The organism is Paenibacillus sp. Soil724D2 (genome assembly GCF_001427935.1).
Taxonomy (GTDB): Bacteria; Bacillota; Bacilli; order Paenibacillales; family NBRC-103111; genus Paenibacillus_E.
Window position 1 is genome coordinate 1 of record NZ_LMRY01000058.1, and the last position, 54,565, is coordinate 54,565.

A 54,565-nucleotide genomic window follows, 5' to 3' on the forward strand; every position below is an offset into this window, starting at 1 on the left:
CGTCGGATAAACCTTAAGGAGCTAATTTCACTATTAAAGCACTATTTTCCCACAAGGCGCCATAATATCTTGGGTAGGTGACTGTTTTTGAATGCGCTATAAGTCCTTATGTAGCAAGGGTTATGAATTACGAAATTGACTCTAAAATGCAACAATTGCCGTCTAAATCCCGCCTCTCTCCCTTTATTGTTGCAGCATGTACAACAATTTGATCCTATACAGGCCATTTCTCAGCAAAAGAAAGGACTCAAATTGTTGTACAAACTGAACTTTAAGTTGCAAATTAGCCATTAGGCGTGTGAATTGTTGTAGAAAATACAACATTGGCAGCCATTATTGGGCTCCTAGCCATTTCGCAATAAATGGGTTTGAAGTGTTGTGCAAACTGCAATATCAACTTGCCAAATAGCTTTTTGGCGTGTGCATTGTTGCAGCGCCGGCTACATCGGAGAGATTACTTTAAACATTGGATTAAAGTAAGTGTCATGTTAAGAAGCTTCTCGCATATATTGTGTTAGGTTATTAACTTTTAAAAAAGAGTGAAAGCGATTTCGGTTCGTCATTTTAAGTGACAAAATTCACAATGCTGACAAGCTTAGATCCTTTTGCTGTCGAATGTGCAAGCAAGTTTTCCAAGAAATAGGAGGATGCAGAGATGCTGCATATTGTCGTTTGTATCAAGCAGGTACCTGACTCTAGAGAAATTCGCATTGACCCCAAAAATAATACGTTAATTCGCCAAGGTGTCCCTAGTATCGTGAATTTCTATGATATGCATGGGCTGGAAGAGGCGCTCCGTATTAAGGATGAACAGGGTGCGAGGATAACAGTAGTAACCATGGGACCTCCGCCTGCAGAGAAAGGTTTAAAGGAATGCATCTCCCTCGGAGCAGACGATGCTGTGTTAGTGACGGATCGTGGCTTCGCGGGAGCGGACACGCTGGCGACTTCGTACGTTGTTGCCCGAACCATCCGTAAAATTGCTGAAACGTGGGGACCGGTAGATATCGTTTTTTGCGGCAAACAAACGTTGGACGGCGACACGGGGCAAGTTGGGCCTGGCGTCGCATGCCGATTGGACTTGGAACAGCTTACTTATGTAAACAAAGTCGCCAGTGTGGATGAAAAGCGGAGAAAAGTTCGTGTGCATCGGCTTTTGGAAGATGGCATTGAAGTTGTTGAGACAAGCATGCCGGTGCTGATCACGGCGCTGAAGGAACTGAATAAGGTGAGACGAGCATCGCTGCCTGGCATGATTCGGGCTGCACGCTATAAGCCGACTGTTTGGACGACAGCTGATTTTCCGGATCTTGAAAAAGCGAAAATCGGGCTAAAAGGCTCACCAACGATCGTAGCCAAAACTTGGGTGCCGGAGGTAAAAGCGGTTAAAACGCATATGATCGCGTTTGATTCGCCAGAAGCAGCGGCTGCTCAATTAGCTGATCAGCTCATGACGAAAGAGATGCAAACTTTGTTGGACTGGTCTTCGTGAAAGTTAAGCATGTGTACGACTTAAACTCTGAATCACCGTTATGGGAATGGAGGAAGACACGATGACAAATGAACAAACACAGGACCAGCCTGAAGCGCCGATGCCCGATTGGTCGGCTTATCGGGGGGTATTGATCGTTGTAGAGCAGCGAGATGGAGCTGCAAAGAAGGTCTCCTGGCAGCTTCTAGGCGAAGGCAAGAAGCTGGCCGCGAAGCTTGACGCGCCGCTCATGGCGCTCGTCATCGGCGAGAATGTGGGCCACCTCGCCGAAGAAGCCGTGCATTACGGCGCGGACAGGGTGTACTTATGCGAAGCACCCGAGCTTCGCACCTACAGAACTCGGCCATATAGCCGAGTTTGCTTGAAGCTGATCGAGGAAGCGAAGCCCGAGATCGTGCTGTTCGGCGCGACAGCGACGGGCCGCGACTTGGCAGGCGCGATAGCGACGCACCTGCCGACGGGGCTGACGGCCGACACGACGCAGCTCGACGTGGAGCCTCCGCCGTCAAGGCTGCTGCTGGCCAGCCGGCCTGCTTTTTCTGAGAAGATGATGGCCACCATCCTCTGTAAGCAATACCGGCCGCAGATGGCGACGGCGCGAGCCGGGGTGTTTCAGGCGCTGCCGAAGGACGCGACGCGCCAAGGCGAAATCATTCGCATCGAGGCGACGATGCGCGAGGAAGAGATTGCCGCGCAGGTGCTCGACTTCCTGCGCGAAACAGGCAAGCTCAATCTCGAGGATGCCGAGATTATCGTGGCAGGGGGCCGTGGGCTGGGCGGGCCCGATGCTTTCGGGCTGCTCGCCGAGCTAGCGGATGCGCTCGGCGGCGTCGTTGGTGCATCGCGTGCCGCGGTCGATGCGGGCTGGATCGGGCATGAGCACCAGGTAGGTCAAACCGGTGCCACGGTCAGGCCGAAGCTATATTTCGCCATCGGCATTTCCGGTGCTGTTCAGCATACCGTAGGTATGAGCCATGCGGATGTAGTCGTGGCGATTAACAAAGACGAGAAAGCGCCAATCTTCCAATTCGCTCATTACGGCATAGTAGGCGATATGTTCAAAATTGTTCCTGCGATTACCAATGAGATAAGGAAGCGTCGAACTTTATTTGGCATCCAACTCCCAAGTACCAAAAGCTCCTTGCCATCCGACGATTCGAAGACAGGGGTTAACGTGGCCCTTGAGAGGAGTGAAGCCAAGTGAACGAGAAATTTGACGCGATTGTTGTTGGCGGTGGTCCCGCGGGTGCAGCAGCTGCTTTGACGATGGCACGTGCAGGATTATCCGTTGTTTTGTTGGAGAGGGGCGAGTTCCCCGGGGCCAAAAACATTTTCGGTGGCGTCCTATACCGTAAGCAAATCGAAGAGCTAGTTCCCGAATTTTGGAAAGAAAAAAACTTTCCCATGGAGCGTTACATTGTGGAGCAGCGCATCTGGATGATGGGCAAAGAATCCATGGTCACCTTCGGGCACCGCAATGAGGCTTACAAGGAGCCTTATAACTGCTTTACTGGGCTGCGGGTTAAATTCGATCAGTGGTTTGCGGACAAAGCCGTTGCTGCTGGGGCCATCCCTATCTACGAAACCGTTGCGCTTGATGTGATACGTGAAGGTAACAAGGTCGTCGGTGTCCGTACCGATCGTGATGACGGCGATTTGTACGCTGATGTTGTTGTCATTGCCGATGGCGTGAACTCCTTGCTCGGGAAGGCGATGGGCATTCACAAAGAGTGGATGCCGGACGAAGTTTCGTTGGCTGTGAAAGAAGTAATCGCACTTCCTAGGGAGAAAATCGAAGATCGATTCGGACTCGAAGGTGACGAAGGCGTTACGATTGAGTTTATGGGTGAGACCTCACTGGGTATGGCAGGCATGGGTTTTCTTTACACGAATAAAGAAACTATTTCACTAGGCGTAGGCGTAATGGTCAATCATTTGCGGGACAAAAAGGTGAAGCCTTATGCGGTCCTCGATGCGGTTAAGCAGCACCCTATGATTCGGAAATTGATTCAAGGGGGAGAAACGAAGGAGTACTCCGGGCACTTGATTCCTGAGGGTGGCTTTCACTCCATCCCGCCGTTATCGGGAGATGGCTGGTGCGTCTGCGGGGATGCCGCGCAGTTAATTAACTTTGTACACCGAGAAGGAACGAATTTAGCCATGACCTCTGGTCGACTGGCCGGCGAGGCGATTGTCGAGGCCAAAGCGCAAAGCGATTTTTCCGCTGCTTCACTCAAAGTCTACGACCAAAAAATTCGCGAATCCTTTGTCCATAAAGATTTACAGAAATACAAAGGCATGCATCAATTCCTCAAGGAGCAGGACCCTGAATTATTGTTCGACAAGCTGCCCAGAGCGCTGAATGAAGCGGCTTACAACATGTTCCTCGTGGATGGGATTACCAAAGCGGATAAACAAAAAATGGCCATGAAGCTCATCAAAAATGCCGCGGGCGGTACGGTAAACCTGATGAAGCTAGGCTACAAGGGATGGAGGGCGATGAACGGATGAGCCAAAGTGACATTTCAGATAAGCTATTTACCATTCGTTATAAATGCGATGATAAGTCGCACCTCGTAATCAAGGATACACAGACCTGTTTAAATTGTGTAACGAAGGATTGCAATTATTTCTGTCCCTCGGACGTTTATGAATGGGAAAAGAAGCTCAAAATTACCACCGTTGCGTTTGAAAATTGTATCGAATGCGGGACCTGCCGAATTGCGTGTCCATCCTACAACATTGATTGGGTCTACCCCAAAGGCGGATATGGCATGACTTATAAATTTGGCTAACAATGAAAAATACGAAGCGGAGCTAGGGCTATTTCGAGCCTTGGCTCCTTTTGTATGCATCCTAAACTACATTCATCCATATGTAGGTGCTAATCCTCCATAGTTTTGTTCGCGAATGGATATGATAATAGGAGGTAGGAGGGATATCATGCGAATTACATTTGAACCAACACAAGGACTATTCCATTTACAAAACAAGCAAATGAGCTATGTTATTCAACTAATCAAATCCGCTTACCCAGCCCATGTTTATTGGGGACGCCCCATCCGATCAGGTCAATTGGCTTCGATCCTACAATTTCAGGAGAGATGTTCGTTTTCACCAAATCCTGTTCCCGAAGATCGCAGCATTTCTTTCGATACATTGCCTCAGGAGTACCCGGCATACGGTACAAGTGATTATCGGGAGCCAGCATATCAAGTTGCTCTTCCTGATGGATCTACCATTTCTGAGCTCGTCTATGACAAGCATCGAATCTACCAAGGAAAACCGGTGCTCGAAGGGCTTCCTGCGACATATGTAGAACAGGATGATGAAGCGGAAACATTGGAGCTTGAGCTCGTTGATTCAGTCATTGGCTTACGCGTCATTCTTACTTATACGATTTTCGAGCATCATGCAGCGATGACTAGATCAGTACGTTTCGTAAATGAGGGATCTGGTGATCTAAAGCTGCTTCGAGCGCTCAGTATGAGCCTTGATTATCAGCATAGCGAGTTTGATCTTCTTCAGCTTTCAGGCAGTTGGGTTAGAGAGCGGCATATCGAAAGAAGACCCTTAGCACCAGGAAAATTAACCGTTGAAAGCCGCCGCGGATCGAGCAGTCATCAGCATAATCCTTTCATTGCACTTCTTTCCAAGGACGCTAATGAAGATCATGGCGATGTGTATGGTTTCAGCCTTGTTTATAGCGGCAATTTCGCTGCCCATGCAGAGGTTGAGCCATATGGTTCAGCACGTGTATCGATGGGGATTAATCCATTTGATTTTAGCTGGTTGCTTGAGCCGGGACAACAATTTCAAACGCCTGAAGCCGTAATGGTTTATTCAAATGGTGGGCTAGGTGACATGTCAAGAACTTATCACAAGCTTTACCGAACTCGGCTTTGCCGCGGTGAATTCCGCGATCGGACAAGACCTGTGCTCGTGAATAACTGGGAAGCAACCTATTTTCAATTTAATGCGGATAAAATCGAAAGCATCGCCAGCGCCGGCAAGGAGCTTGGCATCGAGTTATTCGTTCTTGACGATGGTTGGTTCGGCAAAAGAGACAGCGATAACAGCTCCTTGGGAGACTGGGTCGTTGATAAGGCTAAACTGCCGGGTGGACTGGAGGATCTCGTCTCCAGAGTCAATGGGATGGGACTTGAGTTTGGACTGTGGTTTGAACCAGAAATGGTTTCTCCAGACAGTGACTTATACCGAAAACACCCCGACTGGTGCCTGCATGTACCGAATCGTAGACGTACAGAAGGTCGTCAGCAATTAATATTGGATTTTTCACGTGCAGATGTATGTGAAGCGATCACGAAAATGATCCGTGATATCCTCGGCAGCGCGCCGATTACTTACGTCAAATGGGACATGAACCGTAATATGACCGAAATTGGTTCTGCCGCGCTGCCACCAGAAAGACAAAGAGAAACCGCTCATCGCTACATTCTTGGTCTGTACCAAGTTCTTGAAACTTTGACGACCGAATTCCCGCATATCTTGTTCGAGAGCTGCTCCGGTGGCGGTGGCCGGTTTGACCCAGGTATGCTGTATTATATGCCGCAAACGTGGACAAGCGATAACACGGACGCAATCTCCCGTTTGAAAATTCAGTATGGAACGAGCATCGTTTATCCTGTGAGTACAATGGGGGCGCACGTATCCGCTGTACCTAATCACCAAGTTCACCGTGAGACATCGTTGGAAATGCGCGGCGATGTTGCGATGTCCGGTAACTTTGGTTACGAACTTGACCTAACAAAGTTTACCGACGAGGAAAAAGAAATCGTCAAAAAGCAAATTGCCGATTATAAACATATCCGGCCACTCGTCCAATTCGGCGACATGTACCGCCTACTTAGTCCATTCGAAGGTAACGAAACTGCTTGGATGATCGTTTCTGAAGACAAGACTCAAGCTTTGGTCGCTTACTTCCGAGTACTCGCCGAGCCTAATGCGCCTCTCAAAAGGCTACGGCTCAAAGGTCTCAACCCATCCTTCGATTACCAAATTGCAGGCATGCAAGGTGAGTACCCTGGCGATCATCTACTTTACGCCGGCCTTCCAGTCGCTGGTCTCCATGGAGACTTCCAAAGTAAAATCTGGCTGCTCGAACATAAGCCATTATAGACAGTTCAAAAACGCTGACCTCTTCAATGAGGTCAGTGTTTTTTTTCAGGGATATGATAGATACATATTTGGTCGATGTTGTAGGTATCTATGAACACTATCCCTTTAGCTTAGGTAGCTGGAACTCCGGGTGGGTTCTGACCGCACTATCCCCTGAAATCAATGCTTTTAAGCAGATTTATAGATATAACAGAATGACTTGGTTAAAAAACTACGACTGACCAATCAACATATAGCTGTTGAGTAAGGAAATGGGTGCGAAATCAACTTCAGATTCATCTTTCCCGGCTAAAGGACTGGAGCGACGTTAATCCCCGAAAAAGATTGAATTTGAAAATCTAATGGACTCGACAGCCCTTAATCTACTTCAAATTATGAAAATAAGATAGATTGAAACCGAATAACGGCGCTGAAGTCCGTAAGCTCGGAATCATCGCTCCAAATAGGCGGTTAACGGCATCCAGGTCCGTTAAACACCACAGAAACTATGAAAAGCAAAGGGGGGTAGAGAAATTACGCATTTCACTTTGAAAGCTGAGTCGACTTCATATTTGTTCAGGTTTACGATATGATAAGGATATACATAATTTCTATTCTTTATCACGAAGGGAGATTCATTCGATATGCTGCAACGACCTGGTAGTGAAGAATACTCACCATTTTTTACTGGCTATATTAGTCAAGTTCCTGAAGGCGACTATCTGTCTTTTTTGCACAGCCAAGTAGACGCTGTTATCGCTTTGTTTTCACCGATTAATGATGAGCAAGGACTTTATCGATACGAGCCGGGGAAGTGGAGCTTGAAGGAAGTATTGGGGCACATGACGGATACGGAGCGAATTTTGAGTTATCGGATGCTGCGTATTGCTCGTGGAGATACAACGAATTTACCAGGATTTGATCAGGATTTATTTGTCACCCATACTTCCTTCGACGAATTGTCTATGGAGGATTTGTTAAACGACTTTCAAGCCGTACGGCATGCCACATTTACTCTGCTGAAAACAATTACAGAAGCAGCCTGGTCGCGTAAAGGGATAGCAAATAACAATGAAATCTCTGCACGTGCGCTTGCTTATGTGATAGCCGGTCATGCTCAGCATCATCTTAGCGTCGTGCAACAAAAATACAATTACTAAAAAAACGAGAAGTCCTCAGGACTTCTCGTTTTTTTTAGTAAAGGGATAATGCAAGGGAATCGCGTTCATTAAAGGAATGGAGAATCGCTTCACAACCTACGATCTCAATACTAATGATAGAGTCCAAACATTTCTTAATCGTTGCTCTTCCTTTGGTCACTTTAGCTTCGAGTGCGGACTTCAATAAATTGAATTTCTTTTTATTTTTCTCATCTGAGTAGACTGGCACGGGTTTGTTGTGAATTGTAATAAACATTTTCATCATTTTTCACCATCCTAGGAATTGGATATAAGATTAGCATATATGAATATTATTAAATTAACCTTAAAATAGTTTTACAATTTTGAAACAAAACCAAATATTTCTATGTATTTCTAGTTCTCATAAGAATATACGTATGAGAGAGAAGATTTGTTTCATTCTTAGATCACATTTCTTGAAATATTTGTGAATTCGATGATTTTAATTTTGCTGAGCGTTTTGGCGAAAAAGCTTGGGGGATGTCCCAAATCTATGTTTAAATGCTCGATGAAAGTAGGGGTAGCTGCCAAAACCGCAGCTTAGAGCGATTTGCTCAAGGGACATTGAACTATCATGCATGCGTTCCACGGCACTGGCTAGGCGCACTTCAAGCGCATATTGGATCATGGTTTTGCCGAAGCATTCTTTGAACAAATGAACTGCGCGGGAAACGCTAAGTCCAACATGGTTGGCAACATCATCCACTTTAAAAGTAGCCGTAGCTTGTGCTTCAATGAACCTTTTCATACGAGTTCCGGTAAATGGGCGCCCTTGTAAAGAGACGGTTTCCGTAGCTGCACGCTCTACATATAGGCAAAGTGCTTGCAGCAAATAGCCGCTAAGCTCATGGTTTTCTTCTTCCATTCTTCGCTTCTCAAGAATAAGCTGCCGCCAAAGTGAAATTAAGCGAGCATCTAAGTCGATACGCGTACAAGTTTGTTTGAGGCTGCGTTTCCACCACGCATCGATCCAAGCGCCTTTACAAAATACATAATAGTCGCCACTGGCTATTTTACTGCTTGGTTGATCCCACTCGTGTTCGATACGAAGTTCATAGGGGTCTCCCGGTTGAAAAAGGAGTAAATGACCGGCTTCCACTCGCTGCATATGGCCATCCACTAGAACCTCGGAAGTGCCTTCAGTTTGTAAACGGAAAAGATAAGAATTGAGACCTGATTTGGTACTCACATTAAACGGTTCCATATGAAAAGAATAGCCGCAGGTTAAGACCTCAGTTTCCATTGTATTCACCTTTCATAGCCAAATAAGAGATGTTTTGATTATATCGTGAATGGTCACATAAGGCTATGATCCATTATACTAATTCTATCGTGTTCGATTTATCAAAATATGGATGATGAGAAAAGAGGAGAACGAATGGGACGTTTAGGTATTGGTCTGCAATTGTATACATTAAGAGATGATATGGAGAAAGATCTGGAAGGCACACTTCGTCATGTAGCGAAGTTAGGATATGAAGGCGTAGAATTCGCGGGGTATTACGGTAAGTCTGCTGCTGAACTTAAACAGCTGCTGGATGAGCTGGGTTTGAAGGCATTTGGCAGTCACGTGAGTTTAGAGAGATTTCGTAAAGATCTGCAGGGAGAGCTTGACTACCTAAAAACAATCGGAGCGAAATACGCTATTTGCCCGTATGTTGGTGCTGAAGAACGCGATTCAGCAGATCAATGGAAAGTACTAATTGCTGAATGCCAAGCGATTGCCGTAGAAACGCATAAACAAGGTTTGCAATTCCTTTATCACAATCATGATTTTGAATTTCATTATAAAGTGAATGACGAGTTCGTCTTTGATGCCATGTTTGCCAAAACAGGTGAAGATGCAATTAATGTAGAGATGGACGTTTGTTGGGTTCAATTCGCTGGTCAAGATCCACTTTCCTACATAGCAAAATATGCGGGCCGTTTACCGCTGCTTCATTTCAAAGATTTCACGAAAGATGCAGAAGGTAAATTAGTAACACTAGAACTGGGCTTAGGCGATGTTCCTTTGGAAAAAGTGATTAAAGCAGCTGAGCAAGCAGGCGTGGAATGGCTTGTTGTTGAGCAGGATCACTGCCAGAAGCCACCACTTACAAGTGTTGAGAACAGCTTGAATTGGGTAAAAGAGCATTACACGAATGTTCATAACTAAGAATTAGAAGGAGCTTAATTAAACATGAGTAAAATTAAAGTGGCCGTAGTAGGTTGCGGTTCTATAGCTAAACATAGACATATCCCGGAATATGCTTGGAATTCGAATGTTGAACTCGTTGCTTTCGTAGATCCTGTTCTGGAGAGAGCGGAGCACTTTGCGCAGCTGCATGGCGGCAAAGCATACAGCAGCTATACCGAAATGTTGAAGCAGGAGAAAGTGGACGCTGTTAGTGTTTGTACTCCGAACTTTCTTCATGCTGAAGTATCCATTGCGGCTGCAAATGCAGGCGCTCATGTACTGGTTGAGAAGCCAATGGCTTCAACGGCAGCAGAAGCAGAGGCCATGATTGAAGCGGCAAAGAAAAATGGCGTGTTTTTGATGGTTGGTCACAACCAACGACTAATGCCTCCACATGTCAAAGCCAAAGAAATTTTGAATTCCGGCAAATTGGGTAAAGTGCTGACATTCCGTACATCTTTCGGACATCCAGGTCCGGAAGGATGGAGCGTCGATGGACGTGAAAGCTGGTTCTTCCGTAAAGAAGAAGCAACAATGGGTGCGATGGGCGATCTTGGCGTACACAAGTCGGATTTAATTCGTTGGTTGCTTGCTGACGAGGTTGCACAAGTGGCTGCTTTCGTGGGGACCCTGCATAAAGAAGGTACAGATGTTGATGATAACGCGACTTGTTTGCTTCGCATGAAAAGCGGCGCAACTGGCTCGTTAGTCGCTAGCTGGACTTATTATAAAGGTCAAGACAACTCAACCGTGTTATGGTGCGAGAATGGTGTCATCAAAATTGATACCGATCCGAATGATCAAGTCATCGTTGAGCTTCGTGATGGTACGGTTGAACGTTATAAAGTCGGACAAATCGCAACGAACGAGAAACAAACACATAGCGGTGTAATCGACGAGTTCGTAACGAGCATACTGGAAGGTAAAAAGCCGCGGATTTCCGGTGAAGAGGGGCTTCGTTCCTTGCAAGTCATCCTTGCTGCCTTTGAATCCGAAGCAACAGGGAAGATTATCTCCCTGTAATCTAGGTCATACGAGAAAAGAGAAGCTCATCCATTCGTGGATGGAGCTTTTTTTTCTAATAAAAAATAAACCCCTTTTTCTCAAATTAGAGAAAAGGGGTCTTGGCGTCCAACTAAGCTTAACGACCGCCTATTTCGATAGGCAGGGTGTTTGATTTACCAACGATAGTTTCCTTCGAATCTTTCACATTCACTTGAATGTCCCAGATTCCAGACTTGAGTAAATGGCCTTCGACCTTGGCAGTCAGTGTATGTTCATCTTGCCATGTGGTCGGAACGGCTTTGCCATTTAAAGTAACATAGCCAAGGGCTGGGATATTGCTTCCTCTGACCGTTAACGTTACACTTGAACGTCCAGATAGATCCTGCGTATCAGATTCGACTTTATCAAGCTGGATCGGTCCAAATCCGAGCATATACTTGGAATCTATAATGGGAACTTTATAATCCTTGTATGCATGCCGATCGCCGAAAATGATATCATACTGCAAAGTCTCGTAATCCTTAAGGTCCTGTTCGTTAATATTCATTGCCTCATAATGATCCTTCGGTGGTATGATAGGGATCTTTTTTGAAAGTTGACTTAAATAATCGGTATAATAGCTGCCTTGCTGTTTGGATAATTCAATAAGATAAGGACCTAAGAAAGAAGGACTAATATTTAATGTATCTTTGCGCTCATGGTCAAAATTGTTCCAAACAACGAGCGGAACGCTGTACATCTTTTTCAAGAAATCGGGATCGTCTTTGCCGCTAATATACTTCGTGTCAATGTAAGTGGCATAATCATCACCAAGGGCCGGTAAATGGTCTCCCCAGAAGGCGATAATCGTCGGTTCACCCTTTTTCTCGTAGTACTCAACTAATTCCTTCAGCATGTTATCTGAGGCACTAATGCCTTGAGCAAGCGTTTCAAGCATACCTTGAGAAGAAGGAGACATATTGCCAGTAACATCGATTGTATTTTTTGGGAACTTACCTGGGAAAAAGTGAAAATGGTTTTCCATCGTGTTAGCAAATACGAAATCGGGTCCATCGCTTTGGTCCGTCGCATGAATAATATTGGCAGCAACTTCGCTGTCTGCGATATAAGGACCTGAATAGTTAGGCTTAAAATATTCGATTGGTATATACTTGGAGAAGCCAAAGTATTTATATATTTTATTACTGTTGAAATACCAGTTGTAGAAAGGACTAATCGCCGTTGATGTGTAGCCTTGTCTGGCATAAATACTTGCCAAAGAATCTACTTCATTGGTAAGGAATTGATTGTAGGCGATAGACCCTTGCGGTAGGAAACGCATGGAATTGCCGGTTAAAACCTCGAACTCGACGTTAGCTGTACCCCCGCCATACTGCGGTGAGAGCATCGTACCGCTTGTCCCCGTCTGCTGCAGCTTATGGAAGAAAGGAATCGGATCACGGCTGAATTCCACACCTTTAATGACGGTTGGATCCCAGAATGCCTCACTTAACACGACAATAACGTTTGGTTTTACATGATTGTTTGGATCCCCAGCTTTAATCGGCTTAGGTGTATTACTGACAATTGCTTCAACAGCTTTATCATCATAACCTTCACGTTTATCGGTAAACATCGACTTCGTATTCAGAAACGATGCTAATGCGTAGCCGTTCGTTTGGGTATTCTCAACTTGGTTCCATACGGATGCTTGGATACCGCACCATTTCTGAATCGGAAGGGGGAGATCCGTGTAAACCGCAGACAACATAGCAATCGCGATTACGGCAAGGATTCCACGTTCTTTAAGTGCAACCTTTTTCGAGAATAAGGTCGTGCGGTATAACAAAAAATAACTGGCCGCAAGGAAAAGTAAAAGTATTATCAAAATTTTGAAACTTAGAATATTCGAGATATATTTCACCATATCTGACGCTTCGCCGGCCAAGACGATGTCCCAGGGTGTCAAAGGGACACCTAATATTTTCAACTTAACGCCACTTACGAGAGCCAAGGTTAGAAGAATACCTGAAACGACCCAATAGGCGATTCTAGTTCGGCCAATCATGGCGATGAACAATAATAATATGCTGAAGACGATCCACTCATTAAACAGGAGTTCAATCAGATGCTTGTAACTCCAAGTAATCATTTCTATATAATGCCCGCGGCTCAAAATTTCCATGATCAATACAGGAATTAGGGCAATTAATAATAGCGGCAATCGTTGCCGGGTTAGAAGCAATAAGCGATTAATGTGCTGGTTCATATATGTCTCCCTATGACTTTCAAATTAAGAAATTGTAAATGACAACAGCCATCATTATACCACGGCTGACGGTAATATTCGATGGTATTATATCTAACATTTTTTATAATAAAGTATCAAAGGAAAGGCTGAATTTGCAGGAAAAAGGTGGTTTTGTCGAGAAATGTATGTATAGAAGATAGAGAAACGGAGGGGATTGTATGGTGGAGGAACAACTTCAATATGTGAAAAAAGCAACAATGCAAATGCAGCATCGTAGAATGACCAAGAAGGCTTTACTTCGACGCAGCGTGTTTTTATTCTTAGGTGCTGTGCTTATGTCAATTGGATTAGAGATTTTCTTAGTTCCTAACAAAATTATTGACGGGGGCATTACAGGAATATCCATCATTTTATCTTATCTAACCAATATTCAAGTCGGGATATTTTTGACCTTATTAAATCTTCCATTCCTGTTTATCGGATATAAATTAATAGGTAAAACGTTTGCATTATCAACGCTTTTCTCAATTCTGGTCATGTCCACAGGCACGTATCTGCTACACCCTGTGAAAGAGCTAACCAATGACCCTTTGCTTGCAGCCGTATTCGGCGGCATTATTCTCGGTATTGGGGTAGGAATGGTTATTCGTTTCGGGGGATCACTCGATGGTACCGAAATTGTTGCGATTCTCGTGTCCAAAAAGATACCGTTCTCCGTAGGTGAGATTGTGATGTTTTTCAACCTATTCATTTTAGGCAGCGCAGGGTTTGTCTACAGTTGGGATCGTGCGATGTATTCCCTAATCGCTTATTTTATTGCTTATAAAATGATTGATGTAACCATTGAAGGGTTTGATGAGTCGAAGTCTGTGTGGATCATCAGTGATAGCTTCAGACAAATAGGTGAAGCTATTCTGGACCGCTTAGGACGCGGTGTCACATATCTCGAAGGGGAAGGCGGCTTCACGGGAGATAACAAGAAGGTCATCTTCTGTGTAATTACGCGGCTGGAGGAAGCGAAGTTGAAATCCATCGTGGATGAGCTCGATCCTGCAGCGTTTCTCGCAGTTGGCAATATCCACGATGTCAAAGGCGGTCGATTCAAGAAGCGGGACATCCATTAGTCCCCTTTGCCGTCTCCGTTAGTTTTATTTCCTCGTTCAAACAAACCCAAGTCTCTGATTTTCTGTGCGGCATCTTTGCTGCTCGGACTACCTAGTTTCTTTAAAATATGCCCCACATGAATTTTGACAGTTCGTAAGGATATGAAAAAGCGGTTAGCAATTTCTGTTTGCGTATGTCCTTGATCAATCATCTCCAGCACCTGAAGCTCTGTAGGTGTGATTAGATCGCTGACTTCTTTGACCTTGAATTGGTGCTCTAACCGTTTGAGCCTGCGGAATTCCTCTCTCATCTGTTCAGCTACTGCCGCGTTAATGGAAGACTGACGTGCATGTACGCCTCTAATAATGGAAGGAAGCTCTTCGAATCGGGATTTGATCTGGTAGTCAATAGCGCCGGCTTGAAAGGAACGGAAGATGAAATCTTTCTCCTCCATCGAGGTAAGCATAATGACTTTAGCTCCCCAAGATAAGAGCGCTTGTTCAGCAAGTCCAATGCCCGCGGGCTCATCTTGCAGCATGATATCCATAAGGACAACATCAGCTTCTGGTTCCGCATTAGCAAATAGTTCTCTTGCTTCTTCTACGGTTGATACAGTGCTTAGGACACTCAAATCTGGCTGACGATTTAAATAGGCTTTAAGGCCGCGAAGCCAGTCAAGGTCATCCTCAACAATCAAAATACGAATTGGTTCCAAGTTGTTAGCCCCCTTTATTTCTTTAGCCGGTTGCCGGGGAAGGTTAGAAACACACTCGTGCCTTTCCCTGGCGCACTGCTTAACTCCAAAGCCCCTCCATGTTTCTTCATGACACTGTAGCAGTAAGCGAGTCCGAGTCCAAAGTTGCTATGACTGCCGCTTTTGGTTGTATAAAACGGTTCTAACACTTGCTTCAGCACAGATTTCTCAATCCCTATTCCGTTATCTCTTATTTCCAAAATAATGTTCTTTTTAGCATGAAACGCTTTAATTGTAAGATCGCCGCCTTTGGGCATGGCTTCTACCGCATTCATGAGTATATTCGTTAACGTTTCCGCAATTTGAATAGGATCTAATTGAAGAATTAAGTTCTCAGGGATGTTCTGGTTCACCTGGATTTTACTTAGGTAAGGTCCAAGTGGAAGAAGAACTTTATGAATAAGCTCATCTAAATCGACTGAAGATTCCCTAAGAGGGAGTTCTTGTGTTTGTTCGTGTACTCGGCTAATCATGTCACGGATATGCATGGAAGCCCCCATAACGACATCGATGTCCTGCATTAGTTCTGGCTGATTCGTTTCCTCAGCATGTTGTTTCATTTTCTCGAGGAACAAACGCATTTTCCCAACATCGTTCTTTATCGAATGGTTCAAAATGGCGGTTCCCGATGTGATGGCGCGGAGGGTCGAGTCCAGCTTGCGGCGTTCGATGAGCAGACGCATTCCGAGAAAACCGTATTTGAAAAAGGTGAATACGAAAAAAGGCACAACGAAAGCAAGAATCCATACGTGATAGACCCACATACGGTAAAAACCGAAGCTTGGCATAACGTAATTAAGTATGCCTACACAAAGGATAGGCGGAAGGAGGGCTAAGCAAGTAAACAAATGAGTCCGCTTCATAGCCGGAAGCCGCTCTCTTTTGATCACAATAAGTACAGCACCTATGAAGATATAAGGAACAACCCAGGAGGCTACGATGGGAAAGTCAATGGGCATTTCCTCAGTATAACTAGCTGTGAATAGGATGCAGGCAATCGGAGGAATAAGTAGTCCTATTGGCAGCCACGTTAGAATGGCCGATTTCTGCCAGGATGCGTTATATCTCAAAGAAAGCATGGCAAATGAATATGGCAGGCCATAGTAAGATATCAGTGAGCTAATGCCCATGACACGAAAAAGAAGAGCACTAATGGATGGGTTGGGTACTGTTTGCTGAATATAGGGGATAAAAGTTTCGGACAAAACGGCAGCAAGGGCGCCAAAGCCGCCGGTAAAAGCAATAGCGCTCATCCAGCGCATCGTACTAGATCTTGGATCTACCATGACAAGCCCCAACGCGATGATCCAGAGTGCAAATAGAACAAAAAGCATGTTTCCTCCGTCAAATAAATCAGATGTTACTTCTATTGTGGCATGGAGCCAACATTTGCACAAGAGCTTCCTTTCCTTCGCAAGTTGGCAGGAAATAGGCGATTATTCGCGAATAAGTGGTTTAGAAGGGAGTGGAACCTTATCGAGGAAAAGAAGCGAAAGTCCTTATCCATTCTGATGATTGTGGGTAAAGTACTCTTAACCCTCGTTTTCATTGTTGTGATTACTGTGCTCTTATCAATCGCAGCCGCGGTTATAGCGATTCTGAGGCATCCTGCCTCTCAGGAGCTAAGTATGGCAGGTGTTGCTGGAGATCCATTCTTTATAAAGGCAGCTTTATGGGCGCAAATCATTGGTTTTATTAGCGGAGTTATTCTTTCTTATGCCATTTTCGAAAGACGTAAAGGCTGGACACTGGGACTTCATACACATAGGCTTGGTAGAAGATTCGGAGAAGGCTTCGCTGCAGGCGCTTTACTCATTACAATCAGCACTGCAGGAATATGGCTGCTGGGTGGGATTAAGATCGTATCGTTGCAATGGACTGGAACGCTCGGACTCGAACTGACGTGGGGTTTTTTACTCTTTGTAGGGGTTGCTGTTAATGAAGAGTTATTTGCACGCGGCTATTTACAAGGACTGGTGAAGATAAGGTTCGGCACCTTATCTGGCATAACGGTTTCGACCGTTGTATTTGCCTTTTTGCATACATTTAATCCAGGCATGTGGAATTCGCCGCTTCCAATCTTGAATTTACTTCTAGCAGGCCTATTGTTCGCCTTAAGTCGGGAGTACTCCGGCGGTTTGTGGATGCCAATAGGCATGCACTTGTCTTGGAATTTTTTTCAGGGTTGTATCCTTGGATTCGAAGTTTCCGGTACACCGATGTCATCCCTCATAAAGACCGAGATACAGGGAGCTTCATTTATTTCGGGAGCGGATTTTGGGGCTGAAGGCAGCTTGGTCACGACAGTCATTCTAGTAATTGGGATTGCTTTGATATACTCAGACTATCGAAGACGTGCTCCGCAAATGCAAATGAATTAAGTAGTAATGCTTAAGTATTAAGAACGTCATGCTACAGCTTAAAACGCAAGAATTAACTGCCAATGTAAAATACTAAGGAGGATTCAATATGAGTCAGTACGAGATTATCAGCAGCGAGTGGGACGGGGAGTCGACCCTGCGCCTAGTCGACCATCATGCACAGGCTGAGGCCGAAGTTATCCCGGCCGTCGGATTGCATCTGTTCCGCTTCGATGTGCGGAACCATGCCTACATCGCGAAACCAGACAGCTTGGCTGAGCTTCGCGTCAAGTCTTCGCGCTACGGCGTGCCCATTCTGTTCCCGCCGGGGCGCGTCAAGCTTGCGGCCTTCTCCTTCGAAGGCCGCGAGTACCGGCTCCCCGCGAATCGGGAGCCGGATCACGCCCACGGCGAGCTGCGCGAGCGGCCGTGGAAGGTCATTGCCAGCGGCGCGGATGCCGCTGGCGGGGCTTATGTCTCCGCGGAGTTCGACTTCGCGGAGCATCCGGACATGCTGGCGTATTATCCACACGCCGCATGCTTTCGCTTCACGTACCGTCTGAAGGACGGTACGCTGACCTATATAAAAACATGGACAAATCAAACAGGGACCATCTCAAGAATTTCCCACTTATCACTCTTCTTGATGACAATTCGTTTAAATAGCATCTGGATCATGAACTTTTTATCTTCGGGCTGCATGAGATCCCAATCCTTTTGAAGATTGCGAACGAAACTTATAATTTCATCCGGTGATCGAGTCGCCGCGATCTCCTGCGGTTCGATGTGATGCAGCTCCCTGTTTAGCCTAGATAGGCTCTCATTGATTTCTTCGACCTTCTTCTTATAATCTTCCCTTGAAATAATTTTATCTCCTAGCGCATCTAGTAGGTTATTCTTACGCCCTTCCAGTTTGGCTATCTCTCTTTCAATCCGCGTCTTTTCTTTTTGAAACTGTTTTACTTCCTCTTTAGTTGTGTAAGGATCCGCTTCTATGCGAATAGTAGTAAAATAATCAAAGAACAATTTTTCCAGCTTGAGTCCTGATATTTCCTCCGCTTTACAGATCCCTGGTCTGCGGTTAGCACAAAGATACTGGACGTAAGTCTTTCCATACTTGGTGCGATTGTTCGCCGTGTACCGGCCTCCACAATGCCCACACTTGACGATAGATGAGAAGGGGTAGGGGTAACTAGTACGTGACATTTCTAATCCGCGGCGGCGTTTCTGCTGCGACTGTGCGAGTTCGAATACTTCCTCATCCACGATTGCTTCATGTTCACCCTTGGTAATAATCGGATCACCAAACTTCGGTTTCCATTCGTTGAACCCGATATAGGTAATATTGCGCAGAATACCTTTGACAGTTTGTGCGTACCAATTGGACTTCTTAGAAGGAATCCCCTCACTATTTAGCTCTGTTGCAATTCGTTCTAGGCCATGATTTTTCAAAGCGTAATTATTAAAGATCCGTTTAACAATCTCCGCTTCATTTTCATTAACGACTAATTTCCCTTGGATAGCATCATATCCGTATATAGATGCTAAACTCACCCTACGCCCCGTGGTGGCTTTCTTAGCTTGTCCCATAGATACACGCTCGCCAATCCTCTCGCGTTCGCGTTGCCCCATCATAAGGCGCATGGTAAGCATCATCATGCCATCGTAAGTCGTTGTATCAATATCTTCCGTCACAGAAGCAAACTTGATCCCGTTTTGGTTAAACGTATTTTTAACCATTGTTAAACCATCAATAACATCGCGCGTGAGTCTATCCGTGTGCCAGACCACGATCATATCAAAGGTTCGCTTCGGTATATCCGCTAACATTCGTTGTAGACCTGGACGGTTCATATCCTTTGCTGAATATCCTTCATCCCTGTAAACATCCACAAGCTCGTGTCCTGCGTTCTTGATGTACTTGATACACTCTTCTTCTTGTTTATCTAGTGAGTACCCTGCCACTTGTTCCTGTGTGGATACTCGTGGGTATACAACTGCTCTCATGTTGTTCCTCCTGAAACCTAATACTTTCCTAACATTCTAACGTTAGAATTAGTGGAAGTGTGACCTATTTATTTCCAGTGGATAAATATACGATACCGTTGTACTATATACCTCTGGAAAAGATTACATTTTAACTTGTCTATGGTAAAGCGGTGATGTGTGACGCTTACTCAATTTGGCCGTTTTTTGGCCTTGTAATACGAACGAACGTTCTGTAAAATGAGGGACAACAACAAAATAAAAACAAGCATAAAAGGAGATCCAATGAATGACAACAAGACTAACTTCACGAGTATCGAAAAAGAACTTGGCAAACAATTGGGCAGGATTTACAGAGGTGTAACTGGTCGAGGACCAATTCATGCGGAAGCCAGAATTGTAAATCAAGCCATTTTTATTCAATATAAAGTCGAACGTCTTGCCATGGAGAAAAAATATATCTCATTTTTACAATCAAGAAATGAGGAAAATGAATTTTTTGAATTTATTCGACCTGATTTTAAAATTGTTGTCGGCACTTTAATGAGAGAATTAAATTATTCTTTATCCGTTGAAGGGATCGAATTTCGTGTTGATCCAGACATCACATATGTGCTTGTTACTCTAAATAAAAATCTTGAAAAGATGCTGCTTTCGGGTGAAGCCAAATTGTCACATGTTGAATAAGGACTAAGGACACCCGTTTAAATAGATTCGCCCAAGGGACATAAATTCGCGCTCGTAAGAAATCAAGAAGCAGAAAGGGAAATTCATCCTGGGGGAGATGGTCAAATTGACCACGATTGAATTAGACAAACTAGAATCATTAACAGATGCCGATTTAAAAAAACTACGAAAACTTATTTCTTCTTCGAAGAAAGAGCAGTGCGTAAAAAAGCTATCGCAATCTTGGTTTGTTCAGGCGTTAATTCTTCCCCATCTAGCATCAAGGTATATTGATTAAGTAAGTTTTCATCACCCATGTCTAAACGTTTTAGAAACTCCGGTTCATTTGGATCGGGGTTTTCTTTTTTTTCATCATTCGTTAAATATCCTGCAACTCTCATCAACTCTTCATATCCATAGTTATAGGCATTCGCTAAATTCCTCAGTATATCAGGTGTGGGATTTATTGGTGCACCTGTTCTTGGGTGCTTCCCATTCTCCAGTGAACTGATATATGAGTAACTTAAACCACTTCGTTTTGCCGCTTCTCTAAGACTTAATTTACCTCTTAATTTTTTCAGAAGATCTCCAAGTTCATACATTACACATCAGATCCCCTTTCATTAATGTTCAACATATAAAACATATTGTACTACAAAGAAAATAAAAATAAAATTGAACTACAGTGTTGACATACCGTTCTACGTGTAGTACATTATAAGTGTGCTACAGATAATACAAACGAAAGGAAGTGAACACATGAAAAACAACCTTCAATTTCTTATCGAATCCAACAAGATCAATATAACTAACATGTCTAAGGAATTGAGAGTATCTCGTGGATCTATCTACAGAGTCATGAACGGTGGTGTACCATCTGCTGAACTTCTACTCAAGATTTCCACATACTTCAAGAAAGATGCAAGAGAGATTTTTTTTATCCCTGATGTGCGACAAATAGCACGATGAAACTAAACAACTATCCTAAAAATTTATCAAAGGAGCAAACATGAAAAACATTCCGTTATTGACGAATAGAAAGAAAGTTCATAAAGACGCTGCATTTTTCGAGGTATGTATCGAAATTTTACAGGATGAAGGATATCACAACTGGATTGAACTACGTAAAAAATTACACGAAATTTTAGATGAGTTAGAAAGGAGCGCAGATGAATGATCACCATGAACATCACAAAGATTCTCCAAGCAAACCACGCACGCTTAACTGAAATCTACAACAACGTGCAACAAGCGAAGGCAGAGAAAGAGAAGCTAGGTTGATATCGTACCCCAAGTAAACGCGTACTATCCATCCTAAAAATTTACCAAAGGAGCAAACGCTATGAACTGTGAAATAGCTGGCTGTGAAGAAGTCGCAACACACCGCATCAACGGTATCGGCAATGCATGTGCTTGTTGCAAAAATGAAGTCATCGCGGATCTGGAGATTGATGAAGAGGATGAGGTGAACCTACTGTGACAGCCTCTGAAAAGCTAGTTGATGACCTTCGTAACCAAGCGTACTGGATTAACTACATGGCTGATCAACTTGAAAAAGGCGAAAGGGTTACATGTGATTGGTGTATCGAACCTGAATTTATTTCCCAGTTATTGAAGGAGGTAAGCGTATGAGCTTTATAAGCCCGCAATGGTTGAAGGATTACTTTAAAGGATGGACGGACGATGATCTTTTTGATCGTCACCGCGAGATTACTTCATTTGGTGGTAACGAGTCGGAAAAGATGATGATCGAGATGGAGAGCAAACGGAGGGAGACGGAACATGGGAATAAAGTTGCCAACTCCTGAGGACTACAGATGGCTAGCCCGTCAAAGGCCCCACAATAAGCGTCAGAACCGCATCCTACTTCTGAACGCAAAGAGAACGAAAGCGGCGGCAACCGCAATCGTTCGGTAAGGAAATACTATTCAGTGGTTATTATACACCACATTCCGGAGGTTTTACAGATGGAAAACATGACTGAGTTGGAAATGATCGCATGTCTCGAATGTGACCTTGAAGCAGCGTTAGCAAAAATAATTTTATTGGAGGCTACTATAAATGGCGATGAATCCCCATTACATGACTGAGGAAATTGAATTAGTCGAGAACACGCGGTTCCAAGTAAAAGACCTTGCTTCCCTTAACTGGACGCTTAGAAAGCTAACTGCTATCGAAGGTAAGAAACGTGAACTCCAGTCCATGATTGATGATGAAATTGCACGTTTGAAACTATTCCTTGAGAAAGAAACATCAACACTTACGGAGGCAGAAAACTCCTTCAAAGCATTGATAAGCGAGTACGCAGCGCAGAAGCGTGAAGAAGATCCAGATTTCAAGTTGAAGACTCCATATGGCCGTGTGTCATATCGCAAGCAGCCTGACAAGTGGTTGTATGACGAGGAAGTGCTAGTTGCCTACCTGGAGCAGAACGACTTTACAGAATTGATTAGAACCAAGAAAGAACCTGTTAAAACGGAAATTAAAAAGCTGTTCCATCCTAAAGATGGCAAGGTGTATGACGGTAATGGGCAGTTAGTTGAGGGAATCAATATTGAGTATCAACCGGATGTTCTAGATATCAAAGTGGAGGTGTAGAGCATGAACCTATACCAGAAGATAGTTGAAGTCAGAAAGGTTGCCGAAGGATTCAGCAAAGATGGAGCAAGTTATGGTTACAAATATGTCACTGGTAATCAAGTGTTAGGGAAGATAAAGAACAAAATGAACGAGCTTAATCTATTACTCTTTCCTTCCACTACTGTAGGTGAACACAGTCTACATGCTTACAAAACAGCAAAGGGTAAAGATGCTCTCGATTTCGTGGTCAAAGGTGAAATGTCCTACACATGGATAAATGGGGATGAACCGGCAGAAAGAGAAACAATTTCATGGGCTTATTACGGACAGCAAGATGATATTTCGAAAGCTTATGGATCTGCACTTACCTATTCGGAACGGTACTTTATTCTTAAATGTCTTGGACTTCCAACAGATGAAGATGATCCAGATGCAAAGCCAAGCAATAACGCTCCTGATAAGCCTGTTACAACGTCCGAACAACCTAAACAGACTGACTGGAAAGAGAAGAATGAACAATCAAAGCAAGAAGCGCAAGAAGTCGGCCAACAGAAGCTATCAGAAGCCCTACAACGTGACGTAATGGGCTTGATGAAAAAACGTGGAATGGGATTCCCTGATTTAAATGAACTCTGTACAGCGGTGTTAGAACGTCCTGTGAAGTTCTTCAAGAAAGACGTTGTAGACGTGGCAGAACTGAAAAAGATCAAAGCAGAACTGGATGACGCGGTGGGGGCTTAGGCTCTCACTAGCTTTTGGGGAAGTGGTGTCCAAGCAATGAAAACCATGCGGTGTGATAATGGCGATTGTCATGAAAGATTTGAAGTTCCCGACGATTTTGAACATGAATTTTGTTGTAGCGGTCATATGTGCGGATGTTATGGATACCCGATTAATCCAATGTTTTGCGATGAGTGCGAACTTAAAATTTACGGAATGCATGTAGAAACATAATGAATAGGAGCGTGCATAGGGATGAACACACCTGAAGAATTAATAAAAGAATTACTACCTAAAGCATACAGAGAAAAAGATGCTGAAACAGTAAAGCATGCAACTGAGATGATGGAACAATTGGCTGAAATTAGAAAACAAATGAATGGCATGGAACATTTAATTGGCAAACGAATTAAAATAACAACTCCAACAGGACTGGAATTTTTCGGGGAATGTCTCTACATCTACAAAACGGTTCATGTCGGAGTTAGATACGATAACGGCAAAGAAACGGCATTTAATACAAATGACGGTGTGATCATTGAAGAAGAAACATAATGAATACGGAAATACATGAGGTACGAAATGTCAGATAACCAACGTAGATGGATGCAAGAAGAAGCAGAAAAACAATCTGAGAAATTTAAAAAGCAAGTAGAGAAAATGGACGAAAAAGAGAAGCATCCCAATACCAATCCTTGGAAGTCCATTTTCAAAAAGATGAACATTCGCTGAATATTGAAATACCAAGGAGGTTTCTATGCCAAATGTAACACTTAACGCCCCTGCAACCATCTTGAACGGAATCTTAGCCGGCAAAACTGGAACCGTAGTTGAATACTACAGCATCGAGGATCAAGTCGAAATCGAAGTGGATGATTATACAACGGTGATAACGTCATCCGAAAATATTGAGCAATGAGGAGTGGATATCTATGAACGATCAAAACAAGGAATCAGCGTATATAACAGACTCTGATAGATATATGACGATCACAAAGTTTGCTTGGGATGAGAAGGTTGATCGGGTTAAAACACTCAAGCAGCAAAATAAGCAGCTTATAGAGGCACTGGAGGAAATTAAAGACGAGGAATGGCGATTGGCAGGCGAATTCACAACTATTTACACAACCGCTTATCATGTCCTCCAACAAATACAAGGGAAGGAAGAAGAACGATGAAAGAACCGAAAGGATATTCTTACGATCCGAAAAACAAGAATAAACCGTACAGAGTGCAACTAACCAGAGGCGGCATATCGGTCTACTACGAAGCATTTTCAAGCGAAGAAGAAGCAACAGCCGCTTACAAGAAAGCAAGTGCTGAACATCCTGTATTGCCGCGCAATGGCGGTAGAAAACCAAAGTATTACTAAGGGGGAGAGTTACTTACTCCCCTTCTCCAACTGATCAGCATACTTCTTAAATAGATCCTCTAGGGCTTCATCAACTAGCTTTGATTGCGGTATGCGTGTAATTTCAGACAATTTTATAAGGGCCGCTTTATATTCGCTATCTACTTTAGTCGCATAAGGTACACGTTCAGACATGTCATAACACCTCCATACAGAGTATAACCTAAAAGGACAGATTATATAAAGTATGATTAGTATTGCCAAGTCATGACAAGTAATGATACAATGATATCAACAAGGAAATAGGAGGTTGCAAAAATGAGTAATGAAAAAGTTAAGTCAATCCCGTACCGGCTCGAGCAACAAGATCACACGAAGCTGAAATTATTTTGTGTAGCTAAGGGTATTTCAATGCAGGAGTTTATGGACAAGGCAATTCAGGAATATATGAAAAAATGGGCGGTGTAAAAATGATTATCACTAGAAAACGTTGGACACCAGAAGATGACAATCAATTGCTTAAATTATACACAGAACTAAAAGCGGTGCATGAAGAAGATAATATTGTTTTCGGTACTCTTTCCAATAGCAAATGGTTCCCCGATAGGACTAGAGCATCAGTACAAGCGAGGTATTACCACCTAATTAACGAGAAACCGAAACAAACAAATGAATACAGCGACTTCCTGAGTGCACTCGAATTGATGCGTAAAACATATGAGGGAGCTCTTTTAGAAAATCAGCAGCTTAAAAAACGCATAACTGAATTGGAACAGAAAGAAGACGATTTCAACGCTTTAACTCAGATTATGGATCGAGCGCGTAAACTCGCATTTTTGGGTGAAGCTGGTGAGATGGAGAAACCTCGATTCAAGATGGATGGTAACGGAAATTTAGAGCGAGTTAAGTAGGTGATGACGTGGCAGAAATAACGTGGATAAAGATTTTGACGAACATATTCAAAGACGAGAAGATCCGGCTCATTCAATCCATGCCCGAAGGTGACGCACTTGTTTTAACTTGGATCAACATACTTACAGAAGCAGGAGATAAGAACGACAACGGTTATTTGAGACTTAATGAAGATATACCGTACACCATTCAAAACTTGACGGTACTTCTCAACAGACCACATATGATCGTTGAACTAGCTCTGAGAGTGTTCCAGCAGTTTCGCATGATCGAAATGGATCAACAAGGATTTATCTATATTTCTAATTGGGAGAAGCACCAGAATGTAGAGGGAATGGGAAGGGTTAAGGAACAAAACAAGCTAAGACAGCAACGGAGAAGAGATAAGTTAAAACAGCTAGAACCACCCAAAACGTCACGTGACAGTCACGTTATGTCACACGAAAATCACGCAACAGATATAGAACTAGAATTAGAACTAGAAAAAGATTTAAAACATATTGTCGTTAAGGATGATTCCGCAATTGCTTTTGAAACATTTTGGAGTGCCTACCCGACCAAAGGAAGCAATAAAAAAATGTCATTAGCAAAATGGAACACACTTTGGAAAAACAAACAGATCGACATGGAGCAAATGTTGAACGGTGTTATTGGTTACGTTAACCATCAAGAGCATTGGGGATACAAAACATGTGCAGCCCAAGTTTTTCTTAACCAAGAGCGTTGGAGTGATGATTGGTCATTCACTCCTAGAACTATTATATCCGAAAGTCGGACAAGTATTCCTCCAACAGCAAAAAAAGAAAAGGAGGTACCTGAGTACCATGGATAGAGTAGCTGAAATGACGGTTATCAAAGCAATGATGAATGGGCTTATGGAAGAAGTAACGGATCAAGTGCCTTTCTACTTGTTCCAATCGAAAGATGCACAAGAGACGGTTAGAAAGATGTACGACATGAAAGGTGCAGTAACCTTTAACACCATGCTCTTAGCCAAGCGATTCAGCAGCGATTACATAAATGACTGTCAGTATATGAAGTTTGAAAAAGATGACCTGCAATACTTCATCAACAAATTAAAAGTAGCACATGTTAAAAAGTTAGGTAATGCACATATCCGAGAGCTTAACAAGCTGCTAACGACTGACTGCAAGCTAGAAGATTTAACAACGCTGCTTCGCAATGGTGTAAGTATTGATTTCATGGATACAGGTTCGAAACTAACAATCATGCCTGATGAATACGCAAGCGAACACTTTCAAGGGATCTTTGACAGGGCAACTAATCCAGAGATTGCAAAGGGTATCCAGTTGAAAGCGTTCCCTGAATTGAATGACACCTTCTACCGTTTATTAGGTGGAGACTTGATTCTCGCATGTGCTCAATCAGGCCATGGTAAGACAGCCCTAGCATTGAATATAACGAACGATTTATCCATAACGCAGGATTACACCGGATACTACGCTAACGCCGAAATGAGGGACGAGGAACTGTCTATGAGGATTGTATCCATGAGGTCAAGCATCCCAGCAACCGAGGTAATGACTTCTCAATTCTCTACGGATATGGTCGACGCACTAGACAAGATTTCGATCCAGTATGATTTGATCGGTAAAAAGAATCTTGTGTTATCCAGGATACCCGTTATGACAATCAGCACCATTCGTAGAGGTTACAAACAGCTTATGAACGCTGGCAAAAAGCCTGATTACATCTTGATTGACTACATAGGACGAATGGAAATAGAGGGCAATGCAAGCGGTTTAAGCGAATGGCAAAAGATGTACAGACTGTCCGAGGACATTAAAACATTAGCTGTAGAGTTGGATGTTCCAATCATTGCATTAGCGCAGCTTAATGATGATGGCCAGATAGAAGGTGCTAAGAAGATGAAGAACGCTTGTGATGGTGTGTTATTCTTCGAACCAATCTTAGAAGAAGATGATAACGCCAAAATGAACGAGAAGCAGAAAAAATATGCCAATTACAGGATCGTTAAATTTAAAGTACGCCGCAACGACAACAGCAAGCCGATATATATCAACTTCAATAAAAAATATCAAAGGATCTCAGAGGTGACCTGATGAATCGTTGGCATGTGTACAGCGCAATGAAAACCGAATGGATTGCTAACCAGGGTGAACAAAGTTTGACGGTAATGGAGCTATTGAACTTGTTTCCGGATCTTAACGATCATGAGTTACAAGAAGGTATTGTTGAGTTTCGTTTGATGGCTTCACGTTGTTTTGAAGCATATGGATTTAATACGGATATTAGGTTGTGGGCTTAACGATGGAGGACCTTTTTGCAATCGCTTGGAACCCAGATGTTGAACTATCGACAAGGTATGACGCAGCAAGGATGCTACAGTATCGCCGTAAGACAGATCCGAAGGATTACATAGAGTTACATAAGAAAAATGTGTGGAGAAGCAAGACAAGACCAAGTAGAGCGAAGGGGTGAGCGTATGAATTTTGTAACCAGAAAGAAGCGTCATGACAGTTTCGTTCCCAATCCAAGTGTATTGCGTCAAAGCATCCTGGAGTTAAGAGGAGTCTACAGCGAGATGTCAGAGATGGAATATTGCTTAATGTATGAGCGCAAATACGGCGTGAAGTGGCAGGATGTAAAAATTTATTTGAGGAGTGTTGAGAATGCAGATCAAGTTTAAAAAGTTACACCCGGACGCACAGATTCCAACAAGAGGAACGGAAGAAGCTGCAGGATTGGATTTATATGCTTTAGAGGATTGTGAAATTTGGGATCAAGCATCAATCAGAACAGGGATTATGTGTGAAATCCCTAAAGGGTATTTCGGGAAAGTTGAAGCGCGTTCTGGCCTATCCTTCAAAAATGGAATTGAAACGGGTGCAGGAGTAATTGATAGTGATTTTAGAGGCGAAATTGGTGTGAAGCTATATAACTCCAAGATGGAGGTTTACGTGGTTAAAAAGGGGCAAAGAATCGCTCAGATGATCATTCAGCCTTATCTCATGTGTACACCAGTGGAAGCGGAGATAGATACGGATACAGAAAGGGGGGCGAACGGCTTTGGATCAACAGGGCGGTAAGTTGCAAATGGTTGATGGTTTAGTTCGGTCTATCATGGATGTTCGCTCGATATTTCCGAAAATGACGAATGAAGAGTTTGCGAAGTTTTACAGCGACAAGTACAGGATTACGTACCCAAGAGTTTTAAACATTGTGGAGGTGCTGAAAGCTTATGAGTAAATGCAGTTACGGTAAATGCGATAAAGAGGCAACGGTAAGTGGTCATGTTTGGTCAAAGGATGGTCCCGTTGAGGTTAAAGCTTGTGATAAGCATAAAAAGTTAGACAGCTTTTTTGAGGATAAAAAGATAGAGGAGGAAACCAAATGAAAGTACGGTTAACACACAACGGTAAAGCATTCGGACGAGAGATGAATAGAGAAGTAGCTCTCCTGTATATCAGTATCACAACGTGTGCGGTTAAAGGATTGCATTGGGAGTGGGCACGATGAGAGATTCCCTGTTAAGGCTGATTGATGATCTAACGACCAAGAAGGACGCTGTGAACGACGAATACAGCGAGATGTATTGTTGGGTACCAGATGAGCGTCACGGGCTTACAAAAGCGTATGAGTACGTTATACAGGAACTAGAGAAAGTAGTGGATGACCATGCAGACTCTAACGATCTATGAACTGCCTCCAACGCTTAATGCCTTGAATAACATGCACCACATGACGAGAGCAAAAACAAAGGAACATTGGTCGTCGATGATTGAGAGGGCATGTATCCAGTACGGCATAAAACCAGTTAAGCGAGTGTCCATCACACTGGAGTTATACTTCCCTGATAAGCGAAGACGTGATCTTGATAATTATTCTGGATTGGGTTTTAAGTTTCTGATGGATGGACTCGTAGATAACGGCATACTTCCAGACGATAGCATAAACGAGGTTGTAGAGCTTCGTATTATACCCGGGGGCATTAGCAAGCCCCCCCATATGTTAATCCATATCCAGGAGGTCTAATATGTTCAATGATGAAGAGGATGGTCTAGGAGTACCCAGAGGGCTGATGAACTCTTTTATTTTAATGCTGCTGGTGTTTATGGTCGTGGGTACGATATGGGAGCTGATTCAGCGGTGAAATGGGAGAGACAAGTTGTATTCGTGCAGAGAGACCACACAGGGACGATTATACGCCTGCAAGAGGATAAACCAGATGGATGGAAGTCCAAGGAGCAATTGAGGCTAGAACGGGCGCACAGAGCGGCTAGTGAAGTCGAACAAAAGATCACAGAGTACGCAAAGAATAAACTAGCTAAAAAGCGGAAATTGATGGGTGGTGATTAGGTGCAAACAGACGAGATACATCATGAGAGTTGCTTAGAAACACTAAAACGCCTTCCAGACAAATCAATTGACATTGTGGTTACTGATCCACCTTATCTCATGAATTACAGAAGCAACCGAAGAAAAGAAAAGTTTAAGCACATAGAAAATGATGTTGATTCACATGGACTTATACAGAATTACCTATCAGAATGTTATCGGGTTTTAAAGGATAACACGGCGATTTATATGTTTTGCAGCTGGCATCATGTAGATTTTTTTAAAATTGAATTCGAGAAACATTTCAAACTGAAAAATATCATTGTATGGGTTAAGAATGTACACGGCACAGGCGATTTAGAAGGGTCATACGCGCCAAAACATGAGTTGATCTTATACGGTCATAAGGGACGTTCATTGCTTCGGGAGAATCGTATTCCAGACGTTATAGAATGTCCGAAGGTTAACCCTGAAAGTATGATACACCCAACTGAAAAACCTGTGAGACTCTTGGAAACATTCATAAAAAATTCTAGCGAAAAGGGGGACATTGTTTTTGATGGATTCATAGGCGGTGGGTCGACTGCGATAGCTGCTATGAACCTTGAAAGAAAATTCATAGGATCTGAACTTGATGAAAATTATTACAACCAATGCATCAAGAGGACTACATACGCGTACAGTTACCAGCTATCATTATTTGATATATGAAAGAGTGCGAATAATAAAGAAAACAAGCGGAAACAGTGGGTTTGTGGTATAATTTAAGGTATTACATACGAGTCACGGAAACATAAACGGGAGGTAAGAATATGACGTTACAAGAGCAACTGGATCAAGTGAATGAACAGCTTTCCAATCTTGATAATAACAATCGCGGTGATCTGCCAGAGATTTCGAGATTAACAACATTGCAAGCCGAGTTAACAAACCAATTAGCGTTAGAAGTACGGGTCCAGGTACAGGAAGAAAAGGTTGAGTCAATCACGTTACCCTATAACTTCGATGAGATTTTTGACGACAACCGCGCGAACGAGATAATTATTGAGCTTATCCGGGATTTACAGAGACAAGCGTATGCGGAGCACAACGAAGAACTAACCGAAATTGCTACAGCTCATCGTGAAGAGGTTAGAGCAGCAGCGGATCGTGAGTTGCAACTAAAAAGGCAAAATGATGAGTTGCAGTTGAAGCTCGATGAATACAGTCAAGAAGCGTTGAATCATCACAAAGAAGTTAACCAACTTATGCTCGAACGTGATGAAGCTTTAAAATACCGTGATGCAGCAGTAAGAGAGAAAGAAGGAATTGAACTCCTACTCTCTGAGAAGCAAGCGCAAATTGATACGCTACGGGATGAAATTGCAGTCGGAGCACGAGCAGCAGTTAACGTTACGAACATCTCTCCTACGGATCGGTTATCCGCATTGGTGGAAGAGAGCAAAAAGGCAAAAGTGAAGTCAGCTTTAGATATTGCTTTAGAAAATGCAACTCCATTCCGCGGAAAAGTAATCTCTGATGGTCAGGTAGTTGCGAACCTTGATGCGCCCCAGGTAACGCCCTTTCCGGTCGTTGATCAAACCAGCGATACAGGTCATCAATTGGTTACCGGACCAGCTGACAGCATTCCTGCAGAGGATCAGGTAACATTTCCCGGAACAAGCCCAGAAGTACAAACCTTATCAGCTACAGTGGCTAGTGGAGATGCAAGCGAGAATGGACAAACGCTTGAAGAAGCATTCAGACGAATCAAAGCATTAGAACTTAAAGTATCTGGAATTGCAGTAGGTAGTGTACCTTGGTTTAAAGGCTAATAAAAAAGGGAGCCTCACGGCTTCCCTTGATTTTTATCTATGACCCATGTTTTCCCGATCTTCACGGCTTTAACTTTACCAGATGCGCACAGATTCTTAATGTATCCTGGTGCGAGGTTCCAACGTTCTGCGGCCTCTTCGACTCCTATTATTGAATCGAGAGGGGAAACGATGCCTTGCACCATCTCCCGGAGTTTATCACTAGGTGTTACATCTTCGGGTAAGGTATTGCAGAACGCTTGCCAAACATCGTCGGCCACTCTAAATTTTTGTTGCATTATGTTGTCCACCTTCCTATTTTTTCGACTTTGCAGCGATTAGGCTTAGCGAGTTGTTCTGCATATCTTATGGCGTCGTGACGTTCAACGCCGGCGAACTTCTTTCCGTGTTCGGTTTTGATAATCGTTCGGTAACTGTCGAATGACTTGAGTGCCGGTCGATATTCTAACTGAACATAATAAATTATTTTTGTTTTGTTTCCGTATCCCTCAGTACGTCGAGCGAGTGTAACAACCTTGATGATATCAGTTTGCAATACAATCTGAACATGTTCGTATAATTCAAGTTGATACTTCCTTACTTTCTCAATTGCTTCTTGTAGCTTTACGATATCTCTTTCAGCATATTGGTTATATTCCTTTAAACGGTCAATGTCGTAGACGTTCTTGTATTCGAGTTGATCAACATACACTGTATTTCTCATGGGTTCATACCTCCACAAAGGAAGGGGCTTACGCCCCGGCCAATGCTCCTCTCTGAGATTTTCCGGAAGTCTTAACTTTTTTCGTATCATGCATTCCGCGGATCTCATCAAGACTAAATTTCTTTTTGTGGAAAGCTTTGTATTCTGCTTCGTGCCAGTACCAAGCCTTTTTATTATTAGCCCATTTGAAACCGAGTTCTTTTAATTTATCTTTTGCTTCGTATGTATTACCTGTTACCCACACCCAAGTACCGATGATTTCAATTTCTAAGTCATCGAAGTTAATGATTGCATCGATTATAGCGCGGTACCCGTCGTTGATTTCATCATCACCAGCAGCGAGTTTTTTCATTACTTCCTCATACTCGTTGACGATTTGCGCCATTGTTTCATTGTCGCCACCGCAATCCGGGTGATACTGTTTAGCTAGCTTGCGGTACATTTTCTTTGCTTCTTCTGTGGTAGTGACACTGTGAAAGAATCTCATGGTCAACAACTCCTCTTATTTTGTTTTGAGTGCGTCACCGCATCTCTTGAAATAAATATACCATGTGCGATATCGCATGTCAACATGTATTTTAAAAAAGTTTTGGAGGGGATCACATGTCTATCGATATTAAGAAGCTCTTATACAGCTACCACAAACTACAAGTAGGACTAGCCAACATCAAAGAGAGCATCAGACGTGAGCAGTTGAAACGTCAGTACCCCTCCTGTACGCCAGCTTACAACGACGACATTAAAGGTCGTGGCGGATTAGCAGTAAGTCAGACTGAACGATTCGCATTACTCAATGTTGAGTTAGACGATAACACTCGCTTCATGCAATGGGATGCAGAAGAGCATGAGTACGTCATTAGACTGATCGAGAGCGCCTTAGCGACACTTAATGAGAAGCAACAACAACTTATAAAGCTGGCATACTTCGAAGGCAGAGAACCGATACAGGCGCATGGTATGATGAACATAAGTTTATCTCACTATTATCACGTTCACACCACAGCTCTAAACGGGATCGTGCAATGTTTGAATGGTGGAAATGTGTTCATGAATCGGTTGATTCCGACAAGGAAACAAGGAAAAATGAGCAAAAAACAAGGAAATATGGCAGTTTTAGTATGATATAATGTAATTACGTAGATCATTCGCCAGTGATCGGACATCCTTCGCGAGAGGATAAGGAAACAAGGGAAGTGCAAACCATATGAGGGAGTTCCTAGACATCCTTTGTATGCTTGCGCCTCTTTTGTTTTATTGGTATCAACTCTGGTTATATTGCTATTACGGAGAAGGTGAAGACGATCGATAAAGTATGGTGGGATAAAGTAATAAAGAATGGAATCTTTGCAGCACTCTTCGTGGTTCTCCTGGTATATGTGATAAGAACCAACGATGAGAGAGAGACACGATACATAAACATGATCAACACGCTGAACGATACTGTGAATGTCAAGTTAGTGGAATTGAAGGCCTTACATATGGGTTCGAAGTCATGAATGAGATCATAATCGGATTACTCGTTGTGAAAGAAAACACACTAAGCTCCTAGGATATATTAGACAACTCAGTAAGCTGATGTGTGCAATATGAACTAGGAGGGAACAAAGAATGTGGGGAGTACCTGATTCGTTAGTTGGGAGTATTATTTTAAGGGTTGGTGGTATCTTAGCAATTCCTTTAGTGATTGGATTGCTTATAGGTTGGTATATCTGGCACTAGGGGTGATGATATGTTTGAACCAAGCGATTGGACACGCAAACCTTCAACCAACGAAGACACGAGGATGATCTACATCAACAAGGATACGAAGCTTCCGAAGCTGAGAGAGACATTCAGCAGAGAGCAACAGAGAATGTTAGACCGGCATGAGATAAGATTGTATGAGATAAAGAGATTGAATTGATACCTTCGGGTATCTTTTTTATTATGTAAAGGAGGTGACTGCACTATGTCATTAACAGTTAAACAGGCAATGTTTGTAAAAGAATATCTGGTTGACTTTAACGCCGGTGCAGCCGCTGTAAGAGCTGGTTACAGTGAAAAGACTGCATATGAGATGGGTTATGAGAACCTCAGGAAACCTCAAATATCAGAAGCCATCGCAGAAGCCCAGAATAAGCGTATAGAGCGCGTTGAATGGACAGCTGATGAAATACTAAGGGACCTAAAAGAAATCGCTCAGAGTGTCAATGAGCAAACGAAGGATAGGCTTAAAGCATATGAGTTAGGTGGCAAGGCTATTGCCATGTTTACGGATAAGGTTGAACAGAGTGGCGTAGTAGGGGTGAACATCATCAATGACATACCTAAACGTACCACTTAGCAGCGTAGTAGCTCCAAGCTTCTATGACGTTGTGCATGATGTGTTTGAAGAGAAGTATACGCATCACTTCCTCAAAGGTGGAAGGGGTTCAACTAAATCATCGTTTATCTCGCTTATGGTTGTCATAGGCATTATGAATGATGCAGCAGCTAATGCCATTGTGATTCGTAAGGTTAAGGATACGCTGAGTAAGTCGGTTGTGAAGCAGATTGCATGGGCCATTGAAGCGTTAAAGGTATCTCACCTATGGGATATACCAAAGAGTAATCTGGTTATCACATACAAGCCAACAGGCCAAGAGATACGGTTTGAAGGTGCTGACGATCCAATTAAACTGAAATCCACTAAGTTCATCAAGGGCTATCCTAAATATATATGGTTTGAAGAGCTAGACCAGTTTGACAGCATGGAAGAGATACGAACTATCAACCAATCATTAATGCGTGGTGGTAAGAGGTTCTTATGCTTCTATTCATACAATCCTCCAAGGTCATCTAACAATTGGGTGAATGCAGAAGCTAAGGCTACCAGGAATGACCGTTTAATCCATCATAGTACGTATAAGACGGTACCAGCTGAATGGCTGGGCGATCAGTTCATTATAGAAGCTGAGTACCTGAGAGATAGCAAGTTGCAGTCATATGAGCATGAATACTTGGGATTAGAAGTTGGTACAGGTGGCGAGGTATTCGACAATGTGAAGATCATGCCTATAACTGATGCAGAGATAGCAGAGTTCCACAACATAAGACGAGGAGTTGACTTCGGTTTTGCAATCGATCCCTTTAGTTACGGCGTTATGCATTATGACCGCAAATACAAAAGGCTCTACATTTACCATGAATTGTACAAGGTCGGACTTTCGAATAGATCTGCGTGGGCACATATAGCAGAAGAGAACAAGAATAATGAAATGGTTACGGCAGATAGTGCAGAACCCAAGTCAATACATGAGCTTAGACAATATGGTTTAAGGATGAGAGCAGCGAAGAAGGGTCCTGATAGCATCGAGTATGGTGTTAAGTTCTTGCAGGACTTGAACGAGATTATCATTGATGATCAACGGTGTCCTGAGACTGCTAGGGAGTTCCTTACCTATGAGTTAGAGAAGGATGCACATGGCAACTTTAAAGCTGGCTATCCGGATAAGAACAATCATGCTATCGATATGGTGAGATATGCCATGAATGACGAGGCTATGCAGTTCAAGGAGCATAAGAAGCATGTGAGCGACCCTGACAATCCCACACCGCATGAGAAGCAACAGAAGGCGATTAAGGCAATGACAGGTAGAACGAACGTATCAGCGTTTACGAAATGGGGTTAACATATGGAGTTCTTATCAGGGGTGCTGCTCTCAGCATCCTTTTTTGGCGTGTTCTACTGTGCTTATCAGATGGGCAAGAAGTCCAAACGTCCTACAGTCGCACATCCGGATGAAGAAGGACAGAAGAAGGCTGAGAGAATGCGACAGGGCTTCGAGCAGTTGATGACCTATGATGTGCATACAGCGTTAAAAGGGAAGAAGGTGAGCGAGTAGGTGGCAGATAAAACAAAGGATTGGTCCTTATACGAAAGTGGCATCAACTACAACAACCGACTAGAACCAAACTATTACGAGACAGTTAATGCCAACCTCGATTTTTTTAGTGGAAATCAGTGGAGAAACTTGCCTGATAGTGATATGCCTAAACCAGTGTTTAACATCATCAAGCGAGTTATAACGTTCTTTGTTGCTTCCTTAACCACAACGAAGTCAACAATCAATTATAGTGTGCCGATGTTCTCCAAGGATAATCCGGATCCAGCTAGAGAGCAGGAAGCGATTGGAGCAGTCATTGCTAAGAAGCAAACTGACCTGCTGTTTGAGAAGTTTAAGATGGAGTTTCGCATTAAGGATGCGTTGTTTGATGCCGCTATCACAGGGGATGCAGCAGCGCATTTTTACTTTGATATGAGTAAGAAGCCATACGGCAGCCTGAAACCTGATATCAAGGGTGAGATATGCATGGAGTTGGTCGATGGTACGAATGTGTTCTTCGGTAACGCCAACAACGTCAGCACAGAACATCAGCCTTATATCATTGTTAGTGGCCGTGACATGGTTAAGAACTTGCAAGAAGAAGCCAAGCGATACAAGCAAGATCCAGATGGCATTAAAGAAGATGCTTCCTATCAATGGCAGTCTGGTAAAGATGGACTAATCGAGGTGGAGTCGGATGAGTCGGGTAAAGCCGAGTACATCATTGTATACCGCAAGGTTAAAAAGACTCGTAAGGTCAAGGATGCGATGGGCATTGAGACAGAGGAAGAGTATACCACTATAACGGCCTCCAAGAGCACAGAAAAGGCTTATATATACCAAGACATTGATACGGGCATGAGTGGCTATCCAGTGGCTTGGATGAACTGGGAGCGTACTAAGAATTCCTACCACGGTAGAGCAATCGCTACCGGCATCCTGCCGAATCAAATCTTTATCAACCGTATGTTTGCCATGGTCATGTATCATCTTATGATGACTGCATTCCCTAAAGCGGTTTACAACCAAGATGCTATCCAGCTATGGGATAACGCTATTGGTTCAGCTATACCTGTCACTGGTGTTGGTTATGATGTCAACTTGAAGAACATTGCTGGCTACCTGGAACCTGGCAACATGAGCAGTCAGATCATGTCCACGATTGAACAGGCCATGCAGTATACAAAGGAAATGTTAGGCGCGAGTGATGCTGCACTAGGACAGATTGATCCTAAGAATACATCAGCCATTATTGCGGTGCAGAAAGCAACAGCAGTACCGCTAGAGAATCCTAAGTCCAATCTGTATGAGTGGATTGAGGACATTGGAAAGATCATCTTCGACATGATGGGGACTTATTACGGTTCACGTCCGGTACTACTCGATGATGGCAACGTAGTGGATTTCGACTTTGCCTCACTTAAACATACATGGCTTGACGTTAAAGCAGAGGTTGGAGAGTCGTCGTACTGGTCAGAGATTGCTGCAGGTCAAACGCTTGATAACCTTCTTGCCAATGGTCACTTAGATATCATTCAGTATTTGGAACGTGTTCCGGATAACATGATCGTTAAGAAGGATGAACTCATCAAAGAGATTCAGGACCGTATGGCACAGCAACAGCAAATGCAAGAGCAACAGATGCAGATGCAACAACAGCAAGCCGCTGACCAACAAGCGCAGCAGTCAGGTATGGCACAGCAGCAAGCAGAACAGCAGATGCAACAGCAAGTTATGAAGCATCAAGTGGATATTCAAAAGGAACTGATTAGATCGAGTTCAAAAAATGGAGGGTAAATATGAAATTTGGTCAAGCACTTGATTTGATGAAGCAAGGTGAAAAGGCATTTCGTTTAGGTTGGAATGGCAAAGGAATGTTTACAGTTTATCAAAAGGGCTACCCTGATGGGATTCCATGCAACAAGCAAACAGCATCTGCATGGGGATTAAATGAAGGTGACTTGTTTAAAGTTCAACCATACCTACAGATTCGCACAGCACAAGGCGATCATGCAATGTGGGTTCCATCTACAGGTGACATTTTAGCCGAAGATTGGGAGATTATTAGATGAACACAACATGCTTAAATTGCAAGGAAAAGTACTACAACTGTAAATGTAAAGTGAAATGGAAAAATTTTAAATAGCATTACATTCTGACCGTCAAGTCATTAAACTGTCTACCGCCTACCCGTGGTAAAGGAGTTAACTATGGATGACGATATGATTCTTGATGATGGATTCGACCTACCCGTTGATGATGCATCTGATGAGATTACGCATGAACCTTCCGACTTTGAATCAGAGCAAGCGTCTGTAGAGGAGCCTACCAGTGAGCCTACAACGCCTGTAGAAGAAACGAAGGAAGACACGCCACAGCAGCGTATGTTGAAGCTTAAAGTGGATCGAGGGGAAAGGGAAGTACCCGAAGAAGAAGCTATCCTGCTGGCACAGAAGGGGCTTAATTACGAGCGTGCAGTTGAACGTGCGAAGCAAGAAGCACGAGATACTTATATCGCTGAACAGGGTTATACCTGGAATGATAAGCCGATCACCAATGAAGCTGAGTATAAGCAAGCATTAGCAGAGCAAGACCTGATGAAAAAGTATCAAGACAAGGATCTCCCTCCTGAGGTAATTCAGGAACTGATTGAGAGCAGACGAGATCGGGAAGAACGACAGCAAGAAAAGCAAGCAAAGGAAGAAGAAGCAAAACAGCAAAAGTCGTATGACGACTTCTTTCAGTATTTCGAGAGCGTCAATGAACGCCGGTTCGATCCTAAAACAGACACATTGCCTCAAGAGGTAATTGAAGCCGCTAACAATGGGCAGCCGCTGAAATATGCGTATATGGAACATTTCACTAAACAGCTTCGAAACAGTTTGAAAGTTAGTAAGCAGAACGAAACAAACCAAAAGAAAGCACCTGTAGGAAGCGTCTCGGCTTATGGTAATAACTCCAAAGAACCGTCAGATCCTTTCCTAGAGGGCTTTAATTCAGATTAAAGGGAGGCCATAAATCATGGCAGTTAACTTAGCGACAAAATATTCTGGCAAGGTAGATGAGCGATTCACACAAGCAGCATTCACAGAGAAAGCAACAAACCAAGATTATGAATGGGATGGCGTAAACTCGATTAAAGTATATTCCATTCCAACTGTAGCAATGAATACCTACACACGTACTGGTCTTGCTCGTTACGGTACAGCCGCTGACCTTGGCGATACATTGGCAACGTACACATTGACGCGTGACCGCGCATTTACATTCGTTATTGATGCTGGTGATAAAATTGACTCCATGAACGTACGTGATGCAGGAAAAGCGTTGTCTCGTCAAATTAACGAAGTAATCATCCCTGAGATTGATACTTACCGTTTGGCTACATTAGTAACAGCGGCAGCGGCTAACGGTGGACGTCCAACAGCAGCAAACATCACAGCCTCTAACGCTTATACTTCCTTCTTGACTGCTAACGCATACCTAGACGAGAATAAAGTTCCTCAAGGTGGACGCGTAGTGTTCTGTACACCAACATACTACAACTTCCTCAAACTTGATCCTACTTTCATGAGTGCGAACGAAATTGCACAAGAGAAGAAATTCACTGGCCAAGTGGGCGAAATTGATGGAGTTCCAATCATTAAAGCTCCTTCAACGTACTTTGCGACTAAAACTCCGTTTATCTTGACGCATAAGAGTGCAATGGTAGCGCCTAAGAAGTTGCAGGACTACAAGATCCATACAAATCCTCCCGGGATCAATGGCCAGCTCGTAGAAGGCAGAATTTATTATGATTCATTCGTGTTAGACGCGAAGAAAAAAGGCGTTTACGCATGGTTAGAGGTGTAATAAATGGAGTATCCACAAGTCTATCGTAACGAGGACGGTGTGGAGCTTGAAGCAAGGGACGATGTTCAGGCCGCAGCGTTCGTGGTTGGTGGCTTTAAGCTAGTGGAGGAACCAACTAAACGTACAAGAAAACCGAAAACAGACGAGTAGCAGATGATAGGAGGGGCTTAGTGCTTCTCCTATTTTTTTTGTATAAGGAGGGGTTGAAATGAACGAAACCACTCGACGTATTATGCAGCAGATGAACTCGACAAAAATAGTGGAGGGGCCAACCGGTCCGAAAGGTGACAAAGGGGATAAAGGTGTAGATGGAACTGGTGTACTAGTTTATTCAACACTTGCCGATTTACAAGCCGCATTTCCTAGTGGGAATACTGCTCCTGTATGGGTTACAGCGGAAAATAGTTGGTACTATTGGAACGGAGGATCTACGCCACCTGACACCACAGCACCGACAGTATCGGCAAACCCTAGTGCAGGAACTTATGCAAGCACGCAATCTGTAACTCTGAGTGCAAACGAGACAGCAACCATCTATTACACATTGGATGGATCTACACCAACGGCAAGTAGTAACGTATACAGTACTGCACTGAGCATAAGTTCAACTTCAACATTGAAATACTTCGCCAAAGATACGGCAGGTAATGCGAGTACAGTTCAGACACAAGCGTATACAATTACTGCAGCTGATACGACAGCTCCAACGGTAACAGCAAGCCCGGCAGCAGGTACATTTACAACTGTTCAAAGTGTCACATTGTCAGCTAATGAAACGGCTACAATTTACTATACAACTGATGGAAGCACGCCAACAACGAGTAGCACGCCATACAGCGCACCTATTGCAGTTAATGCCACAACAACACTTAAATACTTCGGTAAAGATTCAGCAGGTAACAGCGGTACTGTACAAACGGCAACTTACACAATCAATCTCTCTGACACCACAGCACCAAACCCTGTAACAGCATTAACAGCAGGAACACCGACGAGTAATAGTGTTCCATTGTCTTGGACTATTTCTTCAAGCGGTGATGTATCAGTTCAAGAAGCCGCTTATTCTACAAACGGAACTAATTTCACGGTAGCGAGCGCCGTAATTAATGCGGCATCTAACACGTACACTGTGGTCGGCTTGACTGCTAATACAGCCTATACTTTCCGAATTGTCGCGATTGATGCGGCGAATAACCGATCGACTTCGACGACAACGACAGCGACAACGGCAGCCCTAACAGGATTAACATCGGTAACAAGTGGAATGGTTCATAGTTATGATCTTAGGGGCGGGAGTGGGTACACAGGTACGGTATCGGATGCTTCGGGGGCTATGCCACTCACGCTCACAAACTTTAAGAGTGACGGCTCAGAGGGTTTTGTAACTGCTGGACTTAAACACGCGGGAGCAACCGACACCGCTACGGGAGCGGGTTATGCAAATAATACCACAGTGGCTAATCTAGGTATGTCTGTTGGAAGCTCATTCACGGTAGTAATGAAGGCATCGTTGAATGCTGCTAATTATTCAACAAACTTCTTTGCCACTTCAAAAGACAATCAAGGCATTCACATTGATGGAGTTCAAGCAAACACAGTCGGAAGATTTCAAATTTCAATAGCGAACGTAGGGGCGACAAACATTCACCCGAAACTTTTGGTTCGAGATAGTTCATCGGCAACTACCACTATTGTAAGGGATGACTCTACTACCGCCGCTTCAACTGTGACACCTGGAGGATCTCCTGTTGTTTTTGAAGTCACTTACGACAGCACAACAAAAACCGTATCTTTGTTTCTGAACGGCACTCTTAATAAATCTGTCGTTTTAACTAATCACATGAAATTCGATGGAATTAATCTGTGTAGCGGTCAGAAGGTAGACCATGCATTACTTATCTATAACCGTGTTTTATCTGGTTCTGAATTGACGCAAGTAAGTACGGATTTATTAGCAATAAACTAGAAAGGAGGTATACGGAATGTGGACTAAACCAATCGTCGGCGGCGGAGGATCATCTTTACCAAACGAAACAACTTTATTGAAGTTTGGTGAAAGTGGTGGTCAACCTACTTACAATGGTTCCCCTATTGCTTCAGGTTCGAATCCTACTGCGGTAGATAGAACAACTGAAAATTTGTACGACAAGACGCGAATGGTTGTAGGAAGTTCTCACAATTCTAGTACGGGGGCCGTTCAAGCAAGCGGTAATGAAACACATCCAATACCATGTAAGCCCGGATATAATTACACGTTTGCTAAAGGTGACGGTATCGCTACACAGTATAGTTTTTATGATGCTTCGGACGTGTTTATTTCAGGTGGATCTAATACAAAAGCAAAAGCCCCTGCAAATGCTGCTTTCCTACGTGTTTATATCGCAAGTACAGCCGTTTCAAATGTCCTTATGGTTATGGAGAGTTTGTTCTTTTATGCGGATTATGTACCGTACACACAAAAAGAAATTGCATTACAACCCGTACAAGGTCTGTACCGGTCCAAGTGGTATGAAAAAACTTGGTGGGTACTGGGTGATAGTATTTCTACAGGTTGGGGCGATGGTTTGGGTACAGGGAATTTCTATGCAAACAAATCTTATTCTTATCTGTTAGGTAGGGAAAGACGAATCAATGTTCAAAATGAATCGGTTGGCGGATACACCATCGGTAATGTTTACGATAACAAAGTTGTGAACATGCCACCAACGGCGAATGCTCCTGATCTTATTACGATCATGGCAGGAACAAACGATCATGGTTTCAATTTAGCAATCGGGGCTATAACGGATGATCCTGCTTCTGGGACTTCATTTTATGCGAGGTACAGAAAAACGATTGAGTATCTACAAGCTAGGTTTCCTTACACTTCTATAGGTCTTATCACTCCAATTCAGCGTAATGATACGGTAAACGGAAATACTGCCAATTTAGCAGGATTTACACTTCGCCAATTTTGTGATGCCATTGTCGCGTTAGGGAACTATTACTCCATTCCCGTTCTAGATTGGTACACATCACTTGGGTTTAGTCCTTATATCGCAGCACAAAAAACAAACTTCTATGTAAGTGCAGACGGAACACATCCGAACGACTATGGTCATATAAAAATGGCACCAAAAGTTGGGGACTTCATAGAGAAGCTATAGGAGGAGGCAACCCATGAACGTTCAACAAATCCTGGATGAAATCCAAGAAAAATACCCTCATGGACTATCAGACGCAAGCGTGATGCGAAAGCTTGACGAGATCCAAAAGGAGCTATTTCGCACCATTTATAAGCCTGTAGTCATTGATGTGATGGACATCGTGAATGATTCGGAGTTTTACATCTTGGGCTACTCCAACACAAAAGTAATTGACGTAACGGTAAACGGTGTAGAGTACACAGAAGCCAACGTAAAAGGGGTTTCTCCTAGCTCCAATCAGTTCTACTGGTTTGTAGGTGACAGCGTTCTAGGGCTATATCCTACGCCTACAACGGACATTACTGATGGACTCATGATAACGAGGTACAAAGTACCGCAAATACTAACGAGTGTTGCGAATATTCCCGACTTCGATCCGGACTTTCACATGATGTTAGTGTACTACGCTTGCAAGATCATTGCAGAGAACTATAAGGACTTCGATACGGCCAATGGGTTCTTCACCCAGTATAAAGCCTCGTTGAAGTCCTTTAACATGTCTAAGCAAGCAACGCAAGACTATTCTATTCAGAACGTGTACGGAAGGTTGGTGCCAGATAGATGAGTGATGCATCTGAATTAATCGCACAGCAGATTCTAAACGGTAGCATTAACAAAAAGAACTGGGGGCAAGTCCTCTACAATGTGAAGGTGTTTGGAGCTAAGGGTGATGGCGTATACGATGATACTCAAGCGGTGCAAGATGCCATTGATACGGCCATCTCTAACAATGCAACGTTGGTTTACTTTCCTCCAGGATCGTACAAAGTCACGTCACTAGCTAATACAAGTACAATAAACTTTGTTGGTGATAATGCGGTTTTCGTAGGTTACGGCGGAACAATAGTGCAGTGGGGCGATATGCCTACTCAGTTAGTGATTAATGTTAAAGATAACGGTGTTTTAGGTGATGGTGTAACAGATGACACAACAGCAATTCAAACAGCCGTAGACATAGTTAATAACGGTGGTGGTGGAATTGTATACTTTCCTAAAGGTACTTATAAAATCACTTCACCGATTCGAGTATTTGGAAATAACATTCAAATCAAAGGTGCTGGCATTGGTGCTACTGTAATTAAAAATTATGGTACAACGGACGCTTTAAACCTCAATGATTCCTGGTTAAAAGTCCAAATAACGATATGCGACCTAACAATTGACGCTAATACCCAAACAACGGGAAGGGCTATTAACTGCATTAATGTCCACAGAAGCATAATAGACAGGGTTCAAATTAAAAAACACAAGTATGGAATATACTTCGGTGTGAGTTGTTTTGATATCTACTGTTCAAAATTAAACGTAATCGATGTTTCCCAAGACGGTTCAGCGTTTCAAATTGACGCTGGTGATTTAGGCGGTGGAATTTGGATAACCGATGTCACGGTAGACTGTGGAGCAGCGACTGGAACGTATGGACTTGACCTTCTATCAGGTGGTGGGAATTTCTTCACCAATATAGATTTCCGAACTGCTAAAAATGACGGTATCATTATCCGTCCTACTACAGGTCAGACTGTAATGTGGTCGTGGTTCACCAACGTACTAGGCGATACTTGCACAGGGAATGGGATCCACTTAAACCCATCAGGTTCAGGTGTGATTAATTCCGCTTCATTCGTTAATTGTTGGGGTTCTACCAATGGTTCTAACGGGTTTGTTGTAGGCAGCACGGGAACTATAGACGGCATTGAATTAATCGGTCTAAGATGTTTAGATAACCAGTTCGAAGGGTTATTAATCAACGGTGGAATTAACGTAGAAGTCAACGGTGGCACGTTCGCTGGCAATTCTAAAAATTCCTCTGGTTCGAACAACGGAATTAAAGTGGGGGCAAACGTTAATAAATTCAAGATCCGAAATGTTCGTTCTGGTCAATCTTCGGGCAGAACTAATACGCAAGCATATGGAGTAACCGTGTTACCTACTGCGAATAACTACATGATCGTCAATTGTGACTTCACTCTTAACATATCCGGAGGGCTAAACGATGCTGGTGGCGGTGCTAATAAAGTGGTGGCAAACAATCTTTCCTAAAGTTACTTGGGATGATGTAGCGAGTAACTACCCAAGCCACGAAAGGGAGTGACACATGGAATACTGGCCTTCCGTTAAAAGTAAGAAACCAACCATTCAACGTGAGTTTCGCGGTGTAAATAAACTGGACTCATTCAGCATCGGTGATTCATACGCAACAGAAGCAACCAACTTAACAAGTTCCAAGTACCCGGCGCTAACTACTAGGTCGGGTTTTTCATTGCTCGGAAGTGGGTTTGTTGCTGCTGTGAATGGGCTAGGAGCATGGAAAGACAGTGAGTTACAGGCCATTTCAAATGGCACATGGTATAAATACTCAGGCGGTGCGTGGAGTGGCGTTACAGGCGGCACAGGGCTTGGGACGACAGATGCAAGTTTCGCTAACTTCAAAGGTGGATTCGCTGGCATTAATCTTATTATGGCGAATGGTACATCATTCAAGAAATATGACGGAGCCACGGTATCAAACTTAGCCACAGCACCGGCAGGCGGTAACTATGTAGAACAATTTGCTGATCGGTTATGGTGTGCAGTCGGAAATGACTTAAAATACACAGCTTATCGCGTAGGTGATGACTGGACCACGATCAACGGTGATGATGCTGACTCAGGGTTTATCACGGTGGAAACGCCAAACGGTGAGACAATCAACAGTGTCAAGGCTGGATTATCCGCTATGACCGTGTTTAAACCTTCCTCTATTCATAAACTGATGGGCTATGCACCATCGGACTATACCTTAATTACTGTGACTCGTGAAATCGGAGTCATTAACAATAAATGCGCGGTAACAATTCAAGGTGTGATGTACATCTTGGATGATACTGGCCTATATCAATACTACGGTTCTACATTGCCCGATAAGACGTTCAGTGAGGTTGTGCAGTATTACATTGACAACATGAACAAAGCGGCTGCTAGTACGTGTTTCCTCACGTCTGATGGGCGTTACCTATACGCAGCTATTCCCATGATTGCATCCACACCAGATACGCTTCTAGTTTATGACACTCAGTTTAAGATTTGGAATGTGTACAAGGATTGGAGTCCAACGTGTGGCGTTAAGATGGGCAATGACCTGTACTTGGGAGATTCAACGGGTAAAGTTATCAAACCATCGGGAACGACTGATAACGGTGCTGCTATCGCTTTTAAATGGGTAAGCAAGCCATTCGGTGCAGGTTCCATGAATCAACGTATTAGATGGTACCGGATGCATTTGGTTGTGGACGTTCCTGTAGGTTCTAGCTTGACCGTATACGTTAGCAAATCACCAAGCGGTGATAGTGATTGGACAACGGTACAGACGATTACAGGGACACTGCAGAGCGTTAGAATGCCCGTTAATCTTGGTGCATTAGCTATGGGGAACTGGTTGAGGGTGAAGTTTGAAGGATTAGGGCCCGTTTCAATTTATGAGTGGGATAGAGAGCAAGAGGAGATGCCACTAATATGACGATACCAAACTTACCCGAGATCCCTCCGAATCCATCCACACAGCAACTAGCACAGGTTGTCGGTGCATTGGTTCAAGAACTTTCATACTTACTGAGTGGGTTTCTGAGTTCTGACAATGCAAGGGAATTCGGGGGCTGGATCGTTGGAAAGACTGAACTACAGTCGAAAGATAAGAAAGTCGGTATGTCCACGGAGAAAACTGTAGCGGATGATATTCGGTTTTGGGCAGGGGATTTCAAAACGGGTGCTCCAAATTTTGCAGTAACAGAAGCCGGCAAGGTTACATTAAAATCAGAAACTGGATACCCAAGAATTGAGTTTAATTCAGCGAACAATTTGTTTGCCGCTTACGCTGATGCTGACACCTATATTTCCTTACTTCCTAATTACAGCGGATCTGTACCTACACTGGTTCTAGTGGATGCAAACACAACCAAAGCCTTTTTAAACCGTGCTGCAGTAGGTGGTACAACACTAGGCACATTTGATGGCGAACCACTTAACCTTCAATCGTCCGGATCGTTTAAGGTGGATGGAAATAGTGGAGTGAGTGGGACGTTCTATGTATCTGCAACACCAGGTGGGCCGACTAATCAAGCAGTAACATTCTATAAAGGTATTCGAACCTCTTGATTTTGCTTGCTTCTATTTGGGTATATATGGTATATACATATATAAAAATAGGAAAAAGGCGGTAATTCGGATGAAGAAATATCTAGTTGGTGCAGTGTTTGGTTTTTGTTTGTCTCTAGGAGTGGGAGCAAGTGCAGAAGTGGTGAGCATGGTTGGTAAGGTGGTAGACGGAGCCTTTCCAGTCACGGTTAATGGTAGCAAGGTGGAAGCTTCTGCAATCGTAATAGAGGGTACTTCTTACCTTCCTGTTCGTGCTATGGGTGACGCTTTAAACATGAATGTATCGTTTGACCCTAATATGGGTGTAGAACTTAAACAAAAAGAGGTGGCGACTGTGGCAGAAACTTTAACTCCCGAAGATCTAGAAAACATCCGATCAACAGAAGCACAATATCCTTATCTGCAGGAAAAGATTGCAGAAGCTAAAGACAGAGCAGGAAAACACAAGCAAGAAAAAGTTAAACTGCAATCTGATCTGGCGGTAGAAACAGACAGCCAGAAGAAGAAAGACCTCCAGCAACAAATTGAACTGCAGGACGTAAGCATCACCGCTGCTGAAACGGTAGCAAATGAAATGGAAACAGCCATTAAAGCATTAGAAGACTACGTAAATAAAATTAAAACAAAAGCCTCCTAGATAAGGGGCTTTTTATTTTGTAAAGGAGGGCGCACAATGGCAGATATCGGAATCCGTGATTACTTAAAAGGTAGAGGGTACAAAGACGATGAGATCACGTACAACAATGGTAACGTCATGCTCAAGGGTAAAAACTTCTATGGTGCTACTCCACAGGCAGATGGAAGCACATACGGAGATGCTAATAAACTCAATCAAGCATTCAATAATTACGACACGCGCGATCAGCTTGATCAACTCAAAAATAGGGCTAGTGTACCGAATGCCGAATCAGCAGGTCTTATGTCCCAGCTTAAAGATCGCATCAATAAGCCGGTAGCGCAGTTCAATTATGACCGCAACACTGACCCACTTTATCAAGATGCGGTGAAGTCTGCACAAATGAACGCACAAACCGCAGGAAATAATGCTACTGTAAGATTAGGATCAAGGGGAATAGGCAACAGCCAACAAGCTCTAACCACAGAAAATCAGATTCAACAACGTGAACTAGGACAGGTAGAGAGAGACATTGCACCACAACTGTATAACCAAGCGTATCAGCGGTTCCAAGGTCAGCAACAGGCAGAACAGAATCAACTAGGCAACATGTTTGACCTTGCGAATGCTTACAACAGACAGGACGACACGACGTATAACCGTCAATCTGATATTTTAGGCAAGGCCAATGACCTAAATCAGCAGGGCTTTAACAACGATCGATTGACTGAGCAAGATGAAAGACAGAAACGTCAAGATCACATCGACTTGGCTAATTACTTAACAGAGAAATATGGTATTCGCGTTGATCCTAAAGATGACCCAGCATTGGCTTATTCTCAGGTTGCAGGATTGAAACCTCTTAATATGCGTGAGTATGAGGATGGACGTTCTGACACCGCGTTTAACCAAGGCATTCAAACAAAACAACTTGATAACTCCACGCGTCAAACGAATGCCAGCATCGCGAATATGGGTGCTGATAACACAAGGGCAAACAACGCAGAAGCAAGGGCCATTGCTGACAAAGAATTGATGCGTAAATATGATGCTTGGGAAAGAACTGGCATAGCTCCTGCTGGTATACCTGATGTGGCACCAGGAACTTTATTAAGGGACGTTGATCCAAACACATTAGAGAATAAACGAAAACAAGCTGAACTTGATGCTTTGAACGAAAAGAACAAGAAGGACAGCGGTATTGACGAATACGACCTAGCCATGATTGACAGTTTAGCAGCTGGCAAAGGCGTGGACGCATCCAATCCAGCAAGTATCAAATCATTTATCGCTGAATTAAAAAATCAGTACGGTTGGACTACGGCTGAATCCAAGCAAGTAGAATCATATCTAGGACAACAAGCGGCAGCAGCTCAAGCAAAACACGAAGCTGATCCAGTTACCCAGAATATAAAGGGATTGGATAAAATAACAAAACGATTATCCGGTAGCAGATCAGGAAGTAGGGGGTAAGTATGGGACTCTTTGATAAACAAACGTCTGGAAAGAAGCGTACTGGATTGTTTGGTGTAGAGGATTCATACGATACAACTTCTATTGAAAAACAAATCAGTAATGCTGACACAAGAATAAAAGACGCAGGCTACAAAAAGGAAGATTCCGACCAACGCAACTGGTTCGAAAAGGGTACTAATCTACCACAAGGTCAAAACTGGTTCTTCGATACATTGGAGCTTCTTGGCCGTCCAGGTGGAGCGATTAAAAATGCGATTGATAAAACAGGATTTAAAGGTACTGAGGACTTAGGCACATCTCTATGGAGAGGTTTCAGCGGTAAAGAAAAGGTTCATGGTGCGGATCTTGCAGCGGATATGGGCGTAGAAAATAAAATAGGTAAGTTCGCTTTAGGGTTGGGTGCAGATATTGCGCTCGACCCTTTAACGTATGTGCCTGGAGGCTTATTACTAAAGGGTGCAAAGGGTATCGGCGGTCTTGCTACTGCTCCCGTTAAATATGGATATAGGGCTTTGGAAAACGCTTCTCCTGCGGTTAAATCATTCCGTGAGTTGCGTGTAGATCCTGCACTCGCAAATGCTAAAGATGCTCTAGGATACATGTTCAAGAATGGATACCGCGATACAGATACTTTAGGTGGTGGCACAAGTACAGCACTTAGAGACGCAGCACAACAAACGGAAAATAGCAGACAGTTTATGCAAGAAGATCACCTGATGCGTTTAGGTCAAACAGCGCGTGATGCTGGGGGACTTGATACGGGTGTTGCTGCAGGGCGTTTGGTTGAAGCTCCATTAAGACAGTTTGAAGATGTAAAGGGGTATGAGTTCCCCGATGGCATGACGCGCACAACAAACAAACAAGATTTAAAAGATGCAATTACTACGCATCAAGGGAAAGTAAAGGATATAGGCAAGGAAGTTAACGCAACGAAAAGAGAGTACCAGAACGCCATTGGTGAATTTTCATCAGGTCTAAATAAAACAGACGAAGAAATTCGCAAGCTTTACGCAGGGTTGGAACGACAAGCGGGTAAGCAAGTTGGCAAGGAAACCAAATTAAACATTAGAGAAGCTTCACTTGAAGCTGCAAGGATTGAATCCAAGCTAAATAATTTCGGTAAGAACGAGGCATCACTGCTGAGGAATTATAAACAACAGATTAAAGCTAACCACGAAGATAATTTTGCATTGATTAAAGAGGTTAGAAAAACAGCTCCAAACGGTATTAAGGGAGTAACACGCGAGAACTTACCAGCCTCACTTCATAACTTCGTGCGCGAAGGTGGCAAAGGAATTGATGAGGTTGCAAACGAATTAGGTTTCCAATATGCCGATGACTTGCTTAAAGCACTTGGCAAAGTGCAGGGAGTACCGCGGAAACTTGATAATGAAACGGTCGAAAGCTTGGCGCGTGCTGAGATGGAGCGGTCTGGAGCATTAAAAATCCTTGCCGATAAAAAAGTTGAGCTTGAAACTGGATTGAACACAATTAAGTCATCCATCAAGGAAATAAGTAAATCAGCACCAAAGTTGAATAGTGCTAGGGCTTCCGAAAAAGCCTTTGCTGACATTGCAGACAATCCAAGATACAAAGAGTTGATGGACCAACGGAAAGCCTTAAAAAGCCAGCTAGACGATTTAAAAGGTGCATCCAAACAAGCTAGGGCAGATAAAATTGATGATATCAAGAATGTAGAATCAAGCATTAATGCGCTGCGTGAATCACTAAAGAATCCCGTTATGATTCAAAAAGAACTTCAACGTCCAGTTCGTGAATTGTCAACGGATCCGAAAATCGAACAAGCTGCTAAACAAATAGTTGCACAGAACAAAGAGATTGTTGAAGAAGCCCGTAAAGTTGGGATTGAAATACCCGAACTTGAAGGACATATGTACCATATCCTTTCCGAAGAAGAACGACTATTCAAAAAGGCTCAAGATGCAAAGGGCAACTTCACGGGAACGAATCAACCAAACAAAAGCATCTTAAACCAACGTCAGTACACGGGCAGCGTGGAAGATATTAACGAGAAAGTTGCTGCTACTGGAAGAAGAAATTTTGATCTTGATGCCACACGTAGAAGAAAGTTTGAAGATAACGCATATAAAGCGCAAGCAGTCGGACAGAAACGTTTGATTGATTATATCCATGCGGTGAGTTTACGTAAACAAGTTCTTGAGAATAAAGACTTTGCGGTTCCTTTTCAAAAGGGAATGAATGTAGGTAAAAACGAAGTTGTCATTGACTCCAATAATTATACATTCCTCAAAGAATCTGGGGACATATTGGATGGTGTCGCCACTAAACAAATAGGTGGTCAGTATAAAGTCACAAAGGCTGCTAAACAAGTCCTAGACCGTTATCAGCAGATTAACACGGACGAAGGTACAAAAGGATTCTTGAAAGCCTACGACACGTTACAAAGTCTCTGGAAGCGTGGAGCGTTATTCTCTCTTGGGTACCACGCAAGGAACCACGCTGGGGCTATGTTCAATAACTATGTGGGCGGTATGAATCCAGTTGATTTGGTGAAGTACACGAAAGATGGATTCCAAGAAGTGACGCAAGCTGTACGAGGTAAAGAGTCGGAACTATTCACGGCGTACCGCAAGCAAGGGCTTTCATCTTCTGCATTGTCTAAGGTGGAGTTTGCTAAATTCGGGGAAGAGCCAGAGAAAGCAATTGAAAGAACGGTTAAAAACTTGAGCAAGGATACAAAGGGACAGATCACGCAGCGTTTAAACCCTGTGAATGCTTTCCAAACTTCTCAGGAAGTCGGGAATTACTTCGATCAGGCTAATAGGTTTGGTCTGTTCAAATGGTTTGTTGAAAAGAACGCTTCCAAGTTCGGAGACAATACAGATGAATTGTATAAGAAAGCAGCGGAGAAGGTTCGCGAGGTTCAATTCGATTATTCCAAAACGACACCATTTGAAAAAAATGTTGTCTCCCGTGTTATCCCGTTTTATCGGTGGATGAGAAACAACATTCCATTTCAAATCAAACAGGTTATCAATGATCCGCGTAAGTATGAGTACTTGAATAAGGCCCGTGTTAACGCTCAGGAAGTTGTCGGCTTGAATGACGATAACATTCCCGATTACATGAAAGAAAGCTTTGCAATTCCGGTTAGTGGCGCAAATGGTAAAGGTAAGATGTTAGGGCTTAACTTACCTCTTGGAGACTTGGCGAAGCTGTCCAGACCAGGTAAAACGCTGGTTGATTCTGTTTCGACATTACTTAAAACACCTGCTGAACTTGCATTGAATTACAATACGTTCCTTAAAAAGCCTATCGAGAAGTTTGCAGGTCAAGAGAAGAAGTATCAAATACCGTTTACTGATAAAGGTTTTGGTATCGACGCAAAGACTGCATATGCGCTCGAACAGGCAACGGGGCAGATCGGTAGGGGCTTGAGTGGATTCCTGCAAAAGCCTGAGAGTAAGGATCAGGATACATTGAACCGTTTACCATCGTTGGGCATTTCATCATTGACCAAAGATTTTGATACACAAAAATACGCCTACTATGAGAAGTTAGACGAGCTTAAAAAGTTGCAGGATTTGATGTTATACATTCAGCAACAAACAGGTGAAAAGCCTCGTACATTGAGCGATATCAAAAAAGCACGTTAATCTTTCTTATCATTCTTGCCAAACAGTTTGTCACCAATACCGCCGAAGAATTGCCCAATGATTGCACCAGCAAACAGAACACCAAACACAATAACGAGGCCGTAAGCAGTTACGGCTTCTTCTTTTAACCATTCCATATAAATCACCTCTTCACCATTATACTACAAGGGAGTGATGTCCTATGCGATTTGAATTGCTTGTGGACTATTGTATGTTTGAACACTGCCCAAAGGAACAAAGTCACACGTATAGGAATTTATTTATCGTGATGGGTGAGGCATACGCAAACCAGTTCACATATGAGAGGGGAGCTTCTTATGTCCCTCATCATGACGAGTCTTGATGATATCCTTTCATTCATCAAAGACCTACACACACACGGCATCAGCTGGGGAGCGATCCTTACCGCGCTAATCCTGTGGAGTAAGCTGAAAAAGAATATGCAATTCAAAGAGAGTAATGAACGATTGGAATTGAAAATTGATGCCATCATGCAGAAGGTTGGTGCGGAATGGTCTGGACAACAAAACAGCTTGAACAGGGGTCTTCCGAACTTCGGGAGATTCTTTTTATTATCACGCAAGGCCAAACGTCCAAAGGGGGAAAGAAAGATGCCAATAAATAAAGTATGGCTCAGCGGTGTGATTGCTTATATTCTCGGTCAAGTGGCTTTAAAGTATGGCTTCAAGTTTGATGTAGTATGGGCAGATACCGCGGCAGATATCATCATTACTTACGTTGTGCCAGCTGTTGTTGCATGGTTAAACCGTCATAAGAAGGAGGATGCAAATGCGAAATATCCAACTGATACAGGGTCTTCCGTTTAAGGTAAACCCGATACAAGATATCACTGACACATTACCCAGTCGCTTTCCTGATCCTGAACAAATCCGCACAGCTGCGCAAATTACTCATATCTCTGTGCATCACTCAGGGGTGGAAGGCGGCACGATTCAAGGGTACGCAGACTATCACGTAAACACGTTGAAATGGGGACACATTGGGTATCATATCGTCATTAAAGGCGATCAGTTATTTCAGACGAATGATCTTCTGACGTTCAGTTATCACACTTCATCCAACAATCATTACACGATCGGAATTAGCGTTTCAGCCGATCTCACCAAACGTCCTATGAGCGATGTAGAACGTAACAACCTATACGCGGCTATATTGACCGTTATGGACATCTTTAAGATACCACCGGAGAATATATTGGGTCACAATGAATACCCGGATAATAACACGTCTTGCCCTTCTACAGACATGTCACGAATCCGCAATGACATCAAGACGATTCAGAACCAAATGGAGTACGCAAAGAGCGATGAGTTCGCAAAGGCTACAGCG

At 43.3% G+C, this 54,565-nt stretch carries 70 protein-coding genes and 1 pseudogene (1 of these 71 cut by a window edge); 59 read left to right on the forward strand and 12 right to left on the reverse strand.

Annotated features, from left to right (window positions below):
• The first annotated feature begins 655 nt into the window (after positions 1-655).
• From ASG85_RS32375 to ASG85_RS32400, 6 genes are all read left to right on the forward strand, one after another.
• Complete coding sequence (locus tag ASG85_RS32375; RefSeq protein WP_060648969.1) at positions 656-1,492, forward strand: electron transfer flavoprotein subunit beta/FixA family protein; 837 nt, start codon at positions 656-658, stop codon at positions 1,490-1,492.
• A 61-nt stretch (positions 1,493-1,553) separates the two neighbouring features.
• A complete protein-coding gene (locus ASG85_RS32380) occupies positions 1,554-2,696 on the forward strand; it encodes an electron transfer flavoprotein subunit alpha/FixB family protein (protein WP_082562514.1) in 1,143 nt (380 codons plus the stop codon).
• Positions 2,693-4,003 (forward strand): FAD-dependent oxidoreductase, encoded by a 1,311-nt coding sequence (locus ASG85_RS32385; protein ID WP_060648970.1) that lies wholly within the window; start codon positions 2,693-2,695, stop codon positions 4,001-4,003. The genes ASG85_RS32380 and ASG85_RS32385 overlap by 4 nt, the downstream gene beginning before the upstream one ends.
• Positions 4,000-4,287 carry a ferredoxin family protein gene (locus ASG85_RS32390; protein ID WP_036634482.1) on the forward strand — a complete coding sequence of 96 codons (288 nt, stop codon included), beginning with the start codon at positions 4,000-4,002 and terminating at the stop codon, positions 4,285-4,287. The genes ASG85_RS32385 and ASG85_RS32390 overlap by 4 nt, the downstream gene beginning before the upstream one ends.
• Before the next feature lie 148 nt (positions 4,288-4,435).
• A complete protein-coding gene (locus ASG85_RS32395) occupies positions 4,436-6,631 on the forward strand; it encodes an alpha-galactosidase (RefSeq protein ID WP_060648971.1) in 2,196 nt (731 codons plus the stop codon).
• 623 nt (positions 6,632-7,254) lie between these two features.
• On the forward strand, positions 7,255-7,770 hold the full coding sequence (locus ASG85_RS32400; RefSeq protein ID WP_057306458.1) for a DinB family protein: 516 nt from the start codon (positions 7,255-7,257) through the stop codon (positions 7,768-7,770).
• A 34-nt stretch (positions 7,771-7,804) separates the two neighbouring features.
• Here ASG85_RS32400 and ASG85_RS32405 read toward each other — a convergent pair whose 3' ends face one another.
• Both ASG85_RS32405 and ASG85_RS32410 read right to left on the reverse strand, forming a co-directional pair.
• On the reverse strand, positions 7,805-8,032 hold the full coding sequence (locus ASG85_RS32405; RefSeq protein ID WP_029198041.1) for a hypothetical protein: 228 nt from the start codon (positions 8,030-8,032) through the stop codon (positions 7,805-7,807).
• Between the two features lie 201 nt (positions 8,033-8,233).
• A complete protein-coding gene (locus tag ASG85_RS32410) occupies positions 8,234-9,034 on the reverse strand; it encodes an AraC family transcriptional regulator (RefSeq protein WP_057306457.1) in 801 nt (266 codons plus the stop codon).
• Positions 9,035-9,169: 135 nt separating this feature from the next.
• Between ASG85_RS32410 and ASG85_RS32415 the strand changes: the two genes are divergently transcribed.
• Positions 9,170-9,946, forward strand: coding sequence for a sugar phosphate isomerase/epimerase family protein (locus ASG85_RS32415; protein ID WP_060648972.1), 777 nt, complete (start codon positions 9,170-9,172; stop codon positions 9,944-9,946).
• A 24-nt stretch (positions 9,947-9,970) separates the two neighbouring features.
• Complete coding sequence (locus ASG85_RS32420) at positions 9,971-10,990, forward strand: Gfo/Idh/MocA family protein (protein WP_057306455.1); 1,020 nt, start codon at positions 9,971-9,973, stop codon at positions 10,988-10,990.
• 118 nt (positions 10,991-11,108) lie between these two features.
• Here the strand turns inward: ASG85_RS32420 and ASG85_RS32425 are convergent, their stop codons facing one another.
• Positions 11,109-13,220 carry an LTA synthase family protein gene (locus ASG85_RS32425; RefSeq protein ID WP_063860455.1) on the reverse strand — a complete coding sequence of 704 codons (2,112 nt, stop codon included), beginning with the start codon at positions 13,218-13,220 and terminating at the stop codon, positions 11,109-11,111.
• A 245-nt stretch (positions 13,221-13,465) separates the two neighbouring features.
• Here ASG85_RS32425 and ASG85_RS32430 point away from each other — a divergent pair, with 245 nt between their 5' ends.
• A complete protein-coding gene (locus tag ASG85_RS32430) occupies positions 13,466-14,326 on the forward strand; it encodes a YitT family protein (protein ID WP_373462750.1) in 861 nt (286 codons plus the stop codon).
• Here ASG85_RS32430 and ASG85_RS32435 read toward each other — a convergent pair.
• Entirely contained in the window at positions 14,323-15,021 is a 699-nt protein-coding gene (locus ASG85_RS32435; protein WP_057306454.1) for a response regulator transcription factor, read from the reverse strand. The two genes, ASG85_RS32430 and ASG85_RS32435, sit on opposite strands and share 4 nt — an antisense overlap.
• Positions 15,022-15,035: 14 nt before the next feature.
• The gene (locus tag ASG85_RS32440; protein ID WP_057306453.1) at positions 15,036-16,394 is read right to left on the reverse strand and encodes a sensor histidine kinase; all 1,359 of its coding nucleotides are present in this window, start codon (positions 16,392-16,394) and stop codon (positions 15,036-15,038) included.
• A 42-nt stretch (positions 16,395-16,436) separates the two neighbouring features.
• Here ASG85_RS32440 and ASG85_RS32445 point away from each other — a divergent pair, with 42 nt between their 5' ends.
• Together ASG85_RS32445 and ASG85_RS39495 are read left to right on the forward strand one after the other, a co-directional pair.
• Positions 16,437-17,441, forward strand: a complete 1,005-nt coding sequence (locus ASG85_RS32445; protein WP_057306452.1) for a CPBP family intramembrane glutamic endopeptidase — start codon at positions 16,437-16,439, stop codon at positions 17,439-17,441.
• An 88-nt stretch (positions 17,442-17,529) separates the two neighbouring features.
• On the forward strand, positions 17,530-18,141 hold the full coding sequence (locus ASG85_RS39495) for a hypothetical protein (RefSeq protein ID WP_082588323.1): 612 nt from the start codon (positions 17,530-17,532) through the stop codon (positions 18,139-18,141).
• Between the two features lie 302 nt (positions 18,142-18,443).
• Here the strand turns inward: ASG85_RS39495 and ASG85_RS32455 are convergent.
• A pseudogene (locus tag ASG85_RS32455) lies at positions 18,444-19,427 on the reverse strand (recombinase family protein); the annotation flags it as partial.
• A gap of 264 nt (positions 19,428-19,691) precedes the next feature.
• Between ASG85_RS32455 and ASG85_RS32460 the strand changes: the two are divergent.
• Entirely contained in the window at positions 19,692-20,093 is a 402-nt protein-coding gene (locus tag ASG85_RS32460) for a hypothetical protein (protein WP_060648975.1), read from the forward strand.
• Positions 20,094-20,266: 173 nt separating this feature from the next.
• Here ASG85_RS32460 and ASG85_RS32465 read toward each other — a convergent pair whose 3' ends face one another.
• On the reverse strand, positions 20,267-20,674 hold the full coding sequence (locus tag ASG85_RS32465) for a helix-turn-helix domain-containing protein (RefSeq protein WP_060648976.1): 408 nt from the start codon (positions 20,672-20,674) through the stop codon (positions 20,267-20,269).
• Positions 20,675-20,831: 157 nt separating this feature from the next.
• Between ASG85_RS32465 and ASG85_RS32470 the strand changes: the two genes are divergently transcribed.
• From ASG85_RS32470 to ASG85_RS32500, 11 genes are all read left to right on the forward strand, one after another.
• Positions 20,832-21,041 (forward strand): helix-turn-helix domain-containing protein, encoded by a 210-nt coding sequence (locus ASG85_RS32470; protein ID WP_060648977.1) that lies wholly within the window; start codon positions 20,832-20,834, stop codon positions 21,039-21,041.
• Positions 21,042-21,081: 40 nt separating this feature from the next.
• Positions 21,082-21,249, forward strand: a complete 168-nt coding sequence (locus ASG85_RS38385; protein ID WP_156396962.1) for a hypothetical protein — start codon at positions 21,082-21,084, stop codon at positions 21,247-21,249.
• A gap of 165 nt (positions 21,250-21,414) precedes the next feature.
• Positions 21,415-21,552 carry a hypothetical protein gene (locus ASG85_RS38390; RefSeq protein ID WP_156396964.1) on the forward strand — a complete coding sequence of 46 codons (138 nt, stop codon included), beginning with the start codon at positions 21,415-21,417 and terminating at the stop codon, positions 21,550-21,552.
• Between the two features lie 148 nt (positions 21,553-21,700).
• The gene (locus ASG85_RS32475) at positions 21,701-21,880 is read left to right on the forward strand and encodes a hypothetical protein (protein ID WP_060648978.1); all 180 of its coding nucleotides are present in this window, start codon (positions 21,701-21,703) and stop codon (positions 21,878-21,880) included.
• Between the two features lie 253 nt (positions 21,881-22,133).
• Positions 22,134-22,670 (forward strand): host-nuclease inhibitor Gam family protein, encoded by a 537-nt coding sequence (locus ASG85_RS32480; protein ID WP_082588324.1) that lies wholly within the window; start codon positions 22,134-22,136, stop codon positions 22,668-22,670.
• A gap of 3 nt (positions 22,671-22,673) precedes the next feature.
• Positions 22,674-23,393 carry an ERF family protein gene (locus ASG85_RS32485; RefSeq protein WP_060648980.1) on the forward strand — a complete coding sequence of 240 codons (720 nt, stop codon included), beginning with the start codon at positions 22,674-22,676 and terminating at the stop codon, positions 23,391-23,393.
• Between the two features lie 234 nt (positions 23,394-23,627).
• A complete protein-coding gene (locus ASG85_RS32490; RefSeq protein WP_060648981.1) occupies positions 23,628-23,927 on the forward strand; it encodes a hypothetical protein in 300 nt (99 codons plus the stop codon).
• 27 nt (positions 23,928-23,954) lie between these two features.
• Positions 23,955-24,104 (forward strand): hypothetical protein, encoded by a 150-nt coding sequence (locus ASG85_RS38400; protein ID WP_156396968.1) that lies wholly within the window; start codon positions 23,955-23,957, stop codon positions 24,102-24,104.
• Positions 24,105-24,129: 25 nt separating this feature from the next.
• Complete coding sequence (locus ASG85_RS38405; RefSeq protein WP_156396969.1) at positions 24,130-24,291, forward strand: hypothetical protein; 162 nt, start codon at positions 24,130-24,132, stop codon at positions 24,289-24,291.
• Between the two features lie 13 nt (positions 24,292-24,304).
• A complete protein-coding gene (locus tag ASG85_RS32495) occupies positions 24,305-24,550 on the forward strand; it encodes a hypothetical protein (protein WP_060648982.1) in 246 nt (81 codons plus the stop codon).
• On the forward strand, positions 24,547-24,744 hold the full coding sequence (locus ASG85_RS32500) for a hypothetical protein (protein WP_060648983.1): 198 nt from the start codon (positions 24,547-24,549) through the stop codon (positions 24,742-24,744). Before ASG85_RS32495 ends, ASG85_RS32500 begins: the two co-directional genes overlap by 4 nt.
• A 9-nt stretch (positions 24,745-24,753) precedes the next feature.
• Here the strand turns inward: ASG85_RS32500 and ASG85_RS37415 are convergent, their stop codons facing one another.
• Positions 24,754-24,918: a ribbon-helix-helix domain-containing protein gene (locus ASG85_RS37415; RefSeq protein WP_082588325.1), complete on the reverse strand. Its 165-nt coding sequence runs from the start codon at positions 24,916-24,918 to the stop codon at positions 24,754-24,756.
• A gap of 123 nt (positions 24,919-25,041) precedes the next feature.
• Between ASG85_RS37415 and ASG85_RS38410 the strand changes: the two genes are divergently transcribed.
• From ASG85_RS38410 to ASG85_RS32560, 15 genes are all read left to right on the forward strand, one after another.
• The gene (locus tag ASG85_RS38410) at positions 25,042-25,191 is read left to right on the forward strand and encodes a hypothetical protein (protein ID WP_156396971.1); all 150 of its coding nucleotides are present in this window, start codon (positions 25,042-25,044) and stop codon (positions 25,189-25,191) included.
• Positions 25,179-25,634 (forward strand): hypothetical protein, encoded by a 456-nt coding sequence (locus ASG85_RS40030; RefSeq protein ID WP_060648984.1) that lies wholly within the window; start codon positions 25,179-25,181, stop codon positions 25,632-25,634. Before ASG85_RS38410 ends, ASG85_RS40030 begins: the two co-directional genes overlap by 13 nt.
• 8 nt (positions 25,635-25,642) lie before the next feature.
• A complete protein-coding gene (locus ASG85_RS32510) occupies positions 25,643-26,467 on the forward strand; it encodes a phage replisome organizer N-terminal domain-containing protein (RefSeq protein WP_060648985.1) in 825 nt (274 codons plus the stop codon).
• A complete protein-coding gene (locus ASG85_RS32515) occupies positions 26,460-27,719 on the forward strand; it encodes a DnaB-like helicase C-terminal domain-containing protein (RefSeq protein WP_060648986.1) in 1,260 nt (419 codons plus the stop codon). Before ASG85_RS32510 ends, ASG85_RS32515 begins: the two co-directional genes overlap by 8 nt.
• Positions 27,719-27,925, forward strand: coding sequence for a hypothetical protein (locus ASG85_RS32520; protein WP_060648987.1), 207 nt, complete (start codon positions 27,719-27,721; stop codon positions 27,923-27,925). The genes ASG85_RS32515 and ASG85_RS32520 overlap by 1 nt, the downstream gene beginning before the upstream one ends.
• A gap of 177 nt (positions 27,926-28,102) precedes the next feature.
• On the forward strand, positions 28,103-28,306 hold the full coding sequence (locus tag ASG85_RS32525; RefSeq protein WP_060648988.1) for a hypothetical protein: 204 nt from the start codon (positions 28,103-28,105) through the stop codon (positions 28,304-28,306).
• Positions 28,290-28,706: a dUTP diphosphatase gene (gene dut, locus ASG85_RS32530; protein WP_060648989.1), complete on the forward strand. Its 417-nt coding sequence runs from the start codon at positions 28,290-28,292 to the stop codon at positions 28,704-28,706. The genes ASG85_RS32525 and dut overlap by 17 nt, the downstream gene beginning before the upstream one ends.
• On the forward strand, positions 28,687-28,866 hold the full coding sequence (locus ASG85_RS32535) for a hypothetical protein (RefSeq protein ID WP_060648990.1): 180 nt from the start codon (positions 28,687-28,689) through the stop codon (positions 28,864-28,866). The genes dut and ASG85_RS32535 overlap by 20 nt, the downstream gene beginning before the upstream one ends.
• On the forward strand, positions 28,859-29,014 hold the full coding sequence (locus ASG85_RS38800; protein ID WP_164484197.1) for a hypothetical protein: 156 nt from the start codon (positions 28,859-28,861) through the stop codon (positions 29,012-29,014). Before ASG85_RS32535 ends, ASG85_RS38800 begins: the two co-directional genes overlap by 8 nt.
• Entirely contained in the window at positions 29,011-29,136 is a 126-nt protein-coding gene (locus ASG85_RS39660; RefSeq protein WP_268796145.1) for a hypothetical protein, read from the forward strand. The genes ASG85_RS38800 and ASG85_RS39660 overlap by 4 nt, the downstream gene beginning before the upstream one ends.
• Positions 29,133-29,318 (forward strand): hypothetical protein, encoded by a 186-nt coding sequence (locus tag ASG85_RS32540; protein WP_060648991.1) that lies wholly within the window; start codon positions 29,133-29,135, stop codon positions 29,316-29,318. The genes ASG85_RS39660 and ASG85_RS32540 overlap by 4 nt, the downstream gene beginning before the upstream one ends.
• Positions 29,290-29,652 carry a RusA family crossover junction endodeoxyribonuclease gene (locus tag ASG85_RS32545; protein WP_156396973.1) on the forward strand — a complete coding sequence of 121 codons (363 nt, stop codon included), beginning with the start codon at positions 29,290-29,292 and terminating at the stop codon, positions 29,650-29,652. Before ASG85_RS32540 ends, ASG85_RS32545 begins: the two co-directional genes overlap by 29 nt.
• 114 nt (positions 29,653-29,766) lie before the next feature.
• Complete coding sequence (locus tag ASG85_RS32550; RefSeq protein ID WP_060648993.1) at positions 29,767-29,976, forward strand: hypothetical protein; 210 nt, start codon at positions 29,767-29,769, stop codon at positions 29,974-29,976.
• Positions 29,977-30,666, forward strand: coding sequence for a DNA-methyltransferase (locus ASG85_RS32555; RefSeq protein ID WP_060648994.1), 690 nt, complete (start codon positions 29,977-29,979; stop codon positions 30,664-30,666).
• Positions 30,667-30,767: 101 nt separating this feature from the next.
• Complete coding sequence (locus tag ASG85_RS32560; protein WP_060648995.1) at positions 30,768-31,769, forward strand: hypothetical protein; 1,002 nt, start codon at positions 30,768-30,770, stop codon at positions 31,767-31,769.
• Positions 31,770-31,783: 14 nt separating this feature from the next.
• Here ASG85_RS32560 and ASG85_RS32565 read toward each other — a convergent pair whose 3' ends face one another.
• Genes ASG85_RS32565 through ASG85_RS32575 form a run of 3 tightly spaced genes read right to left on the reverse strand, consistent with a single transcriptional unit; the run spans position 31,784 to position 32,959 of the window.
• Positions 31,784-32,047, reverse strand: a complete 264-nt coding sequence (locus ASG85_RS32565) for a helix-turn-helix domain-containing protein (RefSeq protein WP_060648996.1) — start codon at positions 32,045-32,047, stop codon at positions 31,784-31,786.
• Positions 32,047-32,472: a hypothetical protein gene (locus tag ASG85_RS32570; RefSeq protein WP_060648997.1), complete on the reverse strand. Its 426-nt coding sequence runs from the start codon at positions 32,470-32,472 to the stop codon at positions 32,047-32,049. Before ASG85_RS32570 ends, ASG85_RS32565 begins: the two co-directional genes overlap by 1 nt.
• 28 nt (positions 32,473-32,500) lie before the next feature.
• Positions 32,501-32,959, reverse strand: coding sequence for a molecular chaperone DnaJ (locus tag ASG85_RS32575; RefSeq protein WP_060648998.1), 459 nt, complete (start codon positions 32,957-32,959; stop codon positions 32,501-32,503).
• Between the two features lie 116 nt (positions 32,960-33,075).
• Between ASG85_RS32575 and ASG85_RS32580 the strand changes: the two genes are divergently transcribed.
• From ASG85_RS32580 to ASG85_RS32665, 19 genes are all read left to right on the forward strand, one after another.
• A complete protein-coding gene (locus ASG85_RS32580) occupies positions 33,076-33,594 on the forward strand; it encodes a hypothetical protein (RefSeq protein ID WP_060648999.1) in 519 nt (172 codons plus the stop codon).
• Between the two features lie 170 nt (positions 33,595-33,764).
• Positions 33,765-33,968: a BhlA/UviB family holin-like peptide gene (locus ASG85_RS40035; protein WP_162257299.1), complete on the forward strand. Its 204-nt coding sequence runs from the start codon at positions 33,765-33,767 to the stop codon at positions 33,966-33,968.
• A gap of 452 nt (positions 33,969-34,420) precedes the next feature.
• Positions 34,421-34,795: a terminase small subunit gene (locus ASG85_RS32590; protein ID WP_060649001.1), complete on the forward strand. Its 375-nt coding sequence runs from the start codon at positions 34,421-34,423 to the stop codon at positions 34,793-34,795.
• Positions 34,770-36,122 carry a PBSX family phage terminase large subunit gene (locus ASG85_RS32595; RefSeq protein ID WP_063860456.1) on the forward strand — a complete coding sequence of 451 codons (1,353 nt, stop codon included), beginning with the start codon at positions 34,770-34,772 and terminating at the stop codon, positions 36,120-36,122. Before ASG85_RS32590 ends, ASG85_RS32595 begins: the two co-directional genes overlap by 26 nt.
• A 3-nt stretch (positions 36,123-36,125) precedes the next feature.
• Positions 36,126-36,335 carry a hypothetical protein gene (locus ASG85_RS32600; RefSeq protein ID WP_060649002.1) on the forward strand — a complete coding sequence of 70 codons (210 nt, stop codon included), beginning with the start codon at positions 36,126-36,128 and terminating at the stop codon, positions 36,333-36,335.
• The gene (locus ASG85_RS32605; RefSeq protein WP_060649003.1) at positions 36,336-38,114 is read left to right on the forward strand and encodes a hypothetical protein; all 1,779 of its coding nucleotides are present in this window, start codon (positions 36,336-36,338) and stop codon (positions 38,112-38,114) included.
• A gap of 2 nt (positions 38,115-38,116) precedes the next feature.
• Positions 38,117-38,389: a DUF2829 domain-containing protein gene (locus ASG85_RS32610; protein WP_060649004.1), complete on the forward strand. Its 273-nt coding sequence runs from the start codon at positions 38,117-38,119 to the stop codon at positions 38,387-38,389.
• Between the two features lie 138 nt (positions 38,390-38,527).
• On the forward strand, positions 38,528-39,322 hold the full coding sequence (locus ASG85_RS32615; RefSeq protein WP_060649005.1) for a hypothetical protein: 795 nt from the start codon (positions 38,528-38,530) through the stop codon (positions 39,320-39,322).
• A gap of 16 nt (positions 39,323-39,338) precedes the next feature.
• Positions 39,339-40,169: a N4-gp56 family major capsid protein gene (locus tag ASG85_RS32620; protein ID WP_060649006.1), complete on the forward strand. Its 831-nt coding sequence runs from the start codon at positions 39,339-39,341 to the stop codon at positions 40,167-40,169.
• Positions 40,170-40,172: 3 nt separating this feature from the next.
• The gene (locus ASG85_RS38420) at positions 40,173-40,319 is read left to right on the forward strand and encodes a hypothetical protein (RefSeq protein WP_156396976.1); all 147 of its coding nucleotides are present in this window, start codon (positions 40,173-40,175) and stop codon (positions 40,317-40,319) included.
• Positions 40,320-40,377: 58 nt separating this feature from the next.
• Positions 40,378-42,135, forward strand: coding sequence for a chitobiase/beta-hexosaminidase C-terminal domain-containing protein (locus tag ASG85_RS38680; protein WP_060649007.1), 1,758 nt, complete (start codon positions 40,378-40,380; stop codon positions 42,133-42,135).
• A 16-nt stretch (positions 42,136-42,151) separates the two neighbouring features.
• The gene (locus ASG85_RS32630) at positions 42,152-43,315 is read left to right on the forward strand and encodes an SGNH/GDSL hydrolase family protein (protein WP_060649008.1); all 1,164 of its coding nucleotides are present in this window, start codon (positions 42,152-42,154) and stop codon (positions 43,313-43,315) included.
• 13 nt (positions 43,316-43,328) lie between these two features.
• Complete coding sequence (locus tag ASG85_RS32635) at positions 43,329-43,919, forward strand: hypothetical protein (RefSeq protein WP_060649009.1); 591 nt, start codon at positions 43,329-43,331, stop codon at positions 43,917-43,919.
• Positions 43,916-45,394: a glycosyl hydrolase family 28-related protein gene (locus tag ASG85_RS32640; protein ID WP_060649010.1), complete on the forward strand. Its 1,479-nt coding sequence runs from the start codon at positions 43,916-43,918 to the stop codon at positions 45,392-45,394. Before ASG85_RS32635 ends, ASG85_RS32640 begins: the two co-directional genes overlap by 4 nt.
• 55 nt (positions 45,395-45,449) lie before the next feature.
• Complete coding sequence (locus tag ASG85_RS32645) at positions 45,450-46,850, forward strand: hypothetical protein (RefSeq protein WP_060649011.1); 1,401 nt, start codon at positions 45,450-45,452, stop codon at positions 46,848-46,850.
• Complete coding sequence (locus tag ASG85_RS32650; protein WP_060649012.1) at positions 46,847-47,485, forward strand: hypothetical protein; 639 nt, start codon at positions 46,847-46,849, stop codon at positions 47,483-47,485. Before ASG85_RS32645 ends, ASG85_RS32650 begins: the two co-directional genes overlap by 4 nt.
• Before the next feature lie 70 nt (positions 47,486-47,555).
• Entirely contained in the window at positions 47,556-48,122 is a 567-nt protein-coding gene (locus ASG85_RS32655; RefSeq protein WP_060649013.1) for a hypothetical protein, read from the forward strand.
• Between the two features lie 36 nt (positions 48,123-48,158).
• Positions 48,159-49,574, forward strand: a complete 1,416-nt coding sequence (locus ASG85_RS32660; RefSeq protein WP_060649014.1) for a hypothetical protein — start codon at positions 48,159-48,161, stop codon at positions 49,572-49,574.
• A 47-nt stretch (positions 49,575-49,621) separates the two neighbouring features.
• On the forward strand, positions 49,622-53,215 hold the full coding sequence (locus ASG85_RS32665) for a hypothetical protein (protein ID WP_156396978.1): 3,594 nt from the start codon (positions 49,622-49,624) through the stop codon (positions 53,213-53,215).
• On the opposite strand, the gene ASG85_RS38425 is transcribed toward ASG85_RS32665, so the two are convergent.
• Positions 53,212-53,352, reverse strand: coding sequence for a hypothetical protein (locus ASG85_RS38425; protein WP_156396980.1), 141 nt, complete (start codon positions 53,350-53,352; stop codon positions 53,212-53,214). The two genes, ASG85_RS32665 and ASG85_RS38425, sit on opposite strands and share 4 nt — an antisense overlap.
• Before the next feature lie 180 nt (positions 53,353-53,532).
• On the opposite strand from ASG85_RS38425, the gene ASG85_RS32670 reads away from it, so the two are divergent.
• Positions 53,533-54,042 carry a hypothetical protein gene (locus tag ASG85_RS32670; protein WP_060649016.1) on the forward strand — a complete coding sequence of 170 codons (510 nt, stop codon included), beginning with the start codon at positions 53,533-53,535 and terminating at the stop codon, positions 54,040-54,042.
• On the forward strand, positions 54,005-54,565 hold the 5' portion of the coding sequence (locus tag ASG85_RS32675; protein ID WP_060649017.1) for an N-acetylmuramoyl-L-alanine amidase. It continues 150 nt past the right edge of the window; only the first 561 of its 711 coding nucleotides appear in the window; its start codon is at positions 54,005-54,007; the stop codon falls past the right edge of the window. Before ASG85_RS32670 ends, ASG85_RS32675 begins: the two co-directional genes overlap by 38 nt.

Bases quoted from the DNA above. Each gene is read 5' to 3' on its own strand.
- ASG85_RS32375 (WP_060648969.1), top strand. From the start codon at position 656: ATGCTGCATATTGTCGTTTGTATCAAGCAGGTACCTGACTCTAGAGAA.
- ASG85_RS32380 (WP_082562514.1), top strand. From the start codon at position 1,554: ATGACAAATGAACAAACACAGGACCAGCCTGAAGCGCCGATGCCCGAT.
- ASG85_RS32390 (WP_036634482.1), top strand. From the start codon at position 4,000: ATGAGCCAAAGTGACATTTCAGATAAGCTATTTACCATTCGTTATAAA.
- ASG85_RS32395 (WP_060648971.1), top strand. From the start codon at position 4,436: ATGCGAATTACATTTGAACCAACACAAGGACTATTCCATTTACAAAAC.
- ASG85_RS32400 (WP_057306458.1), top strand. From the start codon at position 7,255: ATGCTGCAACGACCTGGTAGTGAAGAATACTCACCATTTTTTACTGGC.
- ASG85_RS32405 (WP_029198041.1), bottom strand. From the start codon at position 8,032: ATGAAAATGTTTATTACAATTCACAACAAACCCGTGCCAGTCTACTCA.
- ASG85_RS32410 (WP_057306457.1), bottom strand. From the start codon at position 9,034: ATGGAAACTGAGGTCTTAACCTGCGGCTATTCTTTTCATATGGAACCG.
- ASG85_RS32415 (WP_060648972.1), top strand. From the start codon at position 9,170: ATGGGACGTTTAGGTATTGGTCTGCAATTGTATACATTAAGAGATGAT.
- ASG85_RS32420 (WP_057306455.1), top strand. From the start codon at position 9,971: ATGAGTAAAATTAAAGTGGCCGTAGTAGGTTGCGGTTCTATAGCTAAA.
- ASG85_RS32425 (WP_063860455.1), bottom strand. From the start codon at position 13,220: ATGAACCAGCACATTAATCGCTTATTGCTTCTAACCCGGCAACGATTG.
- ASG85_RS32430 (WP_373462750.1), top strand. From the start codon at position 13,466: ATGCAGCATCGTAGAATGACCAAGAAGGCTTTACTTCGACGCAGCGTG.
- ASG85_RS32440 (WP_057306453.1), bottom strand. From the start codon at position 16,394: ATGCTTTTTGTTCTATTTGCACTCTGGATCATCGCGTTGGGGCTTGTC.
- ASG85_RS32445 (WP_057306452.1), top strand. From the start codon at position 16,437: ATGGAGCCAACATTTGCACAAGAGCTTCCTTTCCTTCGCAAGTTGGCA.
- ASG85_RS39495 (WP_082588323.1), top strand. From the start codon at position 17,530: ATGAGTCAGTACGAGATTATCAGCAGCGAGTGGGACGGGGAGTCGACC.
- ASG85_RS32460 (WP_060648975.1), top strand. From the start codon at position 19,692: ATGAATGACAACAAGACTAACTTCACGAGTATCGAAAAAGAACTTGGC.
- ASG85_RS32465 (WP_060648976.1), bottom strand. From the start codon at position 20,674: ATGTATGAACTTGGAGATCTTCTGAAAAAATTAAGAGGTAAATTAAGT.
- ASG85_RS32470 (WP_060648977.1), top strand. From the start codon at position 20,832: ATGAAAAACAACCTTCAATTTCTTATCGAATCCAACAAGATCAATATA.
- ASG85_RS38385 (WP_156396962.1), top strand. From the start codon at position 21,082: ATGAAAAACATTCCGTTATTGACGAATAGAAAGAAAGTTCATAAAGAC.
- ASG85_RS38390 (WP_156396964.1), top strand. From the start codon at position 21,415: ATGAACTGTGAAATAGCTGGCTGTGAAGAAGTCGCAACACACCGCATC.
- ASG85_RS32475 (WP_060648978.1), top strand. From the start codon at position 21,701: ATGAGCTTTATAAGCCCGCAATGGTTGAAGGATTACTTTAAAGGATGG.
- ASG85_RS32480 (WP_082588324.1), top strand. From the start codon at position 22,134: ATGGCGATGAATCCCCATTACATGACTGAGGAAATTGAATTAGTCGAG.
- ASG85_RS32485 (WP_060648980.1), top strand. From the start codon at position 22,674: ATGAACCTATACCAGAAGATAGTTGAAGTCAGAAAGGTTGCCGAAGGA.
- ASG85_RS32490 (WP_060648981.1), top strand. From the start codon at position 23,628: ATGAACACACCTGAAGAATTAATAAAAGAATTACTACCTAAAGCATAC.
- ASG85_RS38400 (WP_156396968.1), top strand. From the start codon at position 23,955: ATGTCAGATAACCAACGTAGATGGATGCAAGAAGAAGCAGAAAAACAA.
- ASG85_RS38405 (WP_156396969.1), top strand. From the start codon at position 24,130: ATGCCAAATGTAACACTTAACGCCCCTGCAACCATCTTGAACGGAATC.
- ASG85_RS32495 (WP_060648982.1), top strand. From the start codon at position 24,305: ATGAACGATCAAAACAAGGAATCAGCGTATATAACAGACTCTGATAGA.
- ASG85_RS32500 (WP_060648983.1), top strand. From the start codon at position 24,547: ATGAAAGAACCGAAAGGATATTCTTACGATCCGAAAAACAAGAATAAA.
- ASG85_RS37415 (WP_082588325.1), bottom strand. From the start codon at position 24,918: ATGTCTGAACGTGTACCTTATGCGACTAAAGTAGATAGCGAATATAAA.
- ASG85_RS38410 (WP_156396971.1), top strand. From the start codon at position 25,042: ATGAGTAATGAAAAAGTTAAGTCAATCCCGTACCGGCTCGAGCAACAA.
- ASG85_RS40030 (WP_060648984.1), top strand. From the start codon at position 25,179: ATGGGCGGTGTAAAAATGATTATCACTAGAAAACGTTGGACACCAGAA.
- ASG85_RS32515 (WP_060648986.1), top strand. From the start codon at position 26,460: ATGGATAGAGTAGCTGAAATGACGGTTATCAAAGCAATGATGAATGGG.
- ASG85_RS32520 (WP_060648987.1), top strand. From the start codon at position 27,719: ATGAATCGTTGGCATGTGTACAGCGCAATGAAAACCGAATGGATTGCT.
- ASG85_RS32525 (WP_060648988.1), top strand. From the start codon at position 28,103: ATGAATTTTGTAACCAGAAAGAAGCGTCATGACAGTTTCGTTCCCAAT.
- dut (WP_060648989.1), top strand. From the start codon at position 28,290: ATGCAGATCAAGTTTAAAAAGTTACACCCGGACGCACAGATTCCAACA.
- ASG85_RS38800 (WP_164484197.1), top strand. From the start codon at position 28,859: ATGAGTAAATGCAGTTACGGTAAATGCGATAAAGAGGCAACGGTAAGT.
- ASG85_RS39660 (WP_268796145.1), top strand. From the start codon at position 29,011: ATGAAAGTACGGTTAACACACAACGGTAAAGCATTCGGACGAGAGATG.
- ASG85_RS32540 (WP_060648991.1), top strand. From the start codon at position 29,133: ATGAGAGATTCCCTGTTAAGGCTGATTGATGATCTAACGACCAAGAAG.
- ASG85_RS32545 (WP_156396973.1), top strand. From the start codon at position 29,290: ATGACCATGCAGACTCTAACGATCTATGAACTGCCTCCAACGCTTAAT.
- ASG85_RS32560 (WP_060648995.1), top strand. From the start codon at position 30,768: ATGACGTTACAAGAGCAACTGGATCAAGTGAATGAACAGCTTTCCAAT.
- ASG85_RS32565 (WP_060648996.1), bottom strand. From the start codon at position 32,047: ATGCAACAAAAATTTAGAGTGGCCGACGATGTTTGGCAAGCGTTCTGC.
- ASG85_RS32570 (WP_060648997.1), bottom strand. From the start codon at position 32,472: ATGAGAAATACAGTGTATGTTGATCAACTCGAATACAAGAACGTCTAC.
- ASG85_RS32575 (WP_060648998.1), bottom strand. From the start codon at position 32,959: ATGAGATTCTTTCACAGTGTCACTACCACAGAAGAAGCAAAGAAAATG.
- ASG85_RS32580 (WP_060648999.1), top strand. From the start codon at position 33,076: ATGTCTATCGATATTAAGAAGCTCTTATACAGCTACCACAAACTACAA.
- ASG85_RS32590 (WP_060649001.1), top strand. From the start codon at position 34,421: ATGTCATTAACAGTTAAACAGGCAATGTTTGTAAAAGAATATCTGGTT.
- ASG85_RS32595 (WP_063860456.1), top strand. From the start codon at position 34,770: ATGACATACCTAAACGTACCACTTAGCAGCGTAGTAGCTCCAAGCTTC.
- ASG85_RS32600 (WP_060649002.1), top strand. From the start codon at position 36,126: ATGGAGTTCTTATCAGGGGTGCTGCTCTCAGCATCCTTTTTTGGCGTG.
- ASG85_RS32610 (WP_060649004.1), top strand. From the start codon at position 38,117: ATGAAATTTGGTCAAGCACTTGATTTGATGAAGCAAGGTGAAAAGGCA.
- ASG85_RS32615 (WP_060649005.1), top strand. From the start codon at position 38,528: ATGGATGACGATATGATTCTTGATGATGGATTCGACCTACCCGTTGAT.
- ASG85_RS32620 (WP_060649006.1), top strand. From the start codon at position 39,339: ATGGCAGTTAACTTAGCGACAAAATATTCTGGCAAGGTAGATGAGCGA.
- ASG85_RS38420 (WP_156396976.1), top strand. From the start codon at position 40,173: ATGGAGTATCCACAAGTCTATCGTAACGAGGACGGTGTGGAGCTTGAA.
- ASG85_RS38680 (WP_060649007.1), top strand. From the start codon at position 40,378: ATGAACGAAACCACTCGACGTATTATGCAGCAGATGAACTCGACAAAA.
- ASG85_RS32630 (WP_060649008.1), top strand. From the start codon at position 42,152: ATGTGGACTAAACCAATCGTCGGCGGCGGAGGATCATCTTTACCAAAC.
- ASG85_RS32635 (WP_060649009.1), top strand. From the start codon at position 43,329: ATGAACGTTCAACAAATCCTGGATGAAATCCAAGAAAAATACCCTCAT.
- ASG85_RS32640 (WP_060649010.1), top strand. From the start codon at position 43,916: ATGAGTGATGCATCTGAATTAATCGCACAGCAGATTCTAAACGGTAGC.
- ASG85_RS32645 (WP_060649011.1), top strand. From the start codon at position 45,450: ATGGAATACTGGCCTTCCGTTAAAAGTAAGAAACCAACCATTCAACGT.
- ASG85_RS32650 (WP_060649012.1), top strand. From the start codon at position 46,847: ATGACGATACCAAACTTACCCGAGATCCCTCCGAATCCATCCACACAG.
- ASG85_RS32655 (WP_060649013.1), top strand. From the start codon at position 47,556: ATGAAGAAATATCTAGTTGGTGCAGTGTTTGGTTTTTGTTTGTCTCTA.
- ASG85_RS32660 (WP_060649014.1), top strand. From the start codon at position 48,159: ATGGCAGATATCGGAATCCGTGATTACTTAAAAGGTAGAGGGTACAAA.
- ASG85_RS38425 (WP_156396980.1), bottom strand. From the start codon at position 53,352: ATGGAATGGTTAAAAGAAGAAGCCGTAACTGCTTACGGCCTCGTTATT.
- ASG85_RS32670 (WP_060649016.1), top strand. From the start codon at position 53,533: ATGTCCCTCATCATGACGAGTCTTGATGATATCCTTTCATTCATCAAA.